This is a genomic window from Oceanobacillus bengalensis (assembly GCF_003628445.1).
GTDB classification, from domain to species: Bacteria; Bacillota; Bacilli; order Bacillales; family Amphibacillaceae; genus Oceanobacillus; species Oceanobacillus bengalensis.
In genome coordinates, this window is record NZ_RBZO01000029.1 from 1 (window position 1) to 54,280 (window position 54,280).

General features: G+C 38.2%; 52 protein-coding genes and 1 riboswitch. Of the genes, 44 read left to right on the top strand and 8 right to left on the bottom strand.

What is annotated here, in order from left to right:
• Nucleotides 1-581 precede the first annotated feature (581 nt).
• The 4 genes from D8M05_RS15670 (at nt 582) to D8M05_RS15685 (ending at nt 5,122) form a co-directional block, all read left to right on the top strand.
• Complete coding sequence (locus D8M05_RS15670; protein WP_245985429.1) at nt 582-1,112, top strand: restriction endonuclease; 531 nt, start codon at nt 582-584, stop codon at nt 1,110-1,112.
• Nucleotides 1,113-1,476: 364 nt separating this feature from the next.
• Nucleotides 1,477-2,655: an Rpn family recombination-promoting nuclease/putative transposase gene (locus tag D8M05_RS15675; RefSeq protein WP_245985432.1), complete on the top strand. Its 1,179-nt coding sequence runs from the start codon at nt 1,477-1,479 to the stop codon at nt 2,653-2,655.
• 768 nt (nt 2,656-3,423) lie between these two features.
• On the top strand, nt 3,424-4,203 hold the full coding sequence (locus D8M05_RS15680; RefSeq protein WP_121133473.1) for an REP-associated tyrosine transposase: 780 nt from the start codon (nt 3,424-3,426) through the stop codon (nt 4,201-4,203).
• Nucleotides 4,204-4,423: 220 nt separating this feature from the next.
• The gene (locus D8M05_RS15685; RefSeq protein WP_121133475.1) at nt 4,424-5,122 is read left to right on the top strand and encodes an HAD family hydrolase; all 699 of its coding nucleotides are present in this window, start codon (nt 4,424-4,426) and stop codon (nt 5,120-5,122) included.
• Nucleotides 5,123-5,224: 102 nt separating this feature from the next.
• Here D8M05_RS15685 and D8M05_RS20415 read toward each other — a convergent pair whose 3' ends face one another.
• Nucleotides 5,225-5,338 carry a DUF6254 family protein gene (locus D8M05_RS20415; RefSeq protein ID WP_220667593.1) on the bottom strand — a complete coding sequence of 38 codons (114 nt, stop codon included), beginning with the start codon at nt 5,336-5,338 and terminating at the stop codon, nt 5,225-5,227.
• 24 nt (nt 5,339-5,362) lie between these two features.
• Nucleotides 5,363-5,527 (bottom strand): hypothetical protein, encoded by a 165-nt coding sequence (locus D8M05_RS20270; RefSeq protein ID WP_183072825.1) that lies wholly within the window; start codon nt 5,525-5,527, stop codon nt 5,363-5,365.
• A gap of 332 nt (nt 5,528-5,859) precedes the next feature.
• Between D8M05_RS20270 and D8M05_RS15690 the strand changes: the two genes are divergently transcribed.
• Complete coding sequence (locus D8M05_RS15690; RefSeq protein WP_121133477.1) at nt 5,860-6,141, top strand: TcaA NTF2-like domain-containing protein; 282 nt, start codon at nt 5,860-5,862, stop codon at nt 6,139-6,141.
• Nucleotides 6,142-6,206: 65 nt separating this feature from the next.
• Here D8M05_RS15690 and D8M05_RS15695 read toward each other — a convergent pair whose 3' ends face one another.
• Nucleotides 6,207-7,223: a TDT family transporter gene (locus D8M05_RS15695; protein WP_183072827.1), complete on the bottom strand. Its 1,017-nt coding sequence runs from the start codon at nt 7,221-7,223 to the stop codon at nt 6,207-6,209.
• A gap of 189 nt (nt 7,224-7,412) precedes the next feature.
• Between D8M05_RS15695 and D8M05_RS15700 the strand changes: the two genes are divergently transcribed.
• Entirely contained in the window at nt 7,413-7,619 is a 207-nt protein-coding gene (locus tag D8M05_RS15700) for a hypothetical protein (RefSeq protein ID WP_121133481.1), read from the top strand.
• Between the two features lie 167 nt (nt 7,620-7,786).
• On the opposite strand, the gene D8M05_RS15705 is transcribed toward D8M05_RS15700, so the two are convergent.
• Complete coding sequence (locus D8M05_RS15705) at nt 7,787-9,193, bottom strand: alanine/glycine:cation symporter family protein (protein ID WP_121133483.1); 1,407 nt, start codon at nt 9,191-9,193, stop codon at nt 7,787-7,789.
• Nucleotides 9,194-9,677: 484 nt separating this feature from the next.
• Between D8M05_RS15705 and D8M05_RS15710 the strand changes: the two genes are divergently transcribed.
• The 6 genes from D8M05_RS15710 to rbsB all read left to right on the top strand — a co-directional run bounded on the left by D8M05_RS15710 (nt 9,678) and on the right by rbsB (nt 15,483).
• Entirely contained in the window at nt 9,678-10,661 is a 984-nt protein-coding gene (locus tag D8M05_RS15710) for a LacI family DNA-binding transcriptional regulator (RefSeq protein WP_245985434.1), read from the top strand.
• A 168-nt stretch (nt 10,662-10,829) separates the two neighbouring features.
• Nucleotides 10,830-11,714, top strand: coding sequence for a ribokinase (gene rbsK, locus D8M05_RS15715; protein WP_121133486.1), 885 nt, complete (start codon nt 10,830-10,832; stop codon nt 11,712-11,714).
• Nucleotides 11,711-12,106: a D-ribose pyranase gene (rbsD, locus tag D8M05_RS15720; RefSeq protein ID WP_121133488.1), complete on the top strand. Its 396-nt coding sequence runs from the start codon at nt 11,711-11,713 to the stop codon at nt 12,104-12,106. Before rbsK ends, rbsD begins: the two co-directional genes overlap by 4 nt.
• A gap of 36 nt (nt 12,107-12,142) precedes the next feature.
• The gene (locus D8M05_RS15725; RefSeq protein ID WP_121133490.1) at nt 12,143-13,624 is read left to right on the top strand and encodes a sugar ABC transporter ATP-binding protein; all 1,482 of its coding nucleotides are present in this window, start codon (nt 12,143-12,145) and stop codon (nt 13,622-13,624) included.
• Between the two features lies 1 nt (nt 13,625).
• Nucleotides 13,626-14,564, top strand: coding sequence for an ABC transporter permease subunit (locus D8M05_RS15730; protein ID WP_121133492.1), 939 nt, complete (start codon nt 13,626-13,628; stop codon nt 14,562-14,564).
• 13 nt (nt 14,565-14,577) lie between these two features.
• A complete protein-coding gene (gene rbsB / locus D8M05_RS15735; RefSeq protein ID WP_121133494.1) occupies nt 14,578-15,483 on the top strand; it encodes a ribose ABC transporter substrate-binding protein RbsB in 906 nt (301 codons plus the stop codon).
• A 209-nt stretch (nt 15,484-15,692) separates the two neighbouring features.
• Here the strand turns inward: rbsB and D8M05_RS15740 are convergent, their stop codons facing one another.
• Nucleotides 15,693-16,550: an AraC family transcriptional regulator gene (locus tag D8M05_RS15740; RefSeq protein WP_147405189.1), complete on the bottom strand. Its 858-nt coding sequence runs from the start codon at nt 16,548-16,550 to the stop codon at nt 15,693-15,695.
• 218 nt (nt 16,551-16,768) lie between these two features.
• Between D8M05_RS15740 and melA the strand changes: the two genes are divergently transcribed.
• From melA to D8M05_RS15775, 7 genes are all read left to right on the top strand, one after another.
• Entirely contained in the window at nt 16,769-18,070 is a 1,302-nt protein-coding gene (gene melA / locus D8M05_RS15745) for an alpha-glucosidase/alpha-galactosidase (protein WP_121133498.1), read from the top strand.
• A gap of 277 nt (nt 18,071-18,347) precedes the next feature.
• Nucleotides 18,348-19,295 carry an ABC transporter permease gene (locus D8M05_RS15750; RefSeq protein ID WP_121133562.1) on the top strand — a complete coding sequence of 316 codons (948 nt, stop codon included), beginning with the start codon at nt 18,348-18,350 and terminating at the stop codon, nt 19,293-19,295.
• 18 nt (nt 19,296-19,313) lie between these two features.
• A complete protein-coding gene (locus D8M05_RS15755; protein ID WP_121133500.1) occupies nt 19,314-20,198 on the top strand; it encodes a carbohydrate ABC transporter permease in 885 nt (294 codons plus the stop codon).
• Nucleotides 20,199-20,218: 20 nt separating this feature from the next.
• Nucleotides 20,219-21,892 (top strand): extracellular solute-binding protein, encoded by a 1,674-nt coding sequence (locus tag D8M05_RS15760; protein ID WP_121133501.1) that lies wholly within the window; start codon nt 20,219-20,221, stop codon nt 21,890-21,892.
• A gap of 376 nt (nt 21,893-22,268) precedes the next feature.
• Nucleotides 22,269-22,880, top strand: a complete 612-nt coding sequence (locus D8M05_RS15765) for a YesL family protein (RefSeq protein WP_183072828.1) — start codon at nt 22,269-22,271, stop codon at nt 22,878-22,880.
• Nucleotides 22,881-22,922: 42 nt separating this feature from the next.
• Nucleotides 22,923-23,621: a ThuA domain-containing protein gene (locus tag D8M05_RS15770; protein WP_121133505.1), complete on the top strand. Its 699-nt coding sequence runs from the start codon at nt 22,923-22,925 to the stop codon at nt 23,619-23,621.
• A 40-nt stretch (nt 23,622-23,661) separates the two neighbouring features.
• Nucleotides 23,662-24,693 carry a Gfo/Idh/MocA family protein gene (locus D8M05_RS15775; protein ID WP_121133507.1) on the top strand — a complete coding sequence of 344 codons (1,032 nt, stop codon included), beginning with the start codon at nt 23,662-23,664 and terminating at the stop codon, nt 24,691-24,693.
• A 114-nt stretch (nt 24,694-24,807) separates the two neighbouring features.
• Here the strand turns inward: D8M05_RS15775 and thiT are convergent, their stop codons facing one another.
• Together thiT and D8M05_RS15785 are read right to left on the bottom strand one after the other, a co-directional pair.
• Nucleotides 24,808-25,401, bottom strand: coding sequence for an energy-coupled thiamine transporter ThiT (thiT, locus tag D8M05_RS15780; protein WP_121133509.1), 594 nt, complete (start codon nt 25,399-25,401; stop codon nt 24,808-24,810).
• Between the two features lie 109 nt (nt 25,402-25,510).
• Nucleotides 25,511-25,608, bottom strand: a riboswitch (TPP riboswitch).
• Between the two features lie 491 nt (nt 25,609-26,099).
• Nucleotides 26,100-26,492, bottom strand: coding sequence for an RNase H family protein (locus D8M05_RS15785; protein WP_121133511.1), 393 nt, complete (start codon nt 26,490-26,492; stop codon nt 26,100-26,102).
• Between the two features lie 214 nt (nt 26,493-26,706).
• Here D8M05_RS15785 and D8M05_RS15790 point away from each other — a divergent pair, with 214 nt between their 5' ends.
• The 17 genes from D8M05_RS15790 to D8M05_RS15870 all read left to right on the top strand — a co-directional run bounded on the left by D8M05_RS15790 (nt 26,707) and on the right by D8M05_RS15870 (nt 45,013).
• Nucleotides 26,707-27,699 carry a 2-hydroxyacid dehydrogenase gene (locus D8M05_RS15790; RefSeq protein WP_121133513.1) on the top strand — a complete coding sequence of 331 codons (993 nt, stop codon included), beginning with the start codon at nt 26,707-26,709 and terminating at the stop codon, nt 27,697-27,699.
• Nucleotides 27,700-27,714: 15 nt separating this feature from the next.
• Nucleotides 27,715-28,374 (top strand): GntR family transcriptional regulator, encoded by a 660-nt coding sequence (locus D8M05_RS15795; protein WP_121133514.1) that lies wholly within the window; start codon nt 27,715-27,717, stop codon nt 28,372-28,374.
• A 110-nt stretch (nt 28,375-28,484) separates the two neighbouring features.
• Nucleotides 28,485-29,552 carry an Ldh family oxidoreductase gene (locus D8M05_RS15800; RefSeq protein ID WP_121133516.1) on the top strand — a complete coding sequence of 356 codons (1,068 nt, stop codon included), beginning with the start codon at nt 28,485-28,487 and terminating at the stop codon, nt 29,550-29,552.
• 46 nt (nt 29,553-29,598) lie between these two features.
• The gene (locus D8M05_RS15805) at nt 29,599-30,669 is read left to right on the top strand and encodes an Ldh family oxidoreductase (RefSeq protein WP_183072829.1); all 1,071 of its coding nucleotides are present in this window, start codon (nt 29,599-29,601) and stop codon (nt 30,667-30,669) included.
• Between the two features lie 9 nt (nt 30,670-30,678).
• Nucleotides 30,679-31,452, top strand: a complete 774-nt coding sequence (locus D8M05_RS15810; protein ID WP_245985440.1) for an HpcH/HpaI aldolase family protein — start codon at nt 30,679-30,681, stop codon at nt 31,450-31,452.
• A 25-nt stretch (nt 31,453-31,477) separates the two neighbouring features.
• Nucleotides 31,478-32,386 carry a dihydrodipicolinate synthase family protein gene (locus D8M05_RS15815; RefSeq protein WP_121133518.1) on the top strand — a complete coding sequence of 303 codons (909 nt, stop codon included), beginning with the start codon at nt 31,478-31,480 and terminating at the stop codon, nt 32,384-32,386.
• Nucleotides 32,387-32,399: 13 nt separating this feature from the next.
• Nucleotides 32,400-33,362, top strand: a complete 963-nt coding sequence (locus D8M05_RS15820) for a hydroxyacid dehydrogenase (RefSeq protein ID WP_121133520.1) — start codon at nt 32,400-32,402, stop codon at nt 33,360-33,362.
• A gap of 16 nt (nt 33,363-33,378) precedes the next feature.
• Entirely contained in the window at nt 33,379-34,554 is a 1,176-nt protein-coding gene (locus D8M05_RS15825; protein ID WP_121133522.1) for a mandelate racemase/muconate lactonizing enzyme family protein, read from the top strand.
• Nucleotides 34,555-34,587: 33 nt separating this feature from the next.
• Complete coding sequence (locus D8M05_RS15830; protein WP_121133524.1) at nt 34,588-35,940, top strand: hypothetical protein; 1,353 nt, start codon at nt 34,588-34,590, stop codon at nt 35,938-35,940.
• 103 nt (nt 35,941-36,043) lie between these two features.
• Nucleotides 36,044-36,775, top strand: a complete 732-nt coding sequence (locus D8M05_RS15835) for a FadR/GntR family transcriptional regulator (protein ID WP_121133526.1) — start codon at nt 36,044-36,046, stop codon at nt 36,773-36,775.
• Nucleotides 36,768-37,694, top strand: coding sequence for a 5-dehydro-4-deoxyglucarate dehydratase (gene kdgD, locus D8M05_RS15840; RefSeq protein ID WP_121133528.1), 927 nt, complete (start codon nt 36,768-36,770; stop codon nt 37,692-37,694). Before D8M05_RS15835 ends, kdgD begins: the two co-directional genes overlap by 8 nt.
• Before the next feature lie 63 nt (nt 37,695-37,757).
• A complete protein-coding gene (gene gucD, locus D8M05_RS15845) occupies nt 37,758-39,191 on the top strand; it encodes an alpha-ketoglutaric semialdehyde dehydrogenase GucD (protein WP_379542960.1) in 1,434 nt (477 codons plus the stop codon).
• A gap of 54 nt (nt 39,192-39,245) precedes the next feature.
• Entirely contained in the window at nt 39,246-39,746 is a 501-nt protein-coding gene (locus D8M05_RS15850; RefSeq protein ID WP_121133531.1) for a tripartite tricarboxylate transporter TctB family protein, read from the top strand.
• 12 nt (nt 39,747-39,758) lie between these two features.
• On the top strand, nt 39,759-41,276 hold the full coding sequence (locus tag D8M05_RS15855) for a tripartite tricarboxylate transporter permease (protein WP_379542962.1): 1,518 nt from the start codon (nt 39,759-39,761) through the stop codon (nt 41,274-41,276).
• 23 nt (nt 41,277-41,299) lie between these two features.
• Nucleotides 41,300-42,289 (top strand): tripartite tricarboxylate transporter substrate binding protein, encoded by a 990-nt coding sequence (locus D8M05_RS15860; RefSeq protein ID WP_121133535.1) that lies wholly within the window; start codon nt 41,300-41,302, stop codon nt 42,287-42,289.
• Nucleotides 42,290-42,370: 81 nt separating this feature from the next.
• Complete coding sequence (gudD, locus tag D8M05_RS15865; protein ID WP_220667594.1) at nt 42,371-43,735, top strand: glucarate dehydratase; 1,365 nt, start codon at nt 42,371-42,373, stop codon at nt 43,733-43,735.
• 72 nt (nt 43,736-43,807) lie between these two features.
• A complete protein-coding gene (locus tag D8M05_RS15870; protein ID WP_121133537.1) occupies nt 43,808-45,013 on the top strand; it encodes a mandelate racemase/muconate lactonizing enzyme family protein in 1,206 nt (401 codons plus the stop codon).
• A gap of 73 nt (nt 45,014-45,086) precedes the next feature.
• On the opposite strand, the gene D8M05_RS15875 is transcribed toward D8M05_RS15870, so the two are convergent.
• Complete coding sequence (locus D8M05_RS15875) at nt 45,087-46,304, bottom strand: EAL domain-containing protein (protein ID WP_121133539.1); 1,218 nt, start codon at nt 46,302-46,304, stop codon at nt 45,087-45,089.
• 256 nt (nt 46,305-46,560) lie between these two features.
• Here D8M05_RS15875 and D8M05_RS15880 point away from each other — a divergent pair, with 256 nt between their 5' ends.
• The 8 genes from D8M05_RS15880 (at nt 46,561) to rpiA (ending at nt 53,943) form a co-directional block, all read left to right on the top strand.
• Nucleotides 46,561-47,862 (top strand): DUF5068 domain-containing protein, encoded by a 1,302-nt coding sequence (locus D8M05_RS15880; protein WP_121133542.1) that lies wholly within the window; start codon nt 46,561-46,563, stop codon nt 47,860-47,862.
• A 318-nt stretch (nt 47,863-48,180) separates the two neighbouring features.
• Nucleotides 48,181-49,185, top strand: coding sequence for a LacI family DNA-binding transcriptional regulator (locus D8M05_RS15885; RefSeq protein ID WP_121133544.1), 1,005 nt, complete (start codon nt 48,181-48,183; stop codon nt 49,183-49,185).
• A 26-nt stretch (nt 49,186-49,211) separates the two neighbouring features.
• Complete coding sequence (hxlB, locus tag D8M05_RS15890; protein ID WP_121133546.1) at nt 49,212-49,769, top strand: 6-phospho-3-hexuloisomerase; 558 nt, start codon at nt 49,212-49,214, stop codon at nt 49,767-49,769.
• A gap of 14 nt (nt 49,770-49,783) precedes the next feature.
• Complete coding sequence (locus tag D8M05_RS15895; protein WP_121133548.1) at nt 49,784-50,416, top strand: bifunctional 4-hydroxy-2-oxoglutarate aldolase/2-dehydro-3-deoxy-phosphogluconate aldolase; 633 nt, start codon at nt 49,784-49,786, stop codon at nt 50,414-50,416.
• A gap of 28 nt (nt 50,417-50,444) precedes the next feature.
• Nucleotides 50,445-51,467 carry a TRAP transporter substrate-binding protein gene (locus tag D8M05_RS15900; RefSeq protein WP_121133550.1) on the top strand — a complete coding sequence of 341 codons (1,023 nt, stop codon included), beginning with the start codon at nt 50,445-50,447 and terminating at the stop codon, nt 51,465-51,467.
• A gap of 16 nt (nt 51,468-51,483) precedes the next feature.
• The gene (locus D8M05_RS15905) at nt 51,484-51,969 is read left to right on the top strand and encodes a TRAP transporter small permease (RefSeq protein ID WP_121133552.1); all 486 of its coding nucleotides are present in this window, start codon (nt 51,484-51,486) and stop codon (nt 51,967-51,969) included.
• Nucleotides 51,969-53,255, top strand: a complete 1,287-nt coding sequence (locus tag D8M05_RS15910; protein ID WP_121133554.1) for a TRAP transporter large permease — start codon at nt 51,969-51,971, stop codon at nt 53,253-53,255. Before D8M05_RS15905 ends, D8M05_RS15910 begins: the two co-directional genes overlap by 1 nt.
• Nucleotides 53,256-53,271: 16 nt before the next feature.
• The gene (gene rpiA / locus D8M05_RS15915) at nt 53,272-53,943 is read left to right on the top strand and encodes a ribose-5-phosphate isomerase RpiA (RefSeq protein ID WP_342772272.1); all 672 of its coding nucleotides are present in this window, start codon (nt 53,272-53,274) and stop codon (nt 53,941-53,943) included.
• Nucleotides 53,944-54,280: the final 337 nt, after the last annotated feature.

The following is a 54,280-nucleotide window of genomic DNA, read 5'->3' on the forward strand; positions in this document are numbered from 1 at the left end:
TTAAACATGAATGGTCCTTCTTTTAGAATGAAAGAAACCGAAGAATGGATAAAAACAAGTGCTGATAAAGTGGCTCAAAATTAACTTGCGAAATGGCTCACTTTTCACTTGCGAAATACATGCTCGTTGTGCCTTCTTCTTCTTTAAGTCCTAAATAACCTCATTCTTAGGATTGCTTTACTTATCAATAGTACTAGCCTTTGTGGCATGAGTTGGAGCAATGATAGCAACCATCAAAATTTGATTTACCTGTATCGTTTTTTGCCTTTTGGATAGCAGAACTACAATCATTCTTGTAACCAATGTATACACGGTTTTGGCTTTTTGGGAGATAAGAACAGCTATCTTTATGGACTTCGTGATTTCCATTTTTATCAGTATTTTTATTGTAGTAATAATCGTTGTACACCTAAATCACCCCCTTAATAGTCAATATCCGGCAAGGAGGTACAAAGTCCTGCGTAATCTAAAAGAAATTAGGAAAAAAAGGACAGGGAAAATCTACTATAAGGAATAATCTGATATACTAGAAAACAAAGTATAATACTGTTTGCTCAAAATCAAAATAGGAGCTGAAGGCCATGGAATTTGATTTCTTTAATGGGTTTAAGATGGGATTGGAGATACTCTGGTCTATGTTAACGGCTGAACCCCTTTTATTAATCGGGATAATAGTTATTATTGGCGGTTTTCTAATAGCTGCATTAATCGTTAATATAATAAGGGAACAAAGGCTGAAGAAGTCAGGTATTTTAGAAGTTGATAATATGTCAGGGAGGAAGTTTGAAGAATATCTTCAAGCTTTGTTGAAAGCAAAAGGCTATAAAGCACAATTAACACCAACGACTGGAGATTATGGGGCAGATCTAATATTATCAACAAATAGTAAGAAAATTATTGTTCAAGCAAAGAGATATAAGAAGAATGTTGGAATAAAAGCAGTACAAGAAATAGCTTCAGCGAAAAGCCATTATAAGGCGGATGAATGCTGGGTAATTACAAATAGCTTCTTTACAGAGCAAGCAAGAAAATTGGCAAATTCAAACCAGGTAAAATTGATTGATCGTAAGCAGTTAATGAATTGGATGTTACAGGAGAATAAAGGGGCGTAAAGGTAGGGCGGTGAAGGTTAATAAAGCGAGGGGACGGTTCTCCTGCTTCCTGCTTCTTCTTTAGAATTGGTATGCGGGGAAGTGCTGCATAGAAGTCTTCAGGAACGATGTATTTTATTTTCAGTTAATTTAATAAGGACGGATGATATTATAGGTTTGCAAAAGATAAGAAAGCTACTATAGAGAAGATATTTATAGATTTCATGAGAGGTGCTTTGCTAGTAAAGAAATTTTGTAATGCTAGACATTCAAGTTTTTTGTACACACAAAAAAGAAACACTTGTTCTTATTTTAGTGTTCTGTTATACTATATGTAGAAATACTCCTCAAGTAAGTCCTCACATACCATAAAGGATGTGTTAACATGCCACTAAAAGCTCTCATTAAAGAAAAACCTATCATGTATAATTTCCAAACCAGAGTAATGGAAGATTCCGACGGCTACAATTCAAAGTCACAAAAGAGGTATGGAAAAACGTCTTTACTCAAACGAATACCACTGCATAAGTTAATGGATTTGAAAGTAGATTATGCTTTCAAACAATTTTTTGGGAATGAAAAGAATAAAGATATTACAGTTGTATTTTTGAATGCGATTTTACAAAGAAATGACCGTAATCGCATTAGAGATATCTCCTTTTCTAACACGGAAGCTGGTGGAGAGTATGTAGGCGATAAGCAGTCACGGTTAGATCTATTAGTCATTACAGATTCTGGAGAACGTATTAATGTAGAGATACAGTTTACCAATAAATATAGTATGATTAAGCGTTCTATATACTATTGGTCTGGCATATATCGCAATCCATTAAGAAAGAGTATGAGCTACAAAGAGTTATCCCCTGTCATCTCAATTAACATGATGAATTTTAATTTATTTAATCAAACGGAGCTTTTTCATACATCGTATCATTTGTACGAAGATGAGGAAAAATTTAAATTAACAGATGTAATGGAATTTCACTTTATAGAAATGCCGAAGTTAATAAAGGCATGGAAAGTGGAAAAACTTAATCCATGGAATGACATTTTAGCTAGATGGTTATTAATGCTTGGGATGGTCGATCACAGAAATGATGAGGTCTATGAAGATATTTATGAAGAATTGGAGGAAATCGCCATGAAAGACGAAACACTAAGAAATGCTTTTCGAAACTGGGAAGAGCTAAGTATGACTCATGAAGAATTTCTAGCTTATGAATCACGTTTAAAACATATTATGGACGAGGAGTCTGCGCAACGTGAGGCGGAACTTCGATTAAAGGAAGAAACAGAAAAAGCAATAAAAAGAGGGCTAGAACAAGGGCTTGAACAAGGACTAGAAAAGGGACTAGAAAAGGGACTAGAGCAAGGACTAGAACAAGGTTTAGAACAAGGTTTAGAGCAAGGGAAAAGAGAAGGAAAGAAAATTGGGGAGGAAAATGCAAAGGAAGCAATTGCTCGAAAGCTTTTAGATAAGGGTATGACAATCGAATCGGTTGCTGAACTTACAAATGTAAGCGAAAGCAGGATTATTGAAATCCAGAATGATATAGAAAAATAAGTGGAAGTTAGAATTAGGGCGGGATTTGATGGGACCTATCCTAATTCTTTTGCTTTCTCGATATACAATTCGTAAATATTATAGAGTTTGTTAAGTTTAATTACTTTTTCCTGGCAACATAAAATACTACCAATAAACCTTAGTCTAACAAGCTTTTATCCGTTTTGTCAGAATTTGTCGTACGATTTGCCAAAATTGAATTTTAGACAGGTAAAACTCAAGAAATACACGTTTTTTAGGGATTTTTAAAGAAAAAACGGGGGTTTTTCTGTAGAACCGTGTCGATTGAATTGCCAAAATTGAAAAACGGAAATTAGCCAAATTTATGCGTTTTATGGTATTAATAAATCATAAGAACTAACTGCAGGTTAGTTTCTAGGTTAAAAGGGATAGGTAAAATTTACTTCATGCCTAAAAAAGGTAAATATCCCTTTCCTTCCTCGTAAGTGCCCCATTTAAGAGAGTAGACTATCCCCGGTCTGTTCTCTTGCTTTTTTTTAATTTGGGATGGTTCTCTTGTATCCTTATTCTCCGGGAAAGTGATTGAAACATTTATATATTTTCTCCGCAGTCCGTCTATTAGTAACTACTAAAATCAAGCCATCATTGTTACATTTTCTTTCCATAGTAATCTATCCAGACTCCAATATACCAGTAATCTTCGCTCAGGTAATTCCTCTTTTTAAATATAAATACATACCTCCAATACCATCAACAGCGTTCAAAATCTTCCCCCCGATTTAAGACTATTAACGAGGTGATCCCTTCATGCCACGACAAGCTAGAGTGAAAAGTAGAAGTGGTGTATATCATGTAATGCTTAGAGGTGCAAATAAGCAGGAAATTTTTCACGATGATGAAGATTGTATAAGATTTCTCGATACAATTGAAAGGTACAAAATAAAATCACAAATGCAAGTTTTTGCATGGTGCTTAATGAATAATCATGTGCACCTGTTGTTAAAAGAAGGGAACGAGGATATTTCGATTACTATGAAGCGGATTGGGGTAAGCTTCGTTTCCTATTATAACCAAAAGTACAATACAGTAGGGCATTTGTTTCAGGATAGATTTCGAAGTGAAAATGTGGAATCAAGACGGTATTTGTTAACCGTTGTGCGATACATTCACCAAAATCCAGTGAAAGCTGGAATAGTGAATAAAGTTGATGCATGGCGGTGGAGTAGCTGCCCAACCTATTATAGTGAGTCACCTGTTTCTGATAGATTATTGGATCGTGCGTTTGTTTTAAGCCTTTTTTCAACAAATCTAAAGGTTGCGATGGCAGAGTTTAAAGTTTTTAATGAAAAGAAAAATGATGATGATTGCCTAGATGACAAAGTGAATGAACGAAGAAGGCTGACAGATGAAGAGGCCAGGCTTGAAATTATACAATTGCTTGGGGGCCTAGACATTGCACAGGTAAAAGCACTTCCAAGGTTAAATAGAAACAATGTGCTGCGAAAAGTAAAAGCAGTTGAAGGTATATCTAATCGCCAAGCAGCGAGAATACTAGGGGTTTCCCCTAACCTCATATTTAAAGCGTGAGAGCGGGAAGCAAGGGGACGGTTCTCTTGCTTCCTTTATTGATAAAATTTCTTTAATACCTCCCCCCCTCACAATTTTGTCGAAAACCGAACATTGCCTGGCACCTCTTTGTACCAAAACCTCATATTTCCTGGGGAATATCGACAATTTCCTGGGTAATTAATTCTTCTCTGTACGACAATTATTTTTGAAGGTATGATAGAACTGGAGGGTTGATAGAATGGAAACTATTATTTTTGATGTGGATGATACATTATACGATCAAGCATTAACGTTTAAAAATACATGTAAGAAAATCTTAAAAGAATCGTTGACGGAGAAAGAATTGGATGCTCTTTACATTGCTAATCGCAAGTATAGTGATGCGTTATTTGATGAAAAAGTAGCTGGACTGTTGTCAGAGCGGGAAATGCATATTCGTCGTATTAAAGATGCATGTGCTGAGTTTGGTATTGTAATCAATGATAAAGAGGCAATGGACTTCCAGGAGGCGTACGTTGTCGAACAAAATAAAATTGTGCTATTTGATGAGGTTGAAGAGCTATTGGAATTATTGTACAAAGAAGGTAAGCAGCTTGCTATTCTAACAAATGGTGCACAAGGTCATCAATCGATGAAAATAAAGCAGTTACGGTTAGAGAGATGGATTCCAAAGGAAAATATCTTTATTTCCGGAGCAGTTGGTCATACAAAACCATCAATTGAAGTTTTTCAAATCATCGAAAACAAATTAGGGTTAGATAAGACAAAGACTGTTTATGTAGGTGATTCATTTGCGAATGATATTGTAGGTGCAAAGCAAGCTGGATGGCATGCTATTTGGATGAACCATCGTAGAAGGGGAAAACTTGAGAATAGTGTTGAGCCGGATAAGGTGGTTTATAGTGCGAAGGAATTGCTAGACAACTTTAAAAAGTAAGTTATTGCTGATTGATGTTATGAATAAAAAAGTATGTGCAAACTTCTATTTTGCAATGTAAGTTAAGAGAAGGGGATGAATCCTAGCATCATCCCCAAATCTTCATTTCCCAGCCTCATTTTCCAATTCGTCAAGAGATTTAACTTTGCCGTGTGGTTTTTGTGCGTTTTTTTGACCTCTCCATTGGCGCTCTTGTCGACTTTTTGGTTTAGACATACGCTTTACTCCTTTTCTTCATGTTTATCCTTTATTTTTATTCGCTCTTAAATCTTTTGCTTTTTGTTTATGTTCCCTATTTGCAGCCGCACTTCCAAACTCCTTTGAAAACTCCGAATAGGCCTGACTAGAATCAAATCCTTGTTTATTCTTTTGTTGCGGATCATTCTTCTTTGTACGCTTAGCCATGAAATTCCCTCCTTTACAGCTTTAGTATGAGAAATTATTAATGAAATATGCGCAAATTAGAGGTGTCTGTTACTTGTTGTATAGGAGGAATAGGCTAAGAAAATTTCTCCTATTATGCAGATGTTATGGATAGAAGTAGTTGGATACGCTTGAAGTTTAGAAAGTACATGATAATTTTGTTGTTGTTAGATAAGATAGGTTAATGAGGTGATTCATGCTGAGAAGATTTATGTGGAATCACTTAGAGTGGATATTTTTCACATGAATGGTATCTATGACCACATATTTTAAATGAAGAGAAAGAAGAAGCAGGAGAACCGTCCCCATGCTTCTTGGGTTTAGATGGGAAATCTTACACCGAACATAAGGATTATCTAGGGTATTTGGAAGAACAAGGGATAACGGAAGAATTCTTAAGTTTGAAATTAGTGGGTTTTGAGGAAGTAGATGGCGGCTATAACGTTACAACAAGGGAAGATTACAATATATATTACGGAGATGAAACCGGGAAATATAAAGCCTTTGAATCTGAGTTTTTTGTAACATTATTAGATGACGGATTAACGGTACATACTTTGCTTGATACAACAGAATTAGATAGTGAAGATTTGTAAAAAGAAAAGAGGAACAAGTGGAATGAATCTGCTTGTTCCTTCTTTTCTTTTTTGCTTTCATAAATTTATTTAGAATTCCTTGAAGGAGAACGGTGTCCAGACATCGCGGATTTTAGTGAAGAAGAAGCAGGAGAACCGTCCCCATGCTTCACGCTAAGTATAATTTCTGACAAAATCAATAAAAGAACAACCCAAATACCAAATTGAAGTATAATCGATTGAATCATAGTAAATTGAGAACTTGTTAGGTGAATCAAGGATGTAAATGTATAAAACATCGCAAAGGTAAATACCCTGCTCCACTGTGAAACATCATAAATCAACATTCCCTTTTTTAATCCATATGTTACGATTCGTTTATAAATCCTACAAAGTTCCAGGCATTCAACGATAAGGAAGACAACTAATGTAAAAATCCAAAGAAGCATCAATACCTTTTCAGGCGCAATTCCTGATACGATACATACGAGTCCTGAAATAGATAAAGCGCCATGTAAAATACAATTGGTATTATTCCAATCCGTTTCAATAGCCCATTGGTTTGTAACGTATCGTCTTATAATAAACGTAGCACTGATGAGATAAAAGCCTAAACCAATAAATAGTAAGCTAATTGTAATCATTTTTGGGATTTCCCCAAAAACCGTATGAAGCATTAAAATAATTGATTGCGTGCTAACGGTTGTTAATAGAAATATGCCATTTGAATTTTTCATTAAATGATTATGATGAATTTCAAAAAATGCTTTTATACAAATGATGATGTAAAAAATCCAAAACATCACATTTAAGCAGCAAAGCACCTTGGCTATAATTCCCCACTCAGTGAAATGCTTGGAAACTAGAATCCCGCAAATAGAGGATGCAGCAACCCATGTTCCAATTCCAAATCGATTAACGGCATTTCTTACATGCAGCTCCCTAAACCTACCATTAAAATAGGAAAGAACGATGGAAAAAATAAAGCTAATCCATATTGCAAGAATGATAGTAGGAATAATTTTGGCAAAAGCGCTTTGAAAAAAAGAAGGACCAAGAAAATTAGATACGACCCCTTGCATCGAAATCCCTAATGCCATCACAACTGCCATTCCTGATGTCTTAATGAGAACGTTTCGTTTTATGATATAAATGCTAAAACAAGCACAAAGGAATAAAAGAAAGGAAAAATATAACAAAAATATCACCCTGTGAATCATTATACCACTTGTCAGGTATCTATAACGTGCAAATTTTGCCTGAGTGTTTGAGCAGCAGAAGGAAATGAAGCAATGGATGTGGTAGTTCTTTCAGCGCATTATGATGTTGAGACGGAAGTGGAAATAAAAGTGATGACGATTATTATGATGATGCTTATGGAGAGGAGATTGCAATGTAATGCTTATGCCGAGGATGATTTCGATATGGAATATCCAAGCGATAGTGACTGGGATCCATTTTGCCCCCTATACAAATCCTGGTACAGTTATCGTTATTGAAACGTATTATCATGGTTTAAATGATTAACCGAACAGTGAAAGGCACTGTTCGGTTTTGTTAAATTCCAACAAAACTCGACAAGTAATAGGCACCTGAATGAGCCATCGCGGATTTTAGTGAAGAGGAAGCAGGAGAACCGTCCCCATGCTTCCTCCCCATGCTTCCCTTACTCACGTCCCCAGCATTCAACGCCTTCTTCTGATTCAAGGACGTCTCTATGAAATACGGGGTCTTTTCCAGCTTTTCGTTGTTTTCGGTAATCGTCAAGCACACGTTTTGCGATGGAGAAGAGTCGTGTGATGGCATATAGGTTAATTAATGCCATGATCGCCATCGTTAAGTCTGCTAAGGCCCAGATAAAATCAAACGAGACGAGTGTTCCGAAGATAACCATTGCTACTACGGCTAAGCGATAGATGAATAAAGCCGTTTTGCTTTCCTTTACATAAGCAATATTGCTTTCTCCATAATAGTAATTCCCAACAATAGAACTAAAAGCAAATAGGAAAATTGCGATTGCAATAAAGCTACCAGCCCAATCACCGATAAGAGTCGATACAGCGCTTTGTGTGATTTGGATTCCATCTGCATCACTTCCAGCAAACCCACCAGCAGCTAAAATAATGAATCCAGTGGCACTACAGATGAGAAGTGTATCGAAAAACACACCAAGTGCTTGTACAAGACCTTGCTTAGCTGGATGAGAGACATCTGCTGTTGCGGCTGCATTCGGTGCTGACCCCATCCCTGCTTCATTGGAGAAGAGGCCACGTTTTATTCCCATCATAATTGCTGCTCCAAATCCGCCTCCAGCAACTTGTTCGAAACCAAATGCATTTGCAAAAATAAGGGATAACATATCAGGAATCATCGTTATATTCATAGCCAAGATTACGAGTGCAAGAATAATATAGAGGATTGCCATGACAGGAACGATGACCTGTGAAACCTTTGCAATACTTTTTAGACCACCAAAAATTACTACTGCAACAAGGATAGCCAAAATAATGGCCATAACATTCGTGTTTACTTCGAACTGATCGGTAAATGCAAGACTGATGGTATTCGACTGCACCGAATTAAACACGAGTCCGTAAGTAAATGTAATCGTGATAGCAAATACAATGCCGAGCGAGCGGCTTTTTAGTCCTTTTTCGATGTAGTAAGCAGGTCCACCTCGAAATTGATTGCCATCTTTAACCTTATAAACCTGTGCAAGCGTGCTTTCAACAAATCCAGATGCGGCACCTAATATGGCGATTAGCCACATCCAAAACAATGCACCAGGCCCACCAAGAGCAACTGCTGAAGCAACACCAGCAAGGTTTCCGGTCCCTACCCTTGATGCAGCACTAATTGCAAACGCTTGGAATGAACTTGTCCCTTTTTTCTCTTTCCCATTCCCTGTAAAGGCACGTTTGTCGGTAATTACGTGAAACATTTCTCTAATAGAAAATTGGACAAATCCTGAACGAATCGTAAAATAGATTCCTAAACCGATTAATACAATAATAAGTAAGTATGACCATAAAATATCATTAAAAAAGGAAACAATATTTTCAATAAAATCCACGATGCATTCACTCCTTTGATATTCTGTCTTAGTATGGATGATTTAAGGAAATTCACTCTTATTTTTAATTTGTGCTTCCTTTTGTAAGTGCTGTGTGGCTTCTTAGAACGATGTTGACATTTGTCGGAAAAAATAGAAACAGGCACCGTATGATTTTACATCAATTTCCACTAAAAATACTAGTGAAAAGCTTCATTTAATGGTATAATGAATGTTGCGATGAGCTGATTTGTGTAAGTCGAGGGACAATGCAATACATGTGCATGTGAACCACATGGTCCTTCGCCACAAATTTCGTGGAAAAGCCGCCTATTCTTAGGCGGCTTTTCTTATGAATTAACGGTTATCCGTTATCAGTGTCGGTGCACCAAGGATTTTGTGAAAAGGAAGCAGGAGAACCGTCCCCCTTGACTAGCTCTTCGGATGATGTTAAGATAAACATGTAACGGGTTACACAATGTTCCACAGGTGGAGGTTGAGTGATTTGGCAATAACGATTAGAGATGTCGCGAAAGAAGCTGGCGTTTCCGTTGCGACAGTTTCACGGGTAATAAATGACAGCGGTTACGCACATGAAGATACGAGAAAAGTAGTATTAGAAGCTGTAAATAAATTGAATTATAAACCGAATGAGGTTGCTAGGTCACTTTTCAAACGAAAGTCTAAATTAATTGGCTTGATTCTGCCTGATATTACGAATCCATTTTTCCCAGCCTTAGCTAGAGGAGTGGAAGACTATCTCCAAAAGGAAGGCTATCGTGTAATCTTTGGGAATAGTGATGAACAGCTTGAAAAAGAAATGGATTACGTAGATACATTTAAGCAAAATAATGTCGTGGGCATTATTGCTTCTATAAATGAAACTGATTCCGAGATGCTTTCTGAGCTAAGTATTCCACTCGTTCTATTGGACCGAACGATAGAGGCATTACCATCTGTTTATGCTGATCAAGAGCAAGGTGGGAGATTAGCCGCAGAAAAGGTTTTGGAGCGAGGAAGTAAGGAAATTACGATTGTTAGAGGTCCGAAAAATGTGAAGAATGTATACCAACGTTTTGAGGCATCGTATGAAGTGCTGAAGGAAGCAGGGGTAAAAGTAAATATTCTTGATTCCAATTTATCCTTCAATGGTGCAAAAGAACGTGCAATCGAATTGTTTCAAAAATATCCGCAAACAGATGGTGTTCTTGCCTGTAATGATATTGTTGGTGTTGCGATTTTAAATGAAGCACAGCGAATTGGAAAGAGAATACCTGAGGATGTGCAAGTCATTGGTTTTGACGATATTTCCATTAGTGAACTTGTTTACCCGGGGTTGTCGACCATTCATCAGCCAGCATATGAAATGGGTGCCAAAGCTGCTGAAATATTAATTAAAAAAATAAATCAAGAAAAATTGTTAAACATACATTATAAGCTAGCGGTTAGTTTTGTAGAAAGAAAGTCAACACGAAAGATAGGAAAATAGCGTGGTGAAGGTTGTAGTAATTCGGAAGTTCCTCTATAGATTTGGTGTTTGTCCGTTAACGTTTGGTTTTAAGGCGAATTCGATTAAAATTCGACAAGCGACAGGGCGGGGCCTAAAAGAGGAAGCAGAAGAACCGTCCCCATGCTTCACGAAAGGTAGGAGAGTATTATGGTGAAAGTTGTAGTTGTGGGTAGTTGTTCGATGGATTTGGTGGTTACTGCTAGTAAGCGACCGGTAGCGGGAGAAACAATATTGGGAGAGGATTTCCAAACGGTTCCAGGTGGTAAAGGAGCGAATCAAGCAGTAGCGGCAGCGCGACTTGGAGCAGAAGTTTCCATGATTGGCTGTGTTGGTGATGATGCATTTGGCGGAGAAATATTGGCGAATTTGAAAAAAAATGGTGTTTCTGTGGAAAATGTGGAACCCGTTACAGGTATCGCATCTGGGACGGCTCACATCACGCTTGCTGAAGGAGACAACAGTATTATTTTTGTAAAAGGGGCGAATGATCATGTTACCCCGAGCTATGTAGAAAAGGCTGCATCAACGATGAAAGCAGCAGATATTATTTTAATTCAGCAGGAGGTACCTGGAGAAACCATCGAATATGTTGCAGATTTTTGCGATCGTTTTAATAAAAAATGGTTGTTGAATCCAGCGCCAGCTCGTGAAATCAGTAGAGAAGTAATCGATTCAGCAACCTACCTCACTCCGAATGAGCATGAGTTCGCAGTGATGTTTAAAGAAGAAAATCGTGGAGAAGTGTTAGCGCAGTTTCCGAATAAATTATTGATCACAGAAGGAAAAAATGGTGTTCGATATTTCAATGGTACAGGTGAAGAAGTTGTTCCTTCTTATGTTGTTAAGCCAGTGGACACGACAGGTGCTGGGGATACCTTTAATGCAGCTTTTGCAGTAGCGGTAGCAGAAGGGAAAACGATAAAAGAAGCGCTACAATTTGCAAATCGAGCAGCAAGCCTTTCCATTACAAAATTTGGTGCACAGGGTGGCATGCCAACAAGAGATGAAGTGGAAAGGAGTATTGCCGAATGAAGAAGCATGGAATGTTAAACAGTGAGATTGCAAAAGTGCTGGCAGATTTAGGACATACAGACACGATTGTAATTGGTGACGCAGGACTTCCGATTCCAGATGGTGTGAAGAAAATTGATCTGGCATTAAAGCCAGGGACACCATCCTTCGGGGAGGTAGTCCAAGCGGTTTCTGATGATATGGTTGTTGAAAAGGTAATCCTTGCAGAAGAAATTGCTGAACATAACGTAAGCCAGCAAGCATTTATGAAACAGCATTTTAATGAGGAAATAATCGAATATACGACACATGAAAAATTGAAAGAAATGACAAAAAACGCAAAGGCAATTATTCGAACAGGGGAGATTACGCCTTATTCGAATTGTATTTTACAGTCTGGGGTCTTTTTCTAATAAGAGGATGTTCAACAAGAAGAAGAGGTGACTAAGATGCACATTACAATGGAAAATATTCACAAAGCATTTGGCGCAAATAAGGTTTTAGAAGGGGTTGATTTTACACTAGAGCCTGGAGAAGTTCATGCACTGATGGGTGAAAATGGTGCAGGGAAATCTACGTTAATGAACATTTTAACTGGGCTTTTTCCTCAGAATGAAGGAAAGATAACGATTGATGGGAAGCAGATCCAGTTTAAAGACTCGAAAGAAGCAGAAAGAGCAGGTCTTGCATTTATTCGTCAGGAATTAAATATTTGGCCACAAATGACCGTTCTTGAAAATTTGTTTATCGGTAGAGAAAAAAGAAATGCTTTCGGTGTTTTAAAAGAGAAGGAAATGAAAACGCTAGCAGAAGCTATTTTCAGTCGTTTAGACATTTCTATTCCATTAGATAAAGAAGCAGGTGCATGTTCGGTTGGGGAGCAGCAAATGATTGAGATTGCAAAAGCGCTAATGCTTGATGCAGAAGTAATCATTATGGATGAACCAACGGCAGCATTGACGGACAGAGAAATTGAAAAGCTATTCAAAATCATGAAGGAATTGACAGCAAGCGGTGTTTCCCTTGTTTACATTTCACATCGAATGGAAGAGATTTTTGCAATATGTGATCGTATTACCGTGATGCGTGATGGTGTGTCGGTTGCTACATCCTTTATCAAAGATACGAATTTTGACGAAATTGTAAAACAAATGGTCGGACGTGAATTGGAAGATAGATATCCAGCTCGTAATCCGAAGTATGGCGAAGTAGTCATGGAAGTAAGTGGTTTAACGAGAAAGGGAGTTTTCGAGGATATCAGTTTTTCCGTTAAAGAAGGTGAAATCCTTGGTGTCTCTGGGTTAATGGGTGCAGGACGTACGGAAATCATGCGGGCGATATTCGGTTTGGATGGCTTTGACAGTGGTGAAGTAAAAATTGGTGGCAAGCCTATTTCCATTAAGAATCCAGCATGTGCTGCAAACGAGGGACTGGCATTTATTACTGAAGACCGGAAAGATGAGGGACTTGTTCTTGATTTCTCTATCCGTGAGAATATCGCTTTGACCAATTTGAAGAGTTTCTCACCAAATGGCATTGTCAAAAATAAAGATGAGACAGCTTTTGTTAAGTTAATGGTTGAACGCTTGAAAATAAAAACAGAGTCACAGGAAACACCGGCTGGTAACTTATCTGGTGGGAACCAGCAAAAAGTTGTTATTGCAAAATGGGTTGGTACGTCACCGAAAGTATTAATTATGGACGAGCCAACAAGAGGGATAGACGTTGGTGCGAAGCGTGAGATTTATAATTTGATGAATGAACTTACAGAACGTGGACTTGCAATCATTATGGTTTCATCTGACCTTCCTGAAGTGCTCGGGATGAGTGATCGGATTTTAGTCATACACGAAGGAAAAGTCTCTGGCGAATTAAGAAGCGAAGAAGCAACACAAGAAAAAATCATGACATTTGCTACAGGGGGTAATTAAGATGAAAACAGGAAAACTAACAGCACTATGGGGTAAATTTGTTCCCCTGTTGGCTCTAATTGGTTTAATCGTAGTCGTGACAGTATTAAATCCAGCGTTTATTGATCCAGCTAATATAATGAATCTATTGCGCCAAATCTCGATAAATGGATTGATTGCATTTGGGATGACTTTCGTTATTTTAACAGGCGGAATTGACTTGTCTGTTGGATCGATTCTAGCATTAACAAGTGCACTTGCAGCAGGCATGATGGTATCTGGTGTTGATCCGATCATCGCTGTAATTATTGGTGTAATCCTTGGTGCTGTGTTCGGTGCATTCAATGGTTTGCTAATTGCGAAAGGTAAAATGGCGCCTTTTATTGTAACACTTGCTACGATGACGATTTTTAGAGGGTTAACACTTGTTTATACAGAGGGTAAGCCAATAACAGGTCTTGGTGATTCTTATGCTTTTCAATTGTTTGGTAAAGGGTACTTTCTAGGAATTCCAGTACCAGCAGTAACGATGGTTATTGCATTTGCTGCATTATGGTTTTTGCTTCATAAAATGTCATTTGGACGTAAAACCTATGCATTAGGTGGCAATGAAAAAGCAGCACTTATTTCTGGGATTAAGGTTGATCGAGTAAAAGTGATGATTTATTCCATTAGTGGGATGATGGCAGCATTGGCTGGTATGATTCTTACTTCTCGTTTAAATTCTGCACAGCCAACTGCAGGTCAGGCATATGAAATGGATGCCATTGCAGCAGTTGTTCTTGGTGGGACAAGCCTTGCAGGTGGGAAAGGCCGTATCGCTGGAACATTTATTGGTGTTTTAATCATTGGTATTTTAAATAATGGGATGAACTTACTCGGAATTTCATCTTTCTATCAACAAGTTGTAAAAGGTGTCGTTATCTTGATTGCTGTATTACTTGATCGAAAGAAATCGTAAAGGGGTGGACAAAATGAAAAAAGTATTAACAATGGCAATCCTTTCTTTGATCGTCTTTTTAGGTGCTTGTTCAATGGAGAGCCCATTTGTAAATAATGATTCTGAAAGTGATGGCAAGGTTAAAATAGGGCTGAGTATTTCTACGTTAAATAATCCATTCTTTGTATCGCTTCGTGACGCAATCGTAGAGGATGCCGAATCGAAGGGAATGGAAATTGTTGTTGTGAATGCACAGGATGATGCAGCAACAGAAATTAGTGGTATTGAAGATTTAATTCAGCAAGGTGTCGATATCTTATTAATTAATCCGACTGATTCTGCAGCAGTATCTTCTGCCGTACAATCAGCAAATAATGCAGAAATTCCAGTCATTACGATTGATCGATCAGCAGATAAAGGAGAAGTGGAAACACTCATTACTTCGGATAACGTAGCCGGTGGTGAGATGGCAGCTAACTTCATCATTGAAACTGTTGGTGAAGGGGCGAAGGTTGCTGAAATCGAAGGGATTGCAGGCGCTTCCGCAACGCGAGAACGTGGAGAAGGATTCCATAATATAGCTGACGAGAGCCTTGATATTGTTGCAAGCCAGCCAGCTGATTTTGACCGGACGAAGGGTTTAACGGTTATGGAAAATACCTTGCAAGGTAGCGGTGATATTCAGGCAGTATTTGCCCATAATGATGAAATGGCCCTCGGTGCAATTGAAGCAATTAAAGCAGCTGGGAAAGACATTATTGTTGTAGGCTTTGATGGAGTGGAGGATGCACTTAATTCAGTTGAAGCAGGTGACTTAACTGCAACGATTGCTCAACAACCAGGCTTAATGGGACAAGAAGCAGTATCAGCAGTAGAACGGGTGCTTAATGGTGAAGAATTAGAGGAGCTCATTAAGGTGCCATTGGAATTAGTTCAATAAGGTGCCTGTCACTCCTCGAATTTTGTCGAAAAGGGAGTAGAACTGTCCGATTAGATTAACTAACATTCAGTGGTGATAAGAAGAACACCCCCACTGAATGAAGTTTCACTTTATTACAGGTGATCAATACATAGGTAATAGAGATGAGTGAACTAAAATTCGTCTCTATTACCTTTTCACATTTTGCGGAATAGCCATTAATTTTTATATCATTCATGTAAAAAAATTCTATCCTGTATGATCTGATCAAATGGTATAAATGATTTGCTATTTCGATATTTTCCAGGTGAAACGCCTATGGCTGAGCGGAATACCTTACTGAAATAATTCCCATTGGAGTAGCCGACTCTTCGCGAGATTTCCTCAATGGTTACATCATTGTTTCTTAGTAGTTCAATAGACTTCTCGATTCTAATTTTAGTGACATAGTTTAGTGGGGTAATATGTAATGTTTCGTGAAATAGTCTGGAAAAGTGGTATTTGGAGATACCAGCTTCTTCTACAATTTCATCCAGTGAAATTGGCTCCTGAAAGTTACGATGAATAAAATAGACTGCTTTTGTAATCGACTCTGGCCATTCTTTATTATTCTCTTCTTCCTTCTTTTTGTATAAATAGCGATGCAGCTCCATTAAAAAGGTATAGGCATAAGAAGAAACTTCATATGCATCATGAATTTCATTATGTACTGCTTTTGTATAAAGATTGAAAATAAGTTGAATTGGACTTGTGTCTTCGTCCATCCTGAGAATATTCCCGTAGGATTTTGTGATTTCTTCAAAATTTCGTCTTACTTCCTCACCATATAATGTGATATGAACAAACTCCCATCCATCACTATCTTCAGGTAAATAATAGCGATGATTACTTGGAATATTTACAAAGAAAGCCTCCCCAGGTTTCAAGCGAATCTTGTCGTCATTGATTATAATCTCACCTTCACCTTTTATCGTATATTGAAAAATAACTTTTCCTGTTTCCCACCGTTTTCGTCCATCCCAATCATAATCTGTACTATTTCGTATTTCCCAACCTAATGTATGGATACCGGCAATGCGTTCCTGCATCTCGCCGGGAAACTTAAAAAAATAAGTTCGATAGTCATTACAAGTTAGCAATATTTTACCCTTCTTTCTATTTATCTTACCATTGAAACGGTTGAATATTGAAATTATGATGATTATAGCAATACTTTCTCTTTCTTAGAAGGGGATATAATGTAAAGTTTTTGTAAAGCAATTTACAACTATATGACTACTTTCATAGGAGAAACAGGAGGGGTAACATGTCAAAGGTTACATTTTTAGGCGCCGGTAGCACTGTGTTTGCTAAGAACCTACTTGGTGATTGTATGACGGTCCAGGCATTACAGGAGTTTGAATTTGCATTATTCGATATTAATTTAGAAAGACTGAAAGATTCCGAAATGATGTTATTACAATTAAAAGAAAACCTTGGATCAAAGGTAAAAATTGTCGCATATACAGATAGGAAAGAAGCACTATCAGATGCAAAATACGTAATAAATGCCATTCAAGTTGGTGGATATAAACCAAGCACAGTAATCGATTTTGAAATTCCGAAGAAGTACGGGTTACGTCAAACGATTGCAGATACAATCGGCATAGGTGGTATTTTCCGCAGCTTAAGAACGATTCCGGTCATGATGGATTTTGCAAGAGATATGGAAGAGGTATGTCCAGATGCATGGTTTTTAAACTATACAAATCCGATGGCTACACTGACAGGAACATTGCTCAGATATACAAGCATTAAAACTGTCGGGTTATGCCATAGTGTGCAAGTATGTGCAGACCATCTTCTAACCTCTTTGGATATGCCTAAAGATAATGTGCAGTGGAACATTGCTGGTATCAATCATATGGCATGGTTACTTGATATTACTCGAAATGGAGAAGACCTTTATCCAGAAATCAAGAAAAGGGCAATAGAAAAACAGAGGACAGATCATAACGATAAAGTTCGCTTTGAATTGATGCGACGCTTTGGATATTACGTAACAGAGTCATCCGAACATAATGCAGAATACCATCCATATTTTATTAAGCAAAACAACCCTGCGTTAATTGAGCATTATAATATTCCTTTGGACGAATATTTAAGACGGTGTGAGAATCAAATACAAAAATGGGAAAATATGCGCTCCGATATGGTTGGAAATAAAGATTTAACACATACACGTACACATGAATATGGATCGTATATTATCGAAGCAATGGAGACAAATCAGCCCTATAAAATAGGTGGGAATGTTCTAAATACAGGGCGGTTAATATCTAATCTACCAGAAAAGGCATGTGTAGAAGTTGCTTGTCTCGTCGACGCCAGTGGTGTCACACCGACATATGTTGGCGAATTACCAGAACAATTAGCTGCTTTAAATCGCACAAATATTAATACACAGTTGCTTACGATTGAGGCAGCGATGACAAGAAAAAAGGAATATATTTACCAAGCAGCATTGCTTGATCCGCATACAGCCGCCGAATTATCAATCGATGATATTGTATCCATGTGTGATGAGTTAATCGATGCACATGGAAGTTGGTTACCTGCGTACCGTTAAATTTTGTATATAGGAAACCCAATAAATCTCCCCATTTTTTGGGTTTCTATTACTCTATTTATCTTATAAATCCTCGTCATTTGTAATATCCTCTACAAAATTTTCTAAATTATTTATCAAAAAGAGACAAATTACCGTTTATTTGGAATTTTCAATATATTAATATTAAATTAATATTGCCTTAACATTACAGTGCTAATATGAAGTTGTTCCTAAATAAAGGCAGGTGAAGTTATTGGAAAATCAATCGACAATTGAAAATGTACCCATACCGAAAATGTCGAAAGAAAGGAAAATAAAGCGAAAAAGTCCGAAAGTGAAAGGTCCTAAACTTAAACCCTTTCGAAAAAACTGGGATTTATATTTACTTATTTTTCCTGTACTTATCTATTTTATCGTCTTCAAATACATTCCGATGTATGGGGTACAAATTGCGTTTAAAGATTTTATTGCAGTAGAGGGGATCCTAGGCAGTCCTTGGGTTGGCTTCGAACATTTTGAAAGGTTTTTTGATAGTTTTTACTTTGAAAGGCTTATCTCAAATACCTTACTAATTGGATTGTATGAACTTGCTGTAGGTTTTCCAATCCCGATTATTCTAGCGCTTTTGATTAATGAAGTAAGAAACAAGTATTTTAAGTCGTTCATTCAGACAATTACATATGCACCACATTTTTTATCCGTTGTTGTGGTAGTGGGGATGATGTTTCTTCTCTTGTCACCTCAAACTGGAATTGTTAATCAAATCATTGTTTTGTTTGGTGGAGAGCCAATTTCCTTCATGACGGAACCAGGTTGGTTTAAAACTTTATACGTATTCTCTGGTATTTGGCAGAACATGGGGTGGAGCTCGATTATTTACCTTGCTGCACTTTCAGCGGTAGACCCACAATTACATGAAGCTGCAGAAATAGATGGTGCAAGTAGGTTACAACGAATATGGCATATCAATCTACCAAGTATTAAACCTACCATTATCATCATGCTCATTCTCCAATGTGGTAGTATCCTTGGGGTTGGTTTCGAGAAAGTATTCTTAATGCAAAATAGTTTAAACATGAGTGCATCGGATGTTATTTCTACACATGTATACCGTACAGGAATATTAGGTTCCGAGTATAGTTATTCAGCAGCAATTGGGTTATTCGAATCCGTCGTTAACCTCGTCATTCTATTGCTTGTTAATTACACAGCACGTAAAGTAAACAAGGTTAGCTTATGGTAGTTAGGAGGACAAGCTTCGATGTTAAAGAAGATGAGCTTAGGGGATAAATTTTTTACAGTATTTAATTACTTTGTATTGGTAGTCATCGCTTGTCTTATGGTTTATCCGTTACTTTATGTATTAAGTGCTTCCTTTAGTAATCCAGAAAGAATTGTTTTAGGAGATATTTGGTTATTCCCACAGGAGTTTCGCCTGGATTCCTATATAACCGTATTTCAAAACGAAGATGTATTGATAGGCTATCGTAATACGATTATTTACACGGTACTTGGAACAGCTATTAATCTATTATTCTCAATCATGATAGCATATCCATTATCTCGTAAAGATTTCTACGGTAGGGGGGTGATTACAGCCTTTATCATGTTCACTATGTTTTTCAGTGGTGGGATGATACCTACATTTTTACTAATAAGAGATCTTGGAATGTTAGATACAATTTGGGCAATTGTTTTGCCTGGTGCTGTTTCTGTGTATAACGTCATTATCATGCGGACGTTCTTCCAAAATATTCCGGAAGAACTTCGGGAAGCGGCTGAAATAGATGGATGTAGTAATATTACTTTTCTAATTCGTATTGTTCTACCTCTATCGATGCCAATCATTGCAGTGATGACGCTTTTCTACGGTGTTGGTCATTGGAACGCATACTTTGATGCATTGATTTACCTGAATGATGAAGATAAATATCCATTGCAGTTATTCTTACGGCAAATGCTTATCCAAGAAGATATGTCAGGAATGGGTAGTGCCGGAAGTGAAGTGCTTGCTGAGCATCTGATGCAAATCGAAGGACTAAAATATGCCGTTGTTGTTGTAGCTAGTTTACCAATGTTAATTCTTTACCCATTTTTACAAAAATATTTTGTCAAAGGTGTCATGATTGGATCATTAAAAGGTTAAATACAAGGGAGGAAAAGGGAATGAGAAACAAAAAGTGGTTGTTATTAATTGCTTCTTTAATCGTTGTAATGTTTCTAGCAGCATGTAGTGGTTCTGATTCATCTGATACAGATTCTGGTGAAGAGGAATCGAATGAAACGGATTCAAGTAGTGGGGATGAGGAATCTGAACGTGCAGCAAGTTCTGCAGACAATGTAAATAAAGAAGGCTTTCCAATCGTAAAGGAGGAAATTGACTTAACATTCTTCACTGGAAAATATGAGCCTAACCTAGATGATTATGAAGAAACACTCGTATTTAAAACATATGCAGAACAAACAGGCGTAAATGTTACGTTTGATGAAGTACCATTTGGAACATTAACAGAAAAACGTAATTTAGCTTTAGCAAGTGGTGAATATTCAGATGTGTTCTATTCAGCACGTATTCCTGCAGCAGATTTGTATACGTATGGTCAACAAGGGATATTCGTACCACTAAATGATTTAATTGATGAATATGCACCAAATCTAAAAGCAGTCATGGAAAAACACCCAGATATTAAGAAGGGTTTAACGATGCCAGATGGAAATATTTATTCTGTTCCTTCTTATTACAGTCCTGAATTTTTACCAATGTTGATTGGAAAACCAATTTGGGTGAAAGATTCTTGGTTAGAACAACTAGACATGGAAGAACCGAAAACAATTGATGATTTTTATGCTTACTTAAAAGCAGTAAGTGAAACAGATTTAAATGGTAATGGAGAAAATGATGAGATTCCATTTAGCGCGTCAAATGTAAATCAAATTGTGAATTCGATTAAAGGAGCATGGGGCCTTGGTACAAGAGGGGTAGGACATACTTATGTTGACATTGACCCTGAGACGGACGAATTACGATTTACTCGTACAGATGATAAATATAAAGAAATGCTAGAATTTGTAAACAAACTATATACTGAAGGTTTAATCGACCAAGAAATCTTCACGATGGATGATAGCAAGCTAAATGCTAAAGGTTCTCAAGGTGTTCTTGGAACTGCGATTGTACCGAATCCAGAAACAGTATTTACAGATCAAGATGACTATATTGGTTTAGGATCTCTAGAAGGTCCACATGGTGACAACTTATATAGTCATGTGAAGACACCGTTAGTTCACGTTGGTGCATTTGCAATTACGGACAAGAACGAACATCCAGAAGCAACACTTCGATGGATTGACCATTTCTTTAGTGATGAAGGAGCTGCATTCCAGTTCATGGGAATTGAAGGCGAAACATATGAAGTAACTGAAGATGGCGAATTTGAATTTTTTGAAGAAATTACGAATAACCCAGATGGTTTAACATTTGATCAAGCATTAACACCGTATGTTACGTGGATGGGTGGAAGCTACCCTGGTTATGTTCAAGAAAAATACTTCAAAGGATCTGAATCCCTACCAAGTGCGATTGAAGTAGGGGAAAAAGTAGCACCAAATGCACCTGAGGAAATATGGAACGGATTTAACTACACGGATGATGAATTAGACTTCAAACAAACAACAGGAGCTGATCTCCATACGTACATTGGCGAAATGGAAGCTGGATTTATCTCTGGCGATATCTCTTTCAGCGAATGGGATAACTATGTAGAACAAGTGAAAGAAATGGGGCAAGATGAGTACCTTGAAGTAGAAAAAGCAGCATACGAAAGATATCAAGAAAGCTAATTCTTTACGATTTAGGAAGGGTGTATAGTAAGTCCTTGCATCCTTCCTTTTTAAATTATCCAGAGAACAGAGCAGATATCCAGAGAACAGCGATATCCTGAGAAAAGAGCAGATATCCCGAGAACAGAGCAGAAATCCCGAGAACAGAGCAGAAATCCAGAGAACAGAGCAGATATCCAGAGAACAGAGCAGATATCCAGAGAACAGAGCAGATATCCAGAGAACAGAGCAGATATCCAGAGAACAGAGCAGATATCCCGAGAACAGAGCAGATATCCCGAGAACAGAGCAGAAATCCTGAGAACAGAGCAGATATCCTGAGAACAGCGATATCCTGAGAAAAGAGCTTAAATATGAAAAGTGAGGTATGTTGGAAATGGATGGATTGTTTGTTGGTGTGTATCGAATTAGTGAATGGGTAGCGAAACTCCTTTATGTCAATATGTTGTGGATATTTTGCACAATCATTGGATTAGGTATTTTGGGGATTTTTCCTGCAACTGGAGCAATGTTTGCTGTTACCAGAAGATGGGTTATTGGTGAAAGGGATATTCCAGTATTTAAAACGTTCTGGCATTATTTCAAGGCAGACTTTGTGAAAACGAATATTCTTGGATTTACTCTAGCTGGATTAGGAATCTTTTTGTACATCGATCTGAAGTTCTTTCAGGCAATCATTCATCCAATATATAGCTTAATTAGTATCATTTTTCTTGTTTTACTTTTTCTATATTTCGTTATTTTACTCTATATTTTTCCAATCTATGTTCACTATGAACTTAGAGTTTTTCAATACATAAAATACGCACTTATTATTGCAATAGGACGGCCCATGCAGACGCTAGCAATGCTCTTGGGCGTTATTATTACTTATTTGTTTTTCAGTTACATTCCTGCTTTTATCCCATTTTTTGGTGGTAGTCTTTTAAGTTTGGCTTTAATGTGGCTATCGTCTATTTCCTTTCAGAAAGTTCGTTTGCATAACTAAATTCGGTCATTATTCATATATTGAAGAAAAGGAGCATTTTCGATGAATGTAACTATATGGAATGAATATCGTCATGAAAAGGAAAGTGAAATTGTTGCAAAAATTTATCCCAACGGAATTCATGAAACAATTGCAACATTTCTTGAGGAAGAGGGGTTTAATATACAAACAGCGACCCTTGATGAAGCCGAACATGGCTTAACTGATGAAGTGTTAGCCAATACGGATGTTCTCATTTGGTGGGGGCACAGGGCACATTGTGAAGTAGAGGATAGCATTGTAGAAAAAGTAAAGCAACGCGTCTTGGATGGAATGGGACTACTTCTCTTACATTCTGCCCACTTTTCGAAACTGTTTAAACAATTAATGGGGACAAGTTGTGACCTGAAGTGGCGAGAAAATGGTGAAAGAGAACTCTTATGGGTAGTCGATCCATCCCATCCAATAACAGAGGGGATCCCTGAATACATTGAATTAGAACAAGAAGAGATGTATGGTGAACATTTTGATATTCCAACACCAGATGAAATCATTTTTATTAGCTCCTTTGCTGGGGGCGAGGTTTTTCGCAGTGGTGTGACCTTTAAGCGGGGGAAAGGGAAAATATTTTATTTTCGCCCTGGTCATGAAACATACCCAACTTATTATCATAAAGACATTCAAAAAGTCATTCGAAATGGGGTTAAATGGGCAAAAGCTGATAATACACCTGAAATTACTTATGGAAATTATTATAGATAATATGATAGGTGACGGACTAATGTGAAGGAGCTAAGAATAGATGACGAAATTAAAAATGGGAATTATCGGTGTAGGTGGGATAGCGCAAAGTAGGCATATTCCTTCTTACCAACAATTAAAGGAAAAAGTAGAGCTTGTTGCTGTGTATGATACGAACCAAACCCGTGCACAAGAAGTAGCAGAAAAAAATCATATACCATTCGTGTTTAGTAACTACAATGATCTCTTTGAAGAGGTAGATGCAGTAACCATTTGCACGCCGAATAAGTTTCATGCAGAGATTTCAATTGCTGCATTAGATGCAGGTGTACATGTGCTGTGTGAAAAGCCAATGGCGATGAATGCAAGAGAGTGTGAATTAATGATTGAGGCAGCGGAGAAGTCGAATAAACTGTTGTCCATTGCCTATCATTATCGGTGGCTCGAATCAGCGATGCTTGCAAAAAAATCATCACCTGAAATTGGCGACCCTCTAGTAACACGCGTTCAAGCATTAAGAAGAAGGAAAGTTCCTGGTTGGGGTGTTTTTACGAATAAAGAATTACAAGGTGGAGGAAGTTTAATTGATTATGGATGTCATTACTTAGATCTAGCACTATGGCTTTTAAATGATCCAGAGCCTGTAGCAGTAATGGGGAAGACATATAACCGACTAAGTAAAATGCCTAATCAATTAAATGATTGGGGAACATTTGACCATCAAACCTTTGATGTTGACGATCATGTTTCTGCTTATATAACATTTGAAAACGATATTTCTATGTTATTTGAATGCACTTGGGCAGCAAATATTAAAGAGGATCAAGTGCATTTAAGTATTTCTGGCACAAATGGCGGAATGAATGTATTTCCGTATGAGTTCTATCAACCAAAGCACGGTGCATTTATGACTACGGAAGCAAGTGTTAAAGACAATCAGAAAACCGCTGGATATTTGCAAGCTAAAAACTTCGTTGAAAGTTGCCTTGGAGAAGCAGCATTAATTAGTAAAGCCGCGCATGCAATGAAGGTTACTAGAATAATAGATAGTATATATCAAAGTAATCAGTGCGGGAGTATTGTTACACTATAAGATTATCAGACATAAAAAAATGCGTCCTTCCGAATAAGGAAAGACAAATAGGTGACAGCATCTCTCTCGGAAATACTAAAACCCGAACGGTGCTTGGCACTGCTCGGGTTTCATTTATGCTATTTTTTTGTTTTCTGTCTGTTTGGCTGATGTTATTAGTCGTGCGCTTTTTGAAAGAATCAATACAAGTACAATTGAACATGCGAGTGCAGTGAAGAAATAGGCGATTCCATTCATGGTGAAAGAGTAGATGAATGGAGCCTGGCCAGCTTCTTCTGCATAACTTGCAAAGAAAATAATACCTGCAAGGAAATGCCAGAAGTAACGGGCAAATGCACCAACATACACTGCAAGCACAATCCAAGACATTGCTGTTGTGGTTTTATTATTTTTTAGGCTCTGCTTAATTGGTCTCATGAATAGACCAGCAAATCCAACACATGCAAATGCTACAAAATATTCAATGAATGCTTGTAATGGTGTTAGAATCCATGCTTCTCCAATGGTGACCTGTAGGACTCCCCAGAGAAATCCGCTTGTTGCAGCTGCAAGGAATCCCCAGCGGAAAGCGATGAGCAAGATTGGCACCATCGCAAAGGAAATGGAAATGGATGGACCAAACTGGAGGGATGGCAATAAATCTAATAGCAACGCAAGGGATGCGAAGATTGCCACCTCAATCATGGTTTGTAAACGTAATTTCTTCATAAAAAAAGCCTCCTATAATGTTTTTAACGCACCATTAGGAAGACATAGTTTCATAGTTTACAAATTACGTTTTAGGCTATAGAAATAGATAAGCCTATATCATAAATATGTAAACTACTCGCCACATCCCTACGCTAGTACTAACTAACAGGTTCAAAGGGTCAGAACCAAAGTTCTCTCTCAGCTTTCGCTCCCCTTGTGGTCACGTTATTCAATTTTCATAATTATCATATCATACTTGTTGGTGCCTGTCATCTGGAAATCGAGCGAGGCCGCGTGGAATTCGAGCGAGGCCACGTGGAATTCGCGCGAGGCCACGTGGAATTCGAGCGAGGTCGTGTGGAAATCGCGCGAGGCCGCAGTGAAATCGCGCGAGGCCGTGTGGAATTCGAGCGAGAGCACAGTGAAATCGAGCGAGGCCGCGTGGAAATCGGAGCGAGGCCGCGTGGAAATCGGAGCGAGGCCGCGTGGAAATCGAGCGAGAGCACAGTGAAATCGCGCGAGGTCACACGTAATTCGAGCGAGAGCACAGTGAAATCGAGCGAGGCCACGCAGAATTCGAGCGAGTCCACATGGAATTCGCGCGAGGTCACGCAGAATTCGAGCGAGAGCACAAGAAAGTCGCGCGAGGATGCTGCGAATTCGCTTTCCCCCACAAACACATCTCGGCTCAACATCAGGAAGCAGGAGAACCGTCCCTATGCTTCCATTCTTATCGCTTCTCTTGATAGGCGGTCTGCGTGTTTGTTTTGTTTTTCGGGAATCCATTTTATAAAGAAGTATGGAAAGTTACGGGACTCTTCTCGTATTTTTTCCAACAGGGCTAGAAAGGTTTTGTTTTTTGTATGGTCATTGTCAATTACGTCTACGACAAGTTGCGAATCGGACCTAAAGGAGAGGATTTCTCCTGGAAACTCCTCCTTACATATTTCTAATGCCTTAATAACCGCATAGAACTCTGCTTCATGATTGGATAACTCGCCAAGCGGAAATCTATATTCATACGTCTTTTTCCCAGCTTTAATATAAATACCCGCCCCACTAGGTCCAGGATTTCCACTTGCTGCACCATCTGTGTATACTTCGATCAATGTTAGTTGCACCCCACTTCATTATAATCTGTTTCTTTTTATTATCTTATCATTATTAGCTAAACCCTGTTAAGTTTTCTTTCCTGTAAAAAAGTCCTACAAAAGCGGATGCTTGTATCAATCTACTCCATTATACTTCCGATTTAATTGACAATTAATTTAATTCTGATATATCATATACCAAAAAGCATATTAAAAATATTAGGAGGTAGCTATGAAACCAGAAGTTATTTTATATAAACCTATTCCAGGTGATCTGGTACAACGTTTGGAAACACATTTTGAAATTAGACATCATTTGCTTGCACGAGAGATGCCACCTGAATTTTATAAAGACTTGAGTAGGTCGGAAGGGATTATTGGGTCTAAATTAAAGGTAGATTCGCACTTATTAGATCAAGCCCCTAATTTAAAAATAGTTGTAAATACATCCGTTGGTTATGATAATTTTGATGTAGAAGAACTAACAAAAAGAGGAATCATGGCCACAAATACCCCAGATGTCCTTACTGATACGGTTGCGGACACTATTTTTGGATTATTATTAGCAACTGCAAGAAGAATACCTGAGATGCATCATTATGTTCGTTCAGGGCAATGGAATGAAAACATTGGCGAAGAATTGTATGGCGTAGATGTTCACCATAAAGTATTGGGAATTATTGGGATGGGGAGGATTGGGACGGCAGTAGCTGAAAGAGCGCATCATGGATTTAAAATGGAAATACTATATCATAATCGTTCAAACAGCCCCTATGCTGAGGAAAGTCTTCAAGCACAAAATGTATCTCTTGAAAAGTTACTTCAAGAATCTGACTTTGTCTTAGTAATGGCTCCGCTGTCTGATGAAACCTACAAGCTTATTGGAGAGAAGGAATTTCAGTTAATGAAAAAATCCGCAATCTTTATCAATGGCTCTCGTGGTGAGGTAGTAGACGAAAAGGCGTTAATTTACGCATTAAAAAGTAATGAAATTTTAGCTGCAGGTTTGGATGTTTATGAGAAAGAGCCTATTCCAAAAGAAAGCCCATTATTAAAAGTGAAAAATGTCGTTACCCTTCCTCATATCGGCTCGGCAACTTCTGAGACAAGGTACCAAATGTTTAGGCTTGGTGTAGATAATTTAATCAAAGGATTAAATGGAGAAATTCCTCCTACACTAATCAATCCTGAAGTACTTACGAAAAAAAGGGAAGAGAGCAACTAAAGGGAGGTCAGCACGATGGAGAAAGAAATACACAGAAAAATAAGTTTACAGTCACGCTCTGTACGTGATTTGATTTACGAAGGATTAAAAGAGGCTATTATCAATGGTGAATATGAAGCTGGATATCATTTAAGGGAGAGGAAGTTAGCGAACGAATTCAATGTAAGTACAACACCAATTAAAGAGGCTTTTCGCTTGCTTGAGAATGAGGGATTGGTAGTTACCCAAGCTAGAAAAGGTACATTTGTCTCTGATAGTGTGATGCGTTCCGTTCAGGAAATATCTCGTGTAAGAGCCGCATTAGAAGGAGTGGCTGCACGCTTTGCGGCTTTAAAACGGACAGAAGAGGAATTAAAACAGCTGGAAGCGATTATCGTACAAATGAGTAAATTTACAAAAGAAAAAAACACACAACAATTAAGTGAAAGTAATCGTCTGTTCCATCAATTAATACGTCAGTTTGCACGTAATGGATTTATATATAAGCAAGTGGAAGCCGTCCATTCTTATGATCAATTTATTCGTAATAAAGCATTATCAGATATAGTAGAACATGAACGGGCATATGAAGAACATTATGAAATCTTTAAAATGATTGAAGCACAAGACATTAATAGAGCCGAGGATCTAATGCGAAATCATATCATTCGGTCTGCAGATTTTGCACTTCATTAAAAGTTAAGAAGAATGTTCAGAATTATGTTGACAATCAGAATTTTTTTATTTAATATTTGATATATCAGATATCATGATTTAATTAGAATTATTCGAGAGGTTGATGAGTAGTGAGTGAAGTGAAAATTCCTAAAGATGATTTACAACAGTATTGTGAAGCTATTTTAGGAAAAAGTTTACCAGAGGATGAAGCAAAAATTGTTGCTGAAACTTTGGTAGACGCGGATTTACGAGGTGTAACTTCACATGGAGTGCAACGAGTGGCTGGATATTTAAAACGATTGGAAGAGGAACTTATTGAACGAAGTACGAATGTGCAAGTGGTTAATGACACATATGCTACTGCCCTACTTGATGCAAACAATGGCTGGGGGCAAGTAGCTGCGAAGAAAGCAATGGAACTTGCAATTGAAAAAGCAGAGGCGTTTGGTACAGCTTTTGTCGGAGTACGAAATTCAAATCATTTTGGAACCGCTTCCTACTATACGAGGATGGCGGCAGAAAAAGGCTATATAGGAATTTCTATGACAAATGCTTCTCCAATGATGGTTCCTTTTGGGGCTAAGGAGCCTTCTTTAGGAACAAACCCAATTTCCATCTCGATTCCAGCAGGTGAAGGGGTAGATACGATTGTATTAGATATGTCTACAAGTAACGTAGCCCGCGGTAAAATAATGGTTGCAAAAAAGAATGGGGAATCCATTCCTCGAAATTGGGCTATTACGAAGGATGGGAAACAGACAACCAATCCTGATGAGGCGTGGGAAGGATATGTTCTTCCTATGGGACCAAAAGGTTCTGGTTTAGCAATTATTATTGACATATTAAGCGGTGTGCTAACTGGATCCTTATTTGGAAAAAGGATTCCTAGACAGTATGACGATCCATACCCACAACGTTTGGGCCATTTTTTTGGTGCGATTAATATAGCAAGCTTCGGGGACCCAGACGTTTTCTATCAAAGTATAAAAGAAAAAATAGAAGAAACGGTATCGAGTGAACCAAGCGAAGGGTTTGAACGTGTTCTAATGCCTGGGGAATTGGAATTAATGAAAACGAAAAGTCGAGAAGAGAATGGAATTCCAATTAGTAAGGAAATCTTCAATGAACTCATAGAAACTGGCCTGAAATACGATGTTGATATAAATCAGTATCTGTCAGCTAAATTAGCAGAATAAGGACGGATATCTATACCACTAAAATCTAGGATGGGAGAGGTGAGTAGTGACGGGAGAGGTTAGAATTCTTGCAACAGATTTGCAACAATTTTGTGAAGCTATTTTAAAAAAAAGTTTGCCAGCAATGGAGGCAAAGATTATTGCTGAATCATTGGTAGATGCAGATTTACGAGGAGTAACTTCGCATGGAGTGCAACGATTAGCTGGATATTTAAAAAGAATGGAAGAGGGGCTTATTGAACGAAGGACGCTTGTGCAAGTAGTTAGTGATATGAATGCGACTGCGCTACTTGATGGCCACAATGGCTGGGGACAAGTAGCTGCAACAAAAGCAATGGAACTTGCAATTGAAAAAGCAGATGAGTTTGGTACAGCTTTTGTCGGAGTACGAAATTCAAATCACTTTGGAACCGCATCCTTCTATACAAGGATGGCTGCAGAAAAAGGCTATATTGGTATTTCTATGACAAATGCTTCTCCAATGATGGTTCCTTTTGGAGGTAAGAAACCTTCTTTAGGGGCAAACCCAATTTCTATCTCCATTCCAGCAGGAGAAGGGGAAGATGCGATTGTATTGGATATGTCTACAAGTAACGTGGCTCGCGGCAAGATAATGGTTGCAAAGAAGAATGGGGAATCCATTCCTCGAAATTGGGCTATTACGAAGGATGGGAAACAGACAACGAATCCTGATGAGGCGTGGGAAGGATATCTTCTTCCAATGGGGCCAAAGGGTTCTGGTTTAGCAATTATTATTGATATATTGAGTGGCGTGTTAACTGGCTCCTTATTTGGCAAAAGTATGCCTAGACAATACGATGATCCATATCCACAACGTTTGGGCCATCTGTTTGGTGCGATTAATATAGCAAATTTCGGAGATCCAGATGTTTTCTATCAAAATATTAAAGAAAAAGTAGAAGAAACAGTAACGAGTGAGCCTAGCGAAGGATTTGAGCGTGTTTTAATGCCTGGAGAAATAAAATCATTAAAAAAGAAAGAAAGAGAAGAAAATGGAATTCCAATTAGTAAGGAAATCTTCAATGAACTCATAGAAACTGGTGTGAAATACGATGTTGATATAAATCAGTATCTGTCAGCTAAATTGGCAGATTAAGAGTGGGTGATGAAAATCTTGTTCCAGAATAAATTAAAAGAAAAATTGACAAAAAACATTGAGGAGCCAGCTTATGGAATATTTATCGGTTTTCCAAGTACACAATTGATTGAAATGGCTGCATATAACGGGTTTGATGTTGTGGTACTTGATAATGAACATGGTCTGCTTTCGCCAGAAAACATGGAACATATGGTGATTGCTTCAGAAAATGCTGGGATTACCCCACTTGTTCGTGTTACATCAAGTAATCCGACAGCTATTTTAAAGGCGATGGACCGAGTGGCGCATGGAGTCCATGTGCCACAAGTAGATAGTAGGGAAGAAGCAGAACAGGTTGTGGCAGCGGTAAAATATCCCCCTATGGGAAATAGGGGAGCAGCTTTTTCGATGCGAGCAGCGAAGTACGGAACGGTGCCGGTTCCAGAATACTTAGCACATGCTAATAACGAAAGCCTCGTATGTATACACATTGAATCGAAAGAAGCGGTTGATAACTTGGATGAAATCTTACAAGTTCCTGGCATTGATATGGTGTATATTGGCCCAACGGATTTGTCTGTTTCCCTAGGATTTAATGGAGATACGGAGCATCCGGAAGTTCAAAAACAGGTGAAACGTATCTATCAATCTGCTAAAAAATACGGTGTACGCGTTGGGATGCATACGAAGAATAAGCAGGGAGCATTACAATTAAAGGAATCGGGAGTAGAATATATCGGCCTGACTGTTACATCACTTATTAATAAAGGCTTCCGTACGTATATAGAAGCTGTTAAATAAATAAAATGAGGAGAGTGGGAAGTACATGGATTATGCACAATTTAGTAAGCGATTTTCTACGATTTCTGCAATTAACATTGTACCATTTTATCCAGAATCAAAAGCGATTAACTGGGAAGGGCTCGATGAAAACGTAGAATTTTTAATTCGACATGGCGTAGAGGTTGTTGTACCAAATGGTAACACAGGGGAGTTTTATGCGTTAAATCTAGAGGAAGCAAAGCAGGTAACGAAGCGTGTGACGGAGGTTGTAGGTGGAAGGGCAACGGTTGTTGCAGGCGTGGGTTATTCGGTTGATACAGCGATAGAATTGGGAGTAGCTGCACAAGATGCAGGAGCGGATTGTGTCATGATTCATCAGCCTATCCATCCGTACATTACAGAAGATGGTGCGGTAGCATATTTTCAAAAAATAATCGATGCACTGGATATTCCCTCCATTATTTATTTTAAAGATTCGAATCTAAGTGACAATGTCATTAAACGACTTGCACCATTAGAAAAGCTAATCGGAGTGAAATATGCAATCAATGATGTTCAACGTGTTACAAAACTTATTCGTGATGTTCCAGAAGAATATCATATTGCATGGATTTGTGGAACAGCAGAAAAATGGGCCCCGTTTTTCTACCATTCAGGTGCTGTCGGTTTTACCTCAGGGCTCGTGAATGTTTTTCCAGAAAAATCTTTTGCACTACTAGAGGCCTTACAACAAGGAAATCAAGAGGCGGTTTGGGACATTTGGGAAGAAGTTGAAGCCTTTGAAGACCTTCGAGCAATGCATCATAACGGCAATAATGTTGTTGTTATTAAAGAAGCGATGGAGCAATTAGGATTGACTGCAGGTGTTACGAGAGAACCAGTAGAGCCGTTAACAGAGCATGATAAAGCATTGCTTAGCGAATTATTAAATCGATGGAAAGTAGTCCGATAAGGAGGGGTTACCAATGTCATTTAACGTGTTAATTCCACAAAAAATTGCAAAAGAAGGAATTAAATATTTGGAACGTAATGGAGCGACTATCGTTGTGCCTCCAAGTCATGACGAAGAGACACTTATTCACTATATTCAGGATGTAGATGCAATTTTAGCTCGAACGGAAACATACAGTAGAAAGCTGATTGAACAGGCGAATCGATTGAAGGTCATTGCAAGACATGGTATTGGCGTAGATAATATTGACTTACAAGCTGCATCCGATCATGGTGTTATCGTTACAAATACACCGAGTGCAAATATTAATGCAGTTGCAGAATTAGTATTAACGTTAATGCTATCTGGAACACGTAATCTATTGCAGGTAGACCGGGGTGTACGCAGTGGTGATTTTGAAATACGAAACCGTTTATTTGGATACGAATTAAAAGGAAAGACACTAGGGATTATTGGATTTGGAAATATCGGGCGATTAATTGCAGAGAAAAGTCATCTAGGATTAGGGATGGATATCGTCGTATATGACCCGTATGTTACGGGAGCAGATGTTGCATCGTATATTAAAGTAACTGAATCATTAGAAGACTTGTTATCCACTGCTGATGTTATTACATTGCATGTGCCCTATACCAAATCAACCCATCATCTTATTGATCGGGATGCATTGAAATTAATGAAGAGCGATGCCATGTTAATTAATGCAGCTCGAGGTGGAGTGGTCGATGAACAGGCACTTGAGGAGATTTTGAGAAACAGAGAGATTAGGGGAGCTTGCCTTGACGTATTTCAAGTAGAGCCACCGAGCAAAGATCACCCATTATTCCGATTAGATAATGTGATTGTAACCCCACATCTTGGTGCACAGACACATGAAGCATTTCAAGCGATGGCGTTAAATGCAGCAGAAGATATTATTGCAGTAAAAAATGGGGTATCTCCAAAGCATCCTGTACTTCATGCAGTGAAATCATAATGAAAGGAAGATAGATATGAAAATAACAGATATTGAGTTACATGCCGTTGGTGTTCCTCGTCATACTGGATTTGTTAACAAGCATGTCATTGTAAAAATACACACAGATGAAGGATTAACTGGGATTGGTGAGATGTCTGACTTTTCACATTTGCCTATGTACGCAGTTGACTTAAATGATTTAAAACGGACTTTGATTTCCATTCTCATTGGTAAAAATCCATTTGATTTAATGAAGATTAATCAGGAACTTATTGATAGTTTCCCAGAGGCAATGTATTACTACGAAAAAGGTAGCTTTATTCGTAATGGAATCGACAATGCCTTGCACGACTTATGTGCGAAATACTTAGATATCTCCGTTTCTGACCTATTAGGAGGGAGAGTAAAGGAAAAAATCAAGGTTTGTTATCCTATTTTCCGCCATCGATTTATGGATGAAGTGGAGGAAAATATTGAAGTTGTAAGAAAAAGGTATGAGCAAGGTTTTGATGTTTTCCGATTATATGTCGGAAAGAACTTAGATGCAGACGAGGCCTTCTTAGCTAGAGTAAAAGAAGAATTTAAATCTAAAGTAAAAATCAAATCCTATGATTTTAGCCATCTCTTAAACTGGAAAGATGCATCAAGGGCAATTAAGCGGCTAACAAAGTATGACCTAGGTTTAGAGATGATAGAGAGCCCAGCACCACGCAACGACTTTGAAGGACTATATCAATTACGTTTAAAGACAGATTATCCAATTAGTGAGCATGTGTGGAGTTTTAAACAACAAGAGGAAATGATAAAAAAAGATGCCATTGATATTTTTAACATTTCACCAATCTTTATTGGCGGACTTACTTCTGCTAGGAAGGCTGCATATGCAGCAGAGGTAGCAAATAAGGGGATTGTACTAGGGACAACGCAAGAGTTATCCATTGGCACTGCAGCAATGGCTCATTTAGGGTGCTCATTAACGAATATAAATCATACGTCCGATCCAACAGGTCCAGAGCTTTATGTTGGAGATGTGGTGAAAAATAAAATTACTTATAAGGATGGCTATTTACATGCACCGGACCGCAATGTGAAGGGACTAGGTGTAGAGATTGATGAAGCATTGTTAGAGAAATATCGTGTTCCTGATTTGAGCTGGAGTAATGTTACGGTTCATCAACTTCAAGATCGCACAGCGACTACAAAAGGGTGATAGGATTCTACGAAAAGAAAGAAGTGCTTTTACTTGAAGAAAAGTAGTCTACTAATTTTTACACTATGTATCGTATATTTCATTCAATCATTCATTACGACTGAAGTATTACAATTCATTTTATCTTTCATTGCCATCATAACTTTATTGGTGGCAATCGTGTATGCAAACAAGTTACCTAGAATAGTAGGTCTTACTATTCTAGGGATTTCTTTTGTCATTAGCTTAGGAAGTGAGATGGGTCTATTAACAATAGTTGAGGGAATTAGGAGAAATATAGCGATACTCGTATTAATTCTGTTAGCTTCGTTTATTACAATTCCACTCCGATTAAGTGGCTATTTAGAAAAAATCGTTTCACTCATGACCATGCTAAGAAGTAATTTGGACCGAGCGTTCTTTTGCTTGCTCTCAATCTTATTTGTTTTGGCCCCGATTTTAAATGTTGGTGCCATTCGTGTTACGCAAGATCTTGTAAAAGACATCGATTTTAAACCAAAGTTTCTTACAAAAGCGTATGTAAATGGCTATTTGTCTGCAATCGTTTGGTCTCCATATTTTGCAACGGTAGCAATTGTTCTATATTTATTTGAGGTTAATCTTAATAGCTATATCCTTATTGGATTAACATTCGGAATTATACAGATAATAATTGGATATTTATTATTCCATTTTCATAGGGGTGAAGTGTCAGTAGACGAAGTTGCCGTTACAGTGGAGCCTTCTGAAGACATAAGAAATTTGTATTGGGTGACCGGGAAGTTATTTTTAATTATACTCGTGGGGATAGGATTACTTATTTTTTTAGAATATATTACACCTCTTTCCATGCTATTATTAGTTTCTATTTCAGCGGTTGTTATTCCATTGTCTTTTGGAGTCTTGACTGGTCAAATGAAACAGACACTATCTGAAATGAAGCATCATATCTCAAATCTAAATCGCTCCTGTAATGAAATTGTTCTTTTCTTAAGTGCCGGAATATTAGGTAGTGCTCTGGAAAACACAGTCTTTTCCGAAGCACTAGACACACTTTTCTTAGCAATTGCACAAATATCAACGTTATTATTTGGAATAACGGTAATATTGATTGTCATTTTTTTTACAGTAATAGGGGTTCATCAAATTATTATTGTTCCGCTCTTAATCACACAGGTTAATCCAGAAATAATTGGCATTAGTCCATTAGCATTAGCGTTTGTATTTATTCTAGCCTGGGGGGTATCTGTGGCTTTATCCCCAATAAGTGCAACCAATTTATTGGTGAGTAATATGCTTAAAGCCAAGTGGTGGCAGGTAGGATTTAAATGGAATGGAGCCTATGTTTTGACCTCAACCTTTGTTGGATTGACTATTTTTATTGTTATTCAATTATTAACAATTTAGTTTAAATTGTTATTTGTCGGACAAATGAAAATATTATTTGACAGAAAATAGTTAATATTATACAATCTAATCAAGAAAGCATCATAAGGAGGTGGGGGGGCAGGTGAGTAGTGATATAAAATTAAAGTCGATAAAAAAGAATACGCTTTCAAATTTAGTGATGGATGAAATTATTAACCTATTAATTAATGGAGATATTAAGCCAGGTGATAAACTCCCTTCTGAGCATGAGCTAATGGAAATGTTATTTGTTAGTAGGGCTGTTTTGAGAGAGGCATTGAGTGCACTTGAAACGCTTGGCATTCTTAAAAGGAAATCAAGAGAAGGTACATACGTTTCGAGGGAAATTGGAAGTAGGCCTTTCCGTTTAATGTTAGCGTTATCAGCAGATGATATTGAAACAATTATTGAAACGAGAATGACCCAGGAACTTGGTTTTGTAACCCTTGCTGCAGAAAAAATAACGGATGAAGAAATACAACAACTTAAGACCACAATAAACAATATGCGTAATAGAATCGGAAACTATGATGAGATGGATAAAGAATTTCATAATATTATTACCTCTTCTGTCATGAACAACGTAACTTCAGGCATTATCGAACCATTAATGGATTTCTTCTACAAAGTTTATTACACCATTTCCAATGAAAATCGGAATATTGATATTACAATCCAACAACATATTGCAATTTATGAAGCATTAAAGAATAGGGATCCATTTGAGGCGCATAAGGCAATGTATATCCACTTGGACCATGTAAGGAAACGGATTTTATTAGTGAAAGAAAAAACAGAAAATTCCGCGAATAATAAGGAGGATTTAAATGAATAGAGTAGCACCTACTGGGATTTTAGGATTTCCTGTAACCCCATTTGATAACAAAGGAAATATTGATGAATTGGCACTTTCCCAAAATATCCAATTCCAATTAGATTCAGGATTAGAAGCAATTTTTGTTGCGTGTGGAGCTGGGGAATACCACGCGATAGATGATAGTGAATACGAAACAGTTATTGAGATTGCAAAAGCAGTTGTAAAGGGAAGTGTTCCGCTTTATACCGGGGTAGGAGGAAATCTTACAGAAGCATTATCAAGAGCGAAGATTTCCGAGAAGTATGAAGTAGATGGCTACTTGATTATGCCACCATACCTGGTTCAAGGAGAGCAAGAAGGAATCTATCAATATTTTAATACGATTGCTACTTCAACCGATTTAAATGCAATTGTATATCATAGAGACAATGCGGTTATGTCGCTTGAAACGATAGAAAAATTGGCAGAGACACCACAAGTTGTTGGATTTAAAGATGGACACGGAAGTATGGAACAAAATATTGAATTTACGCAAAGAATTGGTAATAAAATTAGCTGGCTAAATGGGATGCCAATGGCAGAAGTTACGATGCAGGCTTATGTGCCACTAGGATTTAACTCCTACTCATCAGCAATATCGAACTATATTCCACATGTTTCTAGAAATTTCTATGATGCGTTACTTGCTGGTGACAAAGAGACAGTGCATGAACTTTTGGAAGAGGTTATTCTACCAATCAATCGGATTCGTCGTCAAGGAAAGGGTTATGCGATTTCTTTGATCAAAGCAGGTATGGAGATAGTTGGTTTACCAGTGAACAGTCGTAATGTTCGAGCGCCAATAACACCAATAAAACAGGAACATTATGAAGAATTAGAGGCCATCTTGCAAAAAGTAGCTGAAAAATACCCAAGTAACTTAACCAAAAGCCTATAACGTAAAAATACTATTCATATAGAAAGGAAGATTCAGGTGATAAAGACGGAGGAAAAAACGTGTTTGAATTATGTTAATGGCAGGTGGAAATCGTCTAGTAATGGAGAAACAAAGACTAACCTTAATCCAGCAGATACAAACGATGTAGTTGGAGTAGTGCAAAAGTCTACATTAGAAGATGTAGATGAAGCGGTAGCAGCAGCTAAAGAGGCGAAAACAGCTTGGAGGAAATTATCTGGAGATGCTAGAGGGAAATACTTATACAAGGTTGCTAATATCTTAGAAAGTCGGTTAGATGAAGTTGCTGAGACCTTAACAAGGGAAATGGGAAAAACATTACCAGAAGCAAAAGGAGAAACCGCTCGAGGCGTGGCAATTCTAAGGTACTATGCTGGAGAGGGATTAAGAGAAGTAGGGAATGTCATTCCGTCCACAGATAATCAAGCATTACAGTATACGAATCGCACTCCTTTAGGTGTTGTCGGTGTCATTACACCTTGGAATTTCCCAGTTGCAATTCCAATTTGGAAAATGGCTCCTGCGTTAATTTATGGCAATACGGTTGTTATTAAACCAGCAACGGAAGCATCGGTAACTTGTGCAAAAGTAATCGATTGCTTTGCAGAAGCAGGACTTCCTGAGGGTGTTGTCAATATGGTATCTGGTAAAGGTTCAGTCATCGGTCAACGTATTGCCGAACATCCAGACGTAAATGGTATTACTTTTACCGGTTCCAATCAAACGGGTAGACATCTTGGACAAATTGCTTTAGCAAGAGGTGCGAAGTATCAACTAGAAATGGGTGGTAAGAACCCTGTAATTGTTGCAGATGATGCTGATCTTGACCTAGCTGTTCAAGCAACAATTAGTGGTGGGTTAAGTTCAACAGGACAGAAATGTACAGCAACCAGCCGCGTTATCGTTCAAAGCGCAGTATATGATGCTTTTAAAGCGAAACTAATAAATAAAATAGAAGAACTTAATGTTGGAAATGGGCTTTCCAGTGAAAATTGGATGGGACCATGTGCTAATGAATCGCAATTAGAGAAAGTTCTTTACTATATTGAAAAAGGTAAAGAAGAGGGAGCGACACTACTTACCGGTGGGAATCGCTTGACAGATGATGAACATAAAGATGGTTATTTCGTTGAACCAACTGTTTTCGAAAACGTTACAAATGATATGGCAATTTCACAAGAAGAAATATTCGGACCAGTGCTTGGACTAATTAAAGTGGATACATTTGAAGAAGCGATGAAACTTGCTAATGATACAGAGTTTGGCCTAAGTGCAGCTGTATTTACAGAAAATATTCGTAAAATGCTTGCATTTATCGATGATATTGAAGCAGGACTAGTAAGAGTAAACTACGAAACGGCAGGGGTGGAGCTTCAAGCACCATTCGGCGGTATGAAGAATTCTAGTTCACATTCAAGAGAGCAAGGTAGAGCGGCAATTGAATTTTTCACTTCGATTAAAACAGTGTTTATTAAATAATTTAGGGGGGAGAACATCCCCCTTACCAATCTATAATTGGAGGTGTCAGGTAAATTGCATGAAAATAAGCTAGTCGATATTTTTTCGTCGTTATTTTTGATAGCGCTTTCTATTGTGCTGTATGTATCCACCTTCTCCTTTAGACAAATGTCAGCATCTAAGATTGGATCCGATTTTTTGCCACAGGTAGTAGCTATCGGTTTATTTATCCTCAGTATCATTTTATTTATCAATGCTTTTGTTGGATGGAGAAAAGAGAAGAAATTAGCTGAAGAAACCGTAGCTACGGAAACAAAAGAAAAGAAAGAGAAGATAAGCTATACACTAGTATTTATTTCACTTGGACTAATGGCGGTTTACTTAGTTTTAATTCCAATACTAGGTTTCCTTATTGCTACCTCAGTTTATCTATTCGTTCAAATATATCTAATTGCACCTGAGGATAAGAAAAGCATTATTAAATTTGCCGTTGTATCGATTTTAATATCCGCATTCGTCTACTTTGTATTTAAAAATGTATTCTATCTAATGTTACCTGCAGGGATATTAGGTTAGGGGGTGTAACTGATGGATCTTATTTTAGAAGGTTTTTCATTAATGTTTTCGTTTGATACGATACTAATCATTTTAGCTGGTACGATTTTAGGGCTTATATTTGGGTCGATTCCTGGTTTAACTGCAACAATGGCAGTCGCAATCTGTTTACCGATATCTTTCGGAATGGGTCCTAGTGATGGGATGGCATTGTTGATGGGATTATACATTGGTGGTGTATCTGGGGGGATGATTCCAGCTATATTACTAAACCTGCCAGGAACGCCTTCCTCAATTTCAACGACATTTGATGGCTATCCAATGGCTAAAAAGGGACTAGCTGGTAGAGCGTTTGGCCTTGGAATCATGTCATCATTCTTAGGTGGGTTGTTAAGTATTATTGTACTTGTGTTAATATCACCGCCTTTAGCGAAATTCGCATTAAACTTTGGTCCTTTTGAATACTTTGCAGTCACACTCTTTGCATTAACGTTAATTTCAAGTTTATCGGAAGGTTCCCTAGCAAAAGGAATGATTAGTGCTTTACTAGGGATTGTTTTTGCCTTTGTTGGATCTGCACCAATTGATGCCTATCCAAGGTATACATTTGGAATGGATGCGCTTGGTGCAGGTTTCAATATACTGCCAGTACTAATTGGTCTATTTGCAATTTCAGAGATGTTGAAAGTTATTGAAGAACGGAAGAAGAATACGATTAATCAGAAGAAAATTCATGACTATAAAATTAAGGGATTAGGATTTTCACCGATTACATTTATTAAACAAGGATGGAACTTCCTCAGATCTTCAGTAATTGGTGTTGCGGTAGGGATTTTACCAGGAATTGGTGGAGGAACTGCGAATATCATCGCTTATGTTACGGCAAAAAGACAGTCCAAGAATCCGAAGAAATTTGGTACAGGTATTGATGATGGTGTCGTTGCTTCGGAATCATCTAATAATGCAGCGGTTGGGGGAGCATTAGTCCCTTTGATTTCACTAGGAATTCCGGGAGATACCGTTACGGCTATGTTATTAGGTGGTTTAGTTATTCATGGTTTACAACCAGGTCCATTATTGTTGGAACAAAACGGACCGATTGTATATGGGATTTTTGCAGCGTTAATCATTGCGAATGTTTTTATGTTAATTTTCCTATATTCGGGTATGAGAGGCTTTGTACGATTATTGAGTATACCGAAGCATTATTTGTATCCAGCCATTATTGCGTTATGTGTCGTTGGTGCATTTGGTGTAAATAATCGATTGTTTGATGCTTATGCATTACTTTTCTTTGGGATAGTAGGCTACATCATGATCAAAACAAAATTCCCACTTACTCCACTCATTCTTGGATTCATTTTAGGTCCAATTTTAGAAACGAATCTTAGAAGGGGATTACAATTAACTGGAGGTGACTTTTTACCATTCTTGACATCACCAATTGCAGCTACATTCTTGATTATCGCGGCATTATCCGTGTTTTTCAGTATCTTTAAAACACAGAAAGAGAAGAAAATGGCGGAAGAGTCTAAAAAAATAGCAAGCTAAAAACAGTTAGGGGAGGATTAATTATGAAGTTGAGAAAGTTTACAGTTTTGGCATTTCTATTAAGTTTAGCGGTTTTATTGGTAGCATGTAATGATTCAGGTGCTAGTTCAGATGGAGGGAATGAAAGTGATTCATCTGATTATCCAAATAAACCAATTCAAGTAGTAGTACCTGCTGGTGCTGGAGGGGACACAGATAGAAATACGAGAATTGCAACTAAATACTTAAGTGAAGAATTAGATACAGATGTTGTCGTTTCTAATGTTGGTGGTGCAGGTGGTAGTGTTGGTGCCAAGCAAGTTCTGGATTCAGCAGCGGATGGTTATACGGTGTTAGCTTTCCATAATTCAATGATTATTAATGATTTACTAGAGCTTGCTGATTTTAACTATGAGGACTACCAGCTTGCAGGAACTTCAGTTTTAGACTTAGGTAATGCTTTTATTGTCAGTGCTGACTCTGAATATACCGATTTACAATCTTTGATTGATGCCGCAAAGGAAAGACCAGGTGAGATCAACATTGCAACAGAGACAGGAGCATTTACGCATTTACAATTACTTGCATTTCAAGAAGCGACTGGAACAGAATTTAATCTCGTCGACGTTGGTGCTGCAGCAGAAAAAAATACAGCACTATTGGGTGGACAAATTGATATTATTCCAACCCAATTAGGATTGGTGCAGGAGTATATTGAGTCTGGAGATTTTAGAGCAGTAGGGATCATGGCTGATGAACGTCTAGAAGGAGCACCAGATGTTCCTACTTTTGCAGAACAAGGTGTGGATATTACATTTGATAAATTCTTCTTCTGGGCATTTCCTAAGGATACACCACAAGAAATTGTAGATCAGTTTACAGCAGCTTTAGAAAATGTGACAAATAATGCTGATTTCCAAGCAGAACTTGAACCACTTCTTGTAGAACCTTTATACATGTCACCAGAAGAGTTACAAGCTCATTTTGAAACACTTACAACGGAATATAAAACATTACATGAAAATAGCCAGTAATAATCTACTTTTGATTTTAATGGGCGGCCATCATTACATGGTGGTCGCCCATTAATAGAGAATAATTGAGGAGGGTTAGGAATGGGACAACAAACAATTAGTGAAATGAACAACGTAGCAGTACATACCCCAACCGTTAGTGAGATGACAGTCATTCCAGTGGCTGGTAAAGATAGTATGTTATTAAATTTAAGTGGTGCACATAGTGCATTTTTCACAAGAAATATTGTGATATTAAAGGATAGTTCTGGAAATGTTGGGGTTGGGGAAGTTCCTGGTGGAGAACCAATTCGGCAGACGCTAGAGGAAGCAAAAAGTTTAGTCATTAACCAAAAGATCGGTGCCTATAAGGATGTTTTAAATGAAGTAAGACGTAAATTTTCTGATAAAGATCGTAATGGAAGAGGGAACCAAACGTTTGATTTACGAACAACGATTCACGTGGTGACGGCAATCGAGAGTGCATTACTAGATTTGGTTGGTAAGCACTTGGATGTCCCAGTTGCTTCGCTGCTAGGAGATGGCAGGCAACGAGATGAAGTGGAAATGTTAGGGTATTTGTTTTATGTAGGGGACCGTAATAAAACAGATTTGCCTTATGAAAGCAATCCAGATGCTGATGATGATTGGTTCAGACTACGTCATGAAGAGGCGCTTACACCTGAAGCGATTGTTCGATTAGCAGAAGCGGCACATACACGCTATGGATTTAAAGATTTTAAACTTAAAGGTGGCGTACTTCGTGGTGAAGAGGAAATGGAAGCAATCATTGCATTGAAGGAAAGATTTCCAGATGCTCGAATCACACTTGATCCTAATGGTGGGTGGTTGCTTAAAGATGCGATTCGACTTTGTCGCGATAAACATGATATTTTGGCATATGCAGAGGATCCATGTGGAGCGGAGGATGGTTTCTCCGCGCGTGAAGTAATGGCAGAATTCCGCAAAGCAACTGGATTGCCAACTGCAACAAATATGATTGCAACGGATTGGCGCCAAATGGGGCATGCTATTCAATTGCATGCAGTAGATATCCCATTAGCAGACCCACATTTCTGGACGATGCAGGGATCTGTTCGAGTCGCACAAATGTGTCATGAATGGGGATTAACATGGGGATCACACTCTAATAATCACTTTGACATCTCCCTTTCCATGTTTACACATGTTGCGGCAGCAGCTCCTGGAAAAATTACAGCTATTGATACCCATTGGATTTGGCAAGATGGTCAAGGTTTGACTAAAGAGCCGTTCCGAATCGTTGGTGGGAAAGTGAAGGTACCAACTAAACCAGGACTCGGTATTGAACTGGATATGGAAAAAGTAAATGCAGCCCATAAATTATATGTAGAAAATGGATTGGGAAGAAGAGACGATGCGGTAGCAATGCAATATTTAATCCCTGGATGGAAATTTGATAATAAGCGTCCTGCGTTAGTTCGGTAACTATGAGAATCCAAGAAGTGTGTATTCCTTCTTGGATTTTAATGGCTAATAAAAGTAAGGTGGTGTGATGAAATGAAAATTGTTAAAATAGACTCTTATCGTATGAAGGAACATCCTAGAGAATTAATTATTGAAATTCATACGGATGTGGGTATCGTCGGACTTGGTGAGACAAATGCGAAGCCAGGTGCTGTTCAGTCGTTAATTCACGAGATGTGTGCAGATATTTTACTAGGTCAGGATCCACAAAATATTGAGTCCATTTGGTCTACTTTTTACACGGCGTTCAATCATCATGGGTGTTCGGGAACGGAAATGCGGGCGTTAAGTGCCATTGATATCGCGCTTTGGGACATTAAGGGTAAGATAAGTGGCCAACCTCTTTATCAATTATTAGGAGGGAAGTCTCGGGATACAGTTAAAGTATATAACACATGTGTTGGCTATTTAGAAAATAATGATCGAGACCGGTTTATTCATCAACCTGAAAAGCTAGCGGAAGAACTTCTGGAAAGTGGAATTGATGTCATGAAAATTTGGCCGTTTGATGAGTTAAGTGCGGAGTTTCGTGGACAATACATCACAAAAGATTTAATGAAAAAAGGTCTAGAGCCTTTCCGTAAGATAAAGGAAACATTTGGAGATAAGATGCAAATCGCTTTGGAAGGGCATGGAAGATGGAATGTTACGGCAGCAATAAATATTGCTAGAGAACTAGAACAATACGACCCTCTTTGGATAGAGGATTTGATAGCTATTAATAATATTGACAACTTAGTAGAATTACGAAAAGCCACTTCGATTCCAATTGGTGCGAGTGAGCGTTTATTCACTAGGTATGGGTATCAGGAGTTGTTGGAAAAACGTGGAGGAGATATTGTTATCGCAGATCCTGCATGGACAGGAGGGGTTACAGAGGTAAAGAAAATAGCCTCACTAGCTGAAGTATACGGCTTGCCCTTTGCGCCTCATAATTGTGGGGGACCAATACTACACACTGTAAATGCACATATCTGTTTTAATATTCCAAACCTGTGGATGATGGAGACGGTAAGAGCATTCTACGATTCGTATTATGACGATATTGTAACTGGGGTACCTAGAGTCGTGAATGGGTATATTACTGGTGTTTCGGAGTATCCTGGCTTAGGGGTAGAGTTAAGGAAGGAATTTTATGAACGTTCTGATTTAATTCACCGCACATCAACCCAGCAGAAGGGCAAAGGAGAAGGTAAAGTATACAATGTGACGGGTATTGGTGACCCATGGAAAAGATAATTATCAGTAAACAAAGGAGAGCATCCATGTGCTCTCCCATTTCACTTCTTCCAACAGTACCCGGCACCGCCATCTACAAAAGTCCTTCTTGTTCAAACAAATAATCATAAGGTATATCTAGAAAAATATAGCTTGTTTTCGTTAATGGAAAGGAAAAGGTACGAATTTGTTCGTGCCTTGTGATATCTGTATACAAATCAGATAATATCCCTCTTTTTTCCACATTCATGCGTGCGATATTTTCAAAGAAGTATGGTCGCCAGCTCCAGTTTTTTTCCTTACCTTCTTCGTGTAGTGTCCACTTGTCATTATGATCCTTTTCCGCATTAGAGGATAATTGCACACCCTCTTCATTCGTCATGTATACGCGAAAAACAAATTCATGACAAGCATGCCCGACTTTTGTAATGATTTGGTCGTACGCTTCTTCAGAATTTATATTTTGTAGGATCGTGTTAAATTGATTATTAATCCAATTGGTTAGCTCTACCTGTGCTTTCAATTTTTTTCGTTCAAAACTTACGAACAACTGAAAGTCGCGTTGGATCTGCTTTTTGCAACAATCTTCTCGGGCGAATTCAGGATTCGCAGGCTTTAGGTAGCTTCCTTGATAATATCTTCCACCATTCCGCCAAGCATAGTTCAATTGATTATACGTTGACACTCCTTTAAATAATAAAGTTGCTCCGATTTTTCGGGAAAGCTTGGAAAGAGAGAGGTGCACATCATCATATAAATGTGGCAACTCGTTTTCCTTCAAAAATTGCACATCTAATTTAACGATATTTGGTTTTAGCGAGACCAGCCGCTCGAGATTTCCGTTTCGCTGTCCTACATCATCTAGGGCAATTTGAATTCCAAATGTTTTTAAGTATTTTAATAAATGCCTTAGGGAATCCATTTCCTCCATAATATCCGTTTCTTTTAATTCGAGGACAATCTTCTTATAATCTAGTCCCTTTTCAGCATATGTTTCTAATAAGCGAAGGAATGTTTCACCATTATCCTTATATAATAGCTTGGCATTATATTTTAAGAATATGAGTGAATGATTTGTTTTGATAAAGTCTTCTATTGCTTTTTGGTGAATAATTGTTGTTAGTTCAATTTTAAATTCATCAGGTATTGTATCGTCATTAAAAAACCAGTCAAGGTCTTGGATGTCTTCCTCATCTGATTTGTAATATGCCGACACCTCATAGCCAATCACAAGTTGCGTGTCCGCGCTGATAATTGGTTGATAATATGGAATGACTTGCTCTAGATTTAACATAATATTCAATGGATCCAAATTTATCCACCCCCACCCCAACATTATAGCACAGAAGCGTGGGGACGGTTCTCCTGCTTCTTCTTCAAAATTCGCTGTTGTGACAAGTTCCTCAAAAGTGCCTATTTTATTGAGGTGCCTGTCACTTGTCGGATATTGTCGGAAATCGAACGGTGACAGGCACCTCAAAAGTGCCCATTTCAAAAGGCTGATTTACAATTTTGGATAATATGCAATAATACATATGGTTTGAAAAAAGTGGGAAGGGAATGTAGTTATGTTCAAGAAAAAATGGTTAGGGGTTTTGCTTTGCTCAATCGCTGTTTTAATCCTTGTAGCATGTGGTGACGAAGCCGAGGAAGCGAGTACAGAGGAAACGGAAGAAAAAGATGCATCAGAAGTAGAGGATGAAGCTGTTGAAGAGGAAACAGAAAGTGCGGATGAGGTAAAGTCAGAAGATGACAGTGAAGAACCTGAGGAAGTGGAAGATACGGAGAACAGTAGTTCATCTGCACCAACAAATGAAAACATTAATCCCGCAATTGCGGAGGAAACAGATGGCAATGTTGAAATAATTTATACGAATAATGAAGCAGGATTCAGTAATGATTTGAATGGTTTTCTTATTAATGTGGACGCATACCAAATTGCAAAGGTTACGGACATGAATGCCGATCAAGAGTTTCGATTTGATGGGGCTTTTGAAGGCTATGTTGTAACTGCGAAAGCATCGATTGAAAATACGACAGATAAAGATATTTATAATAATTATGTCATGCGAATTCAATTAGCCGACAGAAGTGATTATGTTCCATCCAGTGCGCAATACTATATACCAGAGGATATGAAAATTGAGTGGGAAAACACGGATGATATTGGGAAATTTGAACCTGGTTTCCAAAAGGATATTTTCGTAACATTTTTATTTACGAATGAGGAATATGAGAAACTTAGTACAGTAGATCCGAAATTTATAATTGAGGGTGGAGCATCAGAAAACGATGATTTCTCAGACAGCTTTGGAGAAGATGCAATTTTTGACTTTGTTTATAGTGAAGAACAGGCAGAGCAGGTTGCAAATGCACCCGATTTTTATCAGGACAAATTAACAACGGATAATATCGCAACAAAAGAAATAATTTATGAGAAAACAGATATCAATGAGACGAAAGAACTAGATGGTGCGAAAATAACATTAGAAGGCGTTCAGTATACAGATATTACTCCGAATGAATCGAGTGCAGAACGATTTAGCAATTTTGATGGCGAAGAGCTTGTGGCACTGACGATAAAGATAAATATCGAAAATGGTTCGGAACAATTGATATGGAATAACTCACTAGGATCGATTCTCAGTGTGAATGATGATGAAGCACGCTATATTTCTCAAGGGATGGTTGAAAATGCTACCCCACAAGATATAGCAGCAGGTGAAACCGGAGAGAAGCTTTTTGTATTCTTATTTGAGAAAAAATACTTCGATATATATGAAACATTTGATTTAGAAGTCGGACCATTTATGGGCGATGACGGAGAACTATTCAAAGGACATAAAGTAGAATTTGAATTACCTCGCTAATTCTTTTGTGGTGCCTGTCACTTGTCGAGTTTTGGCTGATGTTGCCGAAAATCGAAGGGTGACAACAGGTACCTAAAAGAGCCACAAAAAACCAGTAATTCCTTACCATGAGTAAGGGGTTGCTGGTTTTTTATGTTTCTGTTTTTACCGAACAGTGCCTGTCACCTCCCGAATTTTGTCGAAAACCGAACAGTGGCAGGCACGAAAAAAGGTATCAAAAAAAGTTCTTGTAAAACGGTTACATTTGTTTTATACTCATACTAAATCGGTTTACTAAATCGATTTAGTAATTTGGAATACTATTTAGGAGATATATAGATGAAAAAAATTACAATTGCAGATGTTGCACAGCATGCTGGTGTATCGAAAAGCACCGTATCGCAATATTTAAATGAACGCTTTGATTATATGGGGGAACAGACGAAAAGACGTGTTGAAGAGGCGATTAAAGAATTGGGCTACAGTCCGAACATCATTGCAAGAAGTTTAAAACAAAAATCGACAACAACGATTGGTGTCATTGTTGCAAACATTCTTCACGTGTTTTCCACACAGGTTATCAGGGCAATTGAAGATGTTTGTAATGAAAAGAATTACCACGTTATTGTCTGCAATGCCGACGACAACCCAGTGAAAGAGAAAAAGTATATTGAGATGCTACGAGCAAAACAGGTAGACGGAATTATCGCATTCCCGACTGGTGGAAATGTTGCGTTATACCAAAGATTAGTAGCGGACCACTATCCAGTCGTGTTTATGGACAGATTAATTCCTGATATAGCAATTGACACTGTTCTACTAGATAATGCGAAGGCTGCGACACTAGCGGTAGATACTTTTATCAAGCGGGGGCACCAAAAAATTGCAATCCTGTCTCCTCCATTACAAGCTGGAGTCACACCACGTGTTGAGCGGATTGATGGTTACAGAAAAGCGTTGCAAAAACAGGCTCTCTCAGTCAACGAGCAATACATCGTCAGTGGAGAAATAGAGGATATGCAAGTATTGGTCCATCAATTATTTACGTTACCTGAAGCCCCAACGGCCATCCTTGCATTAAACGATCGGGTGTTATATGAACTATTAACCTATACAAGATCCAATCAACTAAGGATCCCAGAAGACATTGCATTAATTGGAATCGATGATGTGTCTTTTGCAAGCATTTATAGCCCGGCATTAACAACGATTGCCCAACCAGCTTTTGAAATGGGTGAAAAGGCAGCAATCCTACTTTTAGAGAAAATTCATGACAAGGAACATTCGAATCAAGTAGAAGCGCATCGATTTGAGCCGCGATTGATTATGCGGGAATCTTGTTAACGTTAAAACACGAAAGGTGATAAATAATGAAGAACATAATTGAAACCGTTGCCGGAGAAATCTCTGGTGTATTACATCAAATAGATGAAAAAGAAGCAACACAACTAGCAAATGAATTGCAAAGCGCGAAACGTATTTTCATAGCAGGTACGGGTCGCTCTGGCCTGATCGGAAAGGTATTCGCAATGCGTCTTATGCATAGTGGCTATTCCGTCTATGTTGTTGGTGAAACAATCACACCAAGTATTGAAACAGATGATCTTCTGCTTTTAATTACTGGTTCTGGAAGTACAGGATCGCTTGTACATTATGCAAAAAAAGCAAAAGAAATAGACGCGAAAGTTGCACTGGTGACAACAAACAAAGACGCCACAATTGGACAGCTCGCAGATTCCACTGTAACCATTCCAGCGGCAACGAAAAAACGTCTGGAAACCGAACCAGCAACAATCCAACCACTAGGAAGTCAATTTGATCAATCGGCACATTTACTATTAGATGCAATTGTGGTTTACCTTCTTAAACAACATCCAGAAGGAAAAAGCCATACAAGTCTTAATCAAAAACATGCAAATTTAGAGTAGGGGGAAAACCTAAAGTGAGTTTAATAGAGGCTATTCAACAAAATAAAATCGTAGCAGTTATTCGAAAAGCAGATAAAGAAAATATTGTACCGATATTAGAAGCTTTGGAAAAAGGTGGCGTAACCTCGGTTGAGATCACAGCTGAAACGCCAAATGTTGCAGGTGTTATTGAAACAGCTGTGAAGCATATTGGCCACAAAGTAAATATTGGTGCAGGGACCGTACTTGATCCTGAAACAGCTCGAACGGTCATCATGGCGGGGGCAACTTTCATTGTCTCGCCTACATTAAATGTTGAAACTTTGAAACTAACGAATCGTTATGGCGTACTGAATATTCCAGGGGTACTTACACCAACCGAAATTGTAACGGCATATGAACATGGTGCGCAAATGGTGAAAGTTTTCCCAGCAGATGCTTTTGGGCCAAATTATATAAAAAATATTATCGGACCACTCCCACATGTACAAGCAATGGTAACTGGTGGAATTACACTAGATAATATGAACGCTTATTTAACAAAAGGTGCAAAAGCAGTTGGAATCGGAAGTAACTTGGTCAATGCAAAAGCATTACAAACCAATGCAGATTACGAAAGATTAACAGAAACAGCGAAACAATATGTTGCAAAGCTCAAAGAACTATAACTATACATTCAGAGGAGGAGCACTTCATATGATGAAAAATAAATACGCTTTCATATTACTTTTTATTATCGTACTCGGGCTACTTGCAGGGTGTACGAGCGGGGAAGCTGATCCAGACGGAGATGGCAAGATCAAAATCATCGCAGCACATAACCAAACATCACCTGACAATCCATATCAAACGGGGATGTTGAAGTTTAAAGAGGTAGCAGAAGCAGAATCAAATGGAACGATTGAAGTGGAAGTACATGCAGGAACAATTGGTACAGAAGAATCACAGCTCGTTGAGAAGCTACAATTAGGTGCTGCAGATGTTGTACTTGTTTCACCAGGTTTTATGACACAAACAGGAATGAGAGAAGTGGATTTATTTTCTGCACCCTATCTATTTACAAGCTATGAACACTGGTTAAAAGCAGTAGACGGAGAAGTTGGCAAGGAAATGGCAGACATCATTAATGAAAAATCCGATAACTCTTTTAAACTATTAGGCTATTGGTCTGCTGGGGTTAGACATTATTACGGGAAAAAACCAATTGAATCAGTAGAAGATTTAGAGGGACTATCACTGCGTACGCAAACGTCTGGTGTTGTATCTGACTTCTGGCAAGCAACCGGAGCTATTCCATCAGGGATTTCTTGGGGAGAGCTTTATCAAGGACTTCAGCAAGATGTTGTTGACTCTTCCGAAAACGCTTACCCATTCTTTGTGCAACAAGCACATCACACGACACCGAACGGAAAATATATTACAGAAACAGGACATGATTATACGACTCGCTTTTTACTAATCAATGGGGAGAAGTTTGATCAGTACTCAAAAGAACATCAAGAAATTATTTTAAAAGCAGCCGAAGCATCGGTAAAAGCAGAACGTGACGCAACCAATGCACAGGATGTTGAGTACAAAGAAAAGGCAATTGAAGAAGGTGCAATCGTAAACGAAATTGATACGCAACCTTTCATTGATATTGCAAGACCGATTCTAGAAGACTTTGCAAAAGAGATTGAAGTAGAAGCATTGTTACAGAAGATTATCGATTTAGAATAACGAGGAGGGACCGAAGATGAAGCGTTTTGTACAAGCACTTGAAAAACTACAGATCACGGTTGGCGTATTGTTCTTAACTGTATTCTTTGTCGTGATATTACTACAAATCATAACGAGGTATTTAGGTATTTCCGTTCTATGGACAGAAGAAGTGGCGAACTATTCATTCATATGGGCGATATTCATGGGTGCAGCTGTCATGGTGAACCGTAGAGAACATTTTAACTTTGACTTTATCATTCGAAAATTAACAGGAAAAAAGAAAGTATCCCTTAATATTTTTAATGACCTTGTGTTAATTGCATTTAACGCGTGTATTCTCGTACTCGGTATTCAGGTGGTTCGGGAGTTCTGGAATTACACATGGGCAACGATTCCTGAGATGAAAATGGGCTATATTTGGATTGCGATTCCAATCATGGCTGGAACAATGATTATTTATTCTGTATCACATTTAATGGATCATCTAAAGGCAAACAAAGCGAAGGAGGTAAGTGAATAATGGGATTTTTACTACTTGGATTATTCATCGTATTAATGTTAGTTGGCGTTCCAATCGCTTTTGTAATTGGGATTGTTGCATTACTAGGTATTTTTGGAATCCCTTACACTCCTGAAGCTACCGTTCCAATGAAAATGGTAAATGGATTGGATTCATTCGTGTTGCTTGCAGTACCATTGTTTATTCTTGCAGCTAATTTAATGAACTCTGGGAAAATCTCTGAGAAACTAATTAACCTAGCGCTAGCAATTGTAGGCCCGATTCGTGGTGGACTAGCACATGCGAACGTTCTTGTATCAATGATGTTTGCCGGTGTTTCTGGGGCAGCACAAGCAGATACAGCAGGAGTAGGGAAAATTCTTATTCCGAGTATGCTGAAGCAGGGCTATGACAAAGAAACTGCAGTAGGGGTTACTGCTGCATCATCAACCGTTGGTGTTGTTATTCCACCAAGTATTCCGATGATTATTTTCGCAGGATTAACGAATGCTTCGATTGGTGCATTATTCCTTGGCGGGATTGTACCAGGTATCTTAATCGGGTTAGGTATGATGATTTTTATCTATATTGTCGCTGTTAAACGGAATTATCCTAGAACAGCCCGTATTGAAATGAAAAAATTTATGAAATTACTCGTTGAAGCGATTCCTGCTTTACTGACACCGATCATTATTATTGGTGGAATCATTACAGGTTTCTTTACAGCAACAGAGGCTGCGGCGGTTGCATCCTTATACACATTAGTTGTTTGTATGTTTTATTATAAATCATTAAAGGTAAGTGATTTACCGAAAATTTTAATGGATACGCTATCACTTAGTTCCTTATCCTTATTTGCATTAGCGGCTGCAAGCGCACTCGGAGAATTAATGAGTTACTATCAATTAGGAACGCTTGCACAGGAATTCTTTACAAATAATGTTGGAGCAGAATGGCTGTTTATTATCATTATTATTGCTTTCTTCCTATTTGTGGGAACATTTATGGATGCGATTCCAGCAATGATTTTATTTGTACCTGTTATTTTACCAACTGCCTTACAATTCGGTATCGATCCTGTTCACTTGGGATTAATCGTTGTTATGACACTAGCAGTCGGATTGATTACACCACCATATGGTCTCTGTCTCTTACTTGCAGCAAAGATTGGAGACATGTCAATTGAAAGGTCCTTTGTGGCAGTAATACCGTATATTGCAATTGTGCTTATCGTATTATTATTTATTGCGTTCTTCCCAGATATCGCATTCTTCATACCAAAATTAATTAATCCAGGCTTGTTTTAATTAGGAGTGGAAAATGATGAGCGATGATAAACGATTGGCTGCACTTGAGTCAGTAAAATATATAAAAGATGGCATGATACTTGGACTTGGTTCTGGTTCAACGGTAAATTGGATGTTGCGCGCTTTAAGTGAACGTATAAAAGAAGGACTTCGTATAGAGGGGATTCCTTCATCTAAGAAAACAGAAAAACTAGCGAAGGAACTCGGTATTCCGTTAACGGATTTTTCAAAGACAACTAAGATTGACCTTGCTATTGATGGTGCGGATGAAATCGATGGGAATTTAAATCTAATCAAGGGTGGAGGTGGCTCACTGGTAAGGGAGAAGGTTGTTGATGCATGTGCAGATGAATTAATTATTATTGCAGATTCGTCAAAAGTAGTCAAACAACTAGGGGCATTTTCCCTACCAGTCGAGGTGTTGCCTTTTGGGTTTGAAGTAACAGTAGCAAATATTGAAAAACTTGGCGGTATTCCTAAGTTACGAAGGAAAGAAAACGAAATATTTGTATCTGATAACGGCAATTACATTTTAGATTGTTCGTTTGGGACAATTGATGGTGCACAGGCATTACATGAAAAATTGATCCGTTTAGTGGGTGTAGTGGAGACTGGTATTTTTTCGGGGATGGCAGATAAAGTGATTGTTGCACGGAATGGGGAAATTAAATTTTTGACAAGAAATTAATGGGCAGTAACCCTTGCTTCGCCTGCGAGGGTGCTGCTTATAAATATTGGCAGTTTTCTAAAGGATTGTTGTTGATCTAAAGATTAAACAGTGACGTAAAATTAAAGCAACTAGGAATGTACATGATCCAAGCGTTCCGGCAATACACTTCGCTTTCCGTGGGCGGCTGGTGAGCCTACTCCGTGCTAACGCACTACGTAGTCTCACCTAGGCCTGTCCTCCCACAGGAGTTATCATGAACGAAACTAGCCCCTTAATCGTAATATCGTAGATTAATTTGGTAATACTGCATTACAAAACCCAAATACCAAATCAGAGCTATAATACGAAAGGAGCT

Excerpts from the sequence above, each read along its gene's own strand:
- D8M05_RS15670 (WP_245985429.1), top strand. The coding sequence starts at position 582 with ATGGAATTTGATTTCTTTAATGGGTTTAAGATGGGATTGGAGATACTC.
- D8M05_RS15675 (WP_245985432.1), top strand. The coding sequence starts at position 1,477 with ATGCCACTAAAAGCTCTCATTAAAGAAAAACCTATCATGTATAATTTC.
- D8M05_RS15680 (WP_121133473.1), top strand. The coding sequence starts at position 3,424 with ATGCCACGACAAGCTAGAGTGAAAAGTAGAAGTGGTGTATATCATGTA.
- D8M05_RS15685 (WP_121133475.1), top strand. The coding sequence starts at position 4,424 with ATGGAAACTATTATTTTTGATGTGGATGATACATTATACGATCAAGCA.
- D8M05_RS20415 (WP_220667593.1), bottom strand. The coding sequence starts at position 5,338 with ATGTCTAAACCAAAAAGTCGACAAGAGCGCCAATGGAGAGGTCAAAAA.
- D8M05_RS20270 (WP_183072825.1), bottom strand. The coding sequence starts at position 5,527 with ATGGCTAAGCGTACAAAGAAGAATGATCCGCAACAAAAGAATAAACAA.
- D8M05_RS15700 (WP_121133481.1), top strand. The coding sequence starts at position 7,413 with ATGGATGTGGTAGTTCTTTCAGCGCATTATGATGTTGAGACGGAAGTG.
- rbsK (WP_121133486.1), top strand. The coding sequence starts at position 10,830 with ATGGTGAAAGTTGTAGTTGTGGGTAGTTGTTCGATGGATTTGGTGGTT.
- rbsD (WP_121133488.1), top strand. The coding sequence starts at position 11,711 with ATGAAGAAGCATGGAATGTTAAACAGTGAGATTGCAAAAGTGCTGGCA.
- D8M05_RS15725 (WP_121133490.1), top strand. The coding sequence starts at position 12,143 with ATGCACATTACAATGGAAAATATTCACAAAGCATTTGGCGCAAATAAG.
- D8M05_RS15730 (WP_121133492.1), top strand. The coding sequence starts at position 13,626 with ATGAAAACAGGAAAACTAACAGCACTATGGGGTAAATTTGTTCCCCTG.
- rbsB (WP_121133494.1), top strand. The coding sequence starts at position 14,578 with ATGAAAAAAGTATTAACAATGGCAATCCTTTCTTTGATCGTCTTTTTA.
- D8M05_RS15740 (WP_147405189.1), bottom strand. The coding sequence starts at position 16,550 with ATGCAGGAACGCATTGCCGGTATCCATACATTAGGTTGGGAAATACGA.
- melA (WP_121133498.1), top strand. The coding sequence starts at position 16,769 with ATGTCAAAGGTTACATTTTTAGGCGCCGGTAGCACTGTGTTTGCTAAG.
- D8M05_RS15750 (WP_121133562.1), top strand. The coding sequence starts at position 18,348 with ATGTCGAAAGAAAGGAAAATAAAGCGAAAAAGTCCGAAAGTGAAAGGT.
- D8M05_RS15755 (WP_121133500.1), top strand. The coding sequence starts at position 19,314 with ATGTTAAAGAAGATGAGCTTAGGGGATAAATTTTTTACAGTATTTAAT.
- D8M05_RS15760 (WP_121133501.1), top strand. The coding sequence starts at position 20,219 with ATGAGAAACAAAAAGTGGTTGTTATTAATTGCTTCTTTAATCGTTGTA.
- D8M05_RS15765 (WP_183072828.1), top strand. The coding sequence starts at position 22,269 with ATGGATGGATTGTTTGTTGGTGTGTATCGAATTAGTGAATGGGTAGCG.
- D8M05_RS15770 (WP_121133505.1), top strand. The coding sequence starts at position 22,923 with ATGAATGTAACTATATGGAATGAATATCGTCATGAAAAGGAAAGTGAA.
- D8M05_RS15775 (WP_121133507.1), top strand. The coding sequence starts at position 23,662 with ATGACGAAATTAAAAATGGGAATTATCGGTGTAGGTGGGATAGCGCAA.
- thiT (WP_121133509.1), bottom strand. The coding sequence starts at position 25,401 with ATGAAGAAATTACGTTTACAAACCATGATTGAGGTGGCAATCTTCGCA.
- D8M05_RS15790 (WP_121133513.1), top strand. The coding sequence starts at position 26,707 with ATGAAACCAGAAGTTATTTTATATAAACCTATTCCAGGTGATCTGGTA.
- D8M05_RS15795 (WP_121133514.1), top strand. The coding sequence starts at position 27,715 with ATGGAGAAAGAAATACACAGAAAAATAAGTTTACAGTCACGCTCTGTA.
- D8M05_RS15810 (WP_245985440.1), top strand. The coding sequence starts at position 30,679 with ATGAAAATCTTGTTCCAGAATAAATTAAAAGAAAAATTGACAAAAAAC.
- D8M05_RS15815 (WP_121133518.1), top strand. The coding sequence starts at position 31,478 with ATGGATTATGCACAATTTAGTAAGCGATTTTCTACGATTTCTGCAATT.
- D8M05_RS15820 (WP_121133520.1), top strand. The coding sequence starts at position 32,400 with ATGTCATTTAACGTGTTAATTCCACAAAAAATTGCAAAAGAAGGAATT.
- D8M05_RS15825 (WP_121133522.1), top strand. The coding sequence starts at position 33,379 with ATGAAAATAACAGATATTGAGTTACATGCCGTTGGTGTTCCTCGTCAT.
- kdgD (WP_121133528.1), top strand. The coding sequence starts at position 36,768 with ATGAATAGAGTAGCACCTACTGGGATTTTAGGATTTCCTGTAACCCCA.
- D8M05_RS15855 (WP_379542962.1), top strand. The coding sequence starts at position 39,759 with ATGGATCTTATTTTAGAAGGTTTTTCATTAATGTTTTCGTTTGATACG.
- D8M05_RS15860 (WP_121133535.1), top strand. The coding sequence starts at position 41,300 with ATGAAGTTGAGAAAGTTTACAGTTTTGGCATTTCTATTAAGTTTAGCG.
- gudD (WP_220667594.1), top strand. The coding sequence starts at position 42,371 with ATGGGACAACAAACAATTAGTGAAATGAACAACGTAGCAGTACATACC.
- D8M05_RS15870 (WP_121133537.1), top strand. The coding sequence starts at position 43,808 with ATGAAAATTGTTAAAATAGACTCTTATCGTATGAAGGAACATCCTAGA.
- D8M05_RS15880 (WP_121133542.1), top strand. The coding sequence starts at position 46,561 with ATGTTCAAGAAAAAATGGTTAGGGGTTTTGCTTTGCTCAATCGCTGTT.
- D8M05_RS15885 (WP_121133544.1), top strand. The coding sequence starts at position 48,181 with ATGAAAAAAATTACAATTGCAGATGTTGCACAGCATGCTGGTGTATCG.
- hxlB (WP_121133546.1), top strand. The coding sequence starts at position 49,212 with ATGAAGAACATAATTGAAACCGTTGCCGGAGAAATCTCTGGTGTATTA.
- D8M05_RS15900 (WP_121133550.1), top strand. The coding sequence starts at position 50,445 with ATGATGAAAAATAAATACGCTTTCATATTACTTTTTATTATCGTACTC.
- D8M05_RS15905 (WP_121133552.1), top strand. The coding sequence starts at position 51,484 with ATGAAGCGTTTTGTACAAGCACTTGAAAAACTACAGATCACGGTTGGC.
- D8M05_RS15910 (WP_121133554.1), top strand. The coding sequence starts at position 51,969 with ATGGGATTTTTACTACTTGGATTATTCATCGTATTAATGTTAGTTGGC.
- rpiA (WP_342772272.1), top strand. The coding sequence starts at position 53,272 with ATGAGCGATGATAAACGATTGGCTGCACTTGAGTCAGTAAAATATATA.